Raw genomic sequence first — 55,355 nt, 5'->3', positions numbered from 1 at the left:
AGCCTCCCGGCGAACACGGCCCACTGGACGCCGGACCCGCAGCGGGCCACGCTGCTGATCCACGACATGCAGCACTTCTTCCTGCGGTCCGTCCCCGATCCGCTGCGCTCCGAACTCGTCGACAACGCCGCCCGGTTGCGCAAGCGCGCCGCGAGCCTCGCGGTGCCGGTGGCCTACACCGCGCAGCCGGGCGGGATGACCGACGAGGACCGGGGACTGCTCAAGGACTTCTGGGGTCCGGGCATGCGTACCGCGCCCGAGGACCGCGAGGTGGTGCCCGAACTCGCCCCAGAGCCCGGCGACTGGATGCTCACCAAGTACCGGTACAGCGCCTTCCACCGCTCCGGCCTGTTGCGCCGGCTGCGCGCCGCCGGACGCGACCAGCTCGTGCTCTGCGGGGTCTACGCCCACATCGGCGTGCTCGCCACGGCCGTCGAGGCGTTCACCAACGACATCCAGGTCTTCCTCGCCGCCGACGCCGTCGCCGACTTCTCCCCCGAACGGCACCGCCTCGCCCTGGACTACGTGGCCGAGCGCTGCGGGGTGGTCCTGCCCAGCGCGGAGGTGTTCCGGTGAGCCCGCCCAGCGACCTCCTGGACCGCCTGCTCGCCGCGCCCGGCGACCAGGACTTCGCCCTGCTGCACCGGCCGGAGAGCGGCACCCCCGGCACCGTCGACGTCCTGCTGGGCGAGGTCTCCCACCCGGTCACGCTCGCCGGACTGCCGCTGCCGGAGGGCAGGGGCACCCGAGGCCACGAGACGCTCGTCCTGGTGCCCTACCGCCAGCTGGCAGAGCGGGACTTCGCCGCCCCGGACGACGGCTCGCCCCTGATCGCGCTCACCGTCACCGAGCAGGCGGAGCTGCCCCTCGGGGACGTGCTGGAGCGGCTGCCCGACACCCCGGTCGGCATGAGCGGCCACCGCTTCGACCTGTCCGACGACGAGTACGCCGAGAAGGTCCGGCGGGTCGTCGCCGACGAGATCGGCACCGGCGAGGGCGCCAACTTCGTGCTGCGCCGCACCCTGCACGCCGACCTCGACGGCTACACCCCGCACACCGCGCTCGCCGTCTTCCGCCGGCTGACCGCGGTCGAGCACAGCGCCTACTGGACCTTCGTCATCCATGTCGGCGGGCGTGCCTTCGTCGGCGCCACCCCGGAACGGCACATCTCGGTCCGCCGGGGTCACGCGGTGATGAACCCCATCAGCGGCACCTACCGCTACCCGCCCGGCGGCGCCGACCTGGCCGGTCTCACCGCGTTCCTCCAGGACCGCAAGGAGACCGACGAGCTCTACATGGTGCTGGACGAGGAACTGAAGATGATGTCCCGCGTCTGCGAGCCCGGCGTCCGGGTCACCGGACCGCGGCTCAAGGAGATGGCCCGGCTCGCCCACACCGAGTACTTCATCGAGGGCCGCACCCGCCGCGACCTGCGTGACATCCTCCGCGAGACCCTGTTCGCGCCCACCGTCATCGGCAGCCCGGTGGAGAGCGCGGCGCGGGTCATCCAGCGCCACGAGCCCCAGGGACGCGGCTACTACAGCGGCGTCGCCGCGCTGATCAGCAGCGAGCCCGGCGGCGGTCGTTCGCTGGACTCCGCCATCCTGATCCGCACCGCCGACATCGCCGCCGACGGCAGGCTGCGGCTCGCGGTCGGCGCCACCCTCGTGCGCCACTCCTCCCCGCGCGCGGAAGCCGCCGAGACCCGTGCGAAGGCGGCCGGGCTGCTGCACGCCCTGGGCGGCGCGGCCGGCCCGGACGTGCCCCCGCTGCCGACGGCGCGCTTCGGGGACCGGCCCGAGGTGCGGGAGGCGCTGCGCGGCCGGAACGCCGACATCGCCGACTTCTGGCTCGGGGCCACGCCCCCCGGCGCCCTCAGGGTGCCCGAGCTGAAGGGGCGGAAGATCCTGGTGGTGGACGCCGAGGACGCCTTCACCGCGATGATCGTCCAGCAGCTCGAAGCGCTCGGCCCCACCGCCGAGGTGCTGCGCTACGACCGGCTGCACGGCCGCCTCGACGGGTTCGACGCGGTCGTGATGGGCCCCGGCCCCGGCGACCCGCAGGACACCGCCGACCCGAAGATCGCCGCGTTGGACGCGGCCGTGGCCCAACTCCTGCGCGACCGGCTGCCGTTTCTCGCGGTCTGCCTCAGCCACCAGGTGCTCAGCCGCCGCCTCGGCCTCCCGCTGATCCGGCGGGCGGAACCCAACCAGGGGCTGCAGCGTGCCATCGATCTGTTCGGACGGCGTGAACGCGTCGGCTACTACAACACGTTCGCCGCCGTCAGCCCCGCCGACCACCACCACGTACCCGGCACCGGAGAGGTCGCCGTCAGCCGGGACCCGGAGACCGGCGAGGTCGACGCGCTGCGCGGGCCGCACTTCGCCTCCTTCCAGTTCCACGCCGAGTCCGTGCTCACCGTCGACGGGCCCCGGCTGCTCGGGGACGCGCTGCGGGGGGTGCTCCCCCGATGAGGCTGGAGATCGCCTGGTGGGACCTGGACGACTCGCCCCAGAGCATCCGCACCCTCAACGCGCACCTGTCGGAGGGGGTGACCGGCGACTGGGCCGAGGTGCCCGGCCTGAAGGTGAAGTACTGGGTCGCCGACCCGGCGCACAACCGCTGGGGCGCCGTCATGGTGTGGGAGACCGACCGCCCCGCCGGCCACCCGCTGCCGCCCAACCGTGCCGCCGACCTGATCGGCCGCCCCCCGGACCACCGCATGGGCTTCGCCGTCGAGGCCCTCGCCGACCCCACCGCCCTCCCGATTCCCCAGGTCACCCAGGAGCCCCGCTGATGCACGAGTACCTGCTCGTGGACGCCTTCTCCCGCAAACCGCTCCACGGCAACCCGGTCGCCGTCTTCCTGGACGCCGGCGACCTGTCCGCCGAGAAGATGCAGCGGATCGCGCGGGAGATGAACCTCTCCGAGACCACCTTCGTCCACCCCGCCCGCGACGGCGGCGACGCGCGTATCCGCATCTTCACCCCGGTCAACGAACTGCCCTTCGCCGGGCACCCGTTGCTCGGTACGGCGGTCGCACTCGGCGAGGTGCTCAAGCGGGACCGGCTGCGGCTGGAGACCGCCATGGGCACCATCCCCGTCGAACTCGGAGACGACGACGGCGCGGTGACCGTCCGCATGCGGCAGCCGCACCCCGTCTGGGAACCGTACGAGCACGCCGGGGAACTTCTCGAGGCGCTCGGCGTCACCCGGACCGTCGCGCCGGTGGAGATCTACCGCAACGGGCCCCGGCACGTCTTCGTCGGGCTGGAGAGCGTCGCCGCGCTGTCCGCGCTGACCCCGGACCACCGCGCCCTCGCCCGCTTCCCCGACATGGCGGCCAACTGCTTCGCCGGGCAGGGCTCGCACTGGCGGACCCGGATGTTCTCCCCGGCCTACGGCGTCGTCGAGGACGCGGCGACCGGCTCGGCGGCGGGCCCCCTCGCCGTCCACCTCGCCCGGCACGGCCTCGCCCGCTACGGGCAGCCGCTGGAGATCCTCCAGGGCGTGGAGATGGGCCGTCCCTCGCTGATGCTCGCCACCGCCGAGGGCACCGGGGAGCACATCACCTCCGTCCAGGTCGGCGGCCACGGCGTCCCCGTGGGGCGCGGAAACCTCTACGTCTAGGCCGGACCGACTCAAGGAAGGCACGGCATGAACAGCAGCAAGTTCGAGAGCCTCACCGGCCGCACCGACCGCGGCTTCCCGGAGTACGACGACCCGCCGGCCGAGCCCCTGGGCCTGGTCCGCGCCTGGCTGGCCCAGGCCGTCGAGCAGGGAGTGCGCGAGCCCAGGGCGCTCGCCCTGGCCACGGCCGACAAGCGCGGCCGCGCCTCCACCCGCGTCGTGGTCTTCGGCGGCATCGACGACGAGGGCCTGCTGTTCACCACCCACAGCACCAGCCGCAAGAGCCGGGACATCGAGGAGACCGGCTGGGCCTCGGGGCTGCTCTACTGGCGCGAGACCGCCCAGCAGATCAGCATCGGCGGCCCGGCCGTCCCCATCGGCGAGGCCGAGGCGGACGCCCTCTGGCACGCCCGTCCCGTCCCGCTGCACGCCATGTCCGCCGCGTCCCAGCAGAGCGAGCCCCTCACCGACCCCGACGCGCTGCGCGCCGCCGCCGAGTCCCTGGCCGCCACCGGCGCCGCCCTGGACCGCCCAGCCCGGTTCACCGGCTACCGGCTGGTCCCGCACGAGGTGGAGTTCTGGTCGGCCCGCTCCGACCGGATGCACCACCGGCTGCGCTACGAGCGCGACGGCGCCGACTGGCACGTCACCCGGCTCCAGCCATGACCGCCCCCGACGACAGGAGCCGACCCGCCATGCAGGAACGCGCCTTTCCCCTGGTCTTCGCCGCACACGTCCCGGTGACCGCCGCCTTCTACGAACGGCTCGGCTTCACCCGGCTGCGGCAGAACCCGCCCGAGGGCGAGCCCACGTACATCGCCCTCGCCCGCGGCACGGCGGAGCTGGCCGTCGTCTCCGCCGACTGGCCCGCCACCCGGTACGACAGGCCGTTCGGCACCGGGGTCCGGTTCGAGATGTTCGTCCTCGTCGACGACCTGGACACCCTGCTGAAGGAACTCGCCGGAGCCGGCGTCCCGTTGCTGCGCGACCCCGTGGAGATGCCGTGGGGCGAGCGGATCGCCTATGTCACCGACCCCGACGGCAACCCCGTGGCCCTCGCCGCCGGACCCCACTCCTGACCATCCGACCTGGGACGCGCCATGACGCTGGACATCGCCGAGACCGACCGCATCCTCGAACCGCCGCACGGCACCCGCCCCGACCCGGACGCCTTCGTCCAGGCCGCCATGGCCTGGCACTTCGACCCGGACACCGGATCGCCGTTCTGGCTCAAGCGGGCCACCGCCTTCGACTTCGACCCCCGCCGCGACATCCGCACCCACGCCGACCTGGCCCGCTTCCCCAACGTCGCCGCCGAACTGCGGCACGTGCCCGCCGCCGACCTCGTCCCACGCGGCTACGGCGACCGCCCCGACGTGATCGGGGTCTACGAGAGCGGCGGCACCACCGGTGCCCCCAAGCGCGTCGTGCTGCTGCGGGACTGGCTGGAGCGCACCCTGCACTGGAGCAACGAGGCGCTCGACGCGCACGGCTTCCCGCGCGGCGCCGACTGGCTCGGCCTGGTGCCCGGCGGCCCGCACATCGTCGGTGAGTACTTCCAGCGCTCCGCCGCCACCCACGGCCGGTACGGGTTCCGTGTCGACCTCGACCCGCGCTGGGTCAAGCGGACCATCGCCGAGGGCCGGGGGCCCGAGGCGGGCGCCTACGCGGAGCACGTGATCGACCAGGCCGCCGAGGTGCTGCGCACCCAGGACATCGGGGTCATGACCATCACCCCGCCCCTGCTGGAGCGGCTGGCCCGCCGGGACGACCTGGTCGACCTCGTCAACGACAAGGTCCGGGCGATCCGCTGGGGCGGCACCCAGATGGACGCCGACTCCCGCCACCTGTACCGCACGGAGGTCTTCCCCGACACCGTCCTCAGCGGCAACTACGGCAGCACGATGATCCTCGGCTTCGCGGGGGAGCGGCCGGGCCTGCCCGACGACGGGCCCTGCGTCTTCGACACGCTCGACCCCTGGGTCACCTTCGGCGTGGTCGACCCCGAGACCGGCCGGCCCGTCCCCTACGGGGAGCGGGGGCGGGTGGTCGCCCACCACGTCAGCAAGTCCTTCCTGCTGCCCAACAACCTCGAACGCGACCTGGCCACCCGCGTCCGGCCGCCCGAGGGCGGGATCGGGGACTCCGTCGCCGACATCGCGCCGGTCGGCACCTTCGAGAACGAGACGGTCATCGAGGGGGTCTACTGATGCCGCCCGCGCTGGAAGAGGAGGAACTGCCCCAGCTCGACGCGCTCGGACCGAGGGGCCCGTACCGCGCCCGCAACCGGCTCACGGTCACCGATGTCTCCGGCGCGCCGGTCGCCCAGCTCAGCCTGGTGCCCGGAGTGTTCCTGCACCGCGCGCTGACCGCGCTGCGCCGTGCCGAGCCTGCGGCCCCCGACCGGCGGGCCGCCGTACTGGCCCGTGCGGCCGAGCTGTTCACCACCGGCCGGGTGGGCGGGCTGACCGTCGCCGAGCACGAGCACCTCGTCAGCCGGGTCGGGGGAGTGCCCCTCGGGGTCGTCCGCACCGCGACCCGCGCCATCGGTGAGCGCCTGGCGGCCGCGTACGACAGCGCGCGGCGGGCCAGGCCGGTGGACGCCCGCGACGACTGGCGGGACCCGCTCACCCGCGCCGGGCGCGCGGTGTGGACCCGGCGCGGCGAGGTGTTCGCGGTGAACGCGGCCGGCAACCACCCCGGCACCCACAGCCTCTGGCCCGAGGCGCTGGCGCTCGGCTTCCGGGTCGCCGTCCGCCCCTCGCGCCGGGAGCCGTTCACCCCGTACCGTCTGATCACCGCGCTGCGCGAGGCCGGGCTCGGGCCGGACCAGGTGGCGTTCCTGCCCACCGGGCACGAGCTGGCCGACGAGCTGCTGCGCGGCGCCGACCTCGGCATGGTGTACGGCGGCGACGACGCGGTCCGACGCCACCGGACCGACCCGGCGGTGCTGACCCAGGGGCCCGGCCGGTCCAAGATCCTCGTCACCGCCGACGTGGACTGGCGTGAGCACCTGGACACCATCGTCGACTCGGTCAGCCACCACGGCGGCACCGGCTGCGTCAACGCCACCGCCGTCCTCGTGGAGGGCGACCCGGAACCGCTGTGCGCCGCCCTCGCCGAACGGCTCGGCGCGCTGCCCGCGCTCGCGCCGGAGGACGACAAGGCCGTACTGCCGGTCCAGCCCGTCGCCACGGCACGTGCGTTCGGTGCCCATCTGGCCAACCGGGCGGCGGGCACCCGGCCCTGGCTGGGCGCGGAGGGGGTCGTGGCCGAACTCGGAGACGGCAGTGCGGCGTTGCGGCCCGCCGTGCACCAGGTCGACCGGCCCGACGCGGCCCAGCTCGGCGTCGAACTGCCCTTCCCCTGCGTCTGGGTGGCGCCCTGGACCCCCGAGGCCGGCACGGCCGTCCTGCGCGACAGCCTCGTCGTCACCGCCCTGACCACCCGGGAGGAACTGATCGACCGGCTGCTGGACGAGCCCACCATCGGCAATGTCTACGTCGGCGACACCCCCACCTACCGCATCGCGCCCGGACTGCCGCACGACGGCTTCCTCGGCGACTTCCTGATGCGCACCAAGGCGGTCATCCGCACCTGAGCCGCCCACCAACCGACCTGCCAGATCGAGCACTTGTCGAAGGGACCACCACACCCATGCACGCCGTTTCGTACACCGCACAGTGGATGGCCGCCGCCCGCGCCCTGGAGTCCGAGCGCGAGGACGCCCTCTACGTCGACCCGCTGGCCCGCGACCTCGCCGAGCCCAAGGGGTTCGAGCTGATCGACCGCTATGTCGGCGGCGGTCTGCTGCCGTTCATCTCCATCCGCACCCGCTTCCTGGACGACGCCATCCGCGACCTGCTCGCGGACGGCTCGACAGGCCAGGTCGTGCTGATCGCCGCGGGGATGGACACCCGCGCCTTCCGGCTCGACTGGCCCGACGACGTCGACGTCTACGAGGTCGACCACGGCCCGCTCATCACCGAGAAGCGGCGCCGCCTCGACGCGCTGGGTGCCAAGCCCGGCGTGCGGCGCCACGAGGTCTCCGCGGACCTCACCAAGGAGTGGCTGCCCGACCTGGAGGCGGCGGGCTTCGACCGGACCCGGCCCACGCTGTGGGTCGCCGAGGCGCTGACCTTCTTCCTCACCGAGGAGCAGGCCGCCGGGCTGCTGCGCCTGCTGGCCTCCGCCTCCGCGCCCGGCAGCCACCTGGCCTTCGACATCCTCGGCCGGACCCTGCTGCGCAGCCCCTTCTCCAAGCCGTTCCTCGACCGGCTCGCGGAGGACGGCACGCCGTGGATCTTCGGCACCGACGAGCCGGAGCCGTTCCTGGAGGCCAACGGCTGGGAGGTCGAGTCGCTGAAGGAGCCGGGCCAGCCCGGCGCGGGGGAGGGTCGCTGGCCGTACGACGTCCAGCCGCGCGGGCGCCGTTTCGCCAACCGGCTGTGGCTGATCCGCGCCCGGCTCGCCGCACAGTGACGCCGGGTCCCTGAGCACGCGGCGGCCGGAACCCCGCCGAGGGGTTCCGCCGCCGCGGCCCGTGGACCGCCGGCGCCGCCTCAGTCCCGCGCCCGGAGCTGTTCCCGCAGCTCCAGGTTCTCCTCCGCAAGCATCCGCAGCCGCTCCCGCACCGGCTCCAGCGCCTCGGCCAGCTCCGGCTCCGAGTAGCGAGGGGTGATGTGCTTGGGGCAGTTCCAGAACAGGCCCTCCACCCGGATCAGCATGAGCTGCTCCAGCGGGCCGTCGGTGCGCAGATCGGACAATCGCTCGTGCAGCTCCGGGAATTCGGCCGGATCACGGGTCTCCGCGCGGCCGAAGATCTTCAGCCGGGTGGGGTTGGCGTAGTCCATGAAGAACAGCGAGACCCGGTCGTCGGAGCGGAGGTTGCCCGCGGTGATGTACTGCCGGTTGCCGCGCACCTCCACCCAGGCCAGCGTGCCGCTGTCCAGCACATGCACGAAGCCCGGCGGGCCGCCCCGGAACTGGACGTACGGCCAGCCGTCCTCCCCGGTGCTGGCCAGGTAGAACCCGTCGCGGGCCATGATGAAGTCCGCCTCGTCCGGCCCCAGCCGGTCCGGCTCCTCGGTGTCCTGAGCCAGCAGCCGCGCCATCGCCTGCGCACTGCCCCGCTCCTCCTGCACACCCCGCACATTCTTGGTGAACGCCAACCGCGCGTACCGGCTCATCCACGCCCCCTGAAGCCCACACCACCCGAACCCGGTCGACGGCCGACTTTATCCACGGCCCGCCACGCGGCAAAGGACCACCAGGGTCCGGACGCGCGAAGACCCCCGCCCGGCGGGCTGCCGGGCGGGGGTCCTCGGTCACCTCATCAGGTGCGGTAGGCGTAGAACGCCGCCGTCGGGTAGGACGCGACGAGGCTCGCCACCGACCGGTTGTAGGTGTTGGTGGAGTGGTACGTCACGTAGGGCACGCCCTGGGCGTCGCGCTTGGTGACGATCATCGTGTGGTCCTTGGACCCGTCCTTGTTGAAGTCCATCTGGATGACATCGCCGATGTCGGCCTGGTAGACATTCGCAAGGCTCGTGACCCGCTTCGAGGACAGCGCGAACCAGGAGAACTCGTTCACACCCACGAAGGAGTCCGACTGGATGTCGGCGGTACCGAACCACTTGTGGAAGTCGTTCGTGTAACCGGGAACGTGCTTCCAGCCACCCGCCTTCAGCGCCTGGCTGACGAAGTTGGTGCAGTCACCACCGGCGCCGGCCCCGTTGAAGTCCGGGTACTCGGTGTTGTACTTGCTCCAGTACTTCGTCGCGTACGCGGTCATGGCCTTGTAGTCATAACCGGTACCCGTCAGGGTCTTCGGCTTCGCCGGAGCCGGCCGCGTGGTGGCCGCGCGAGGCGCGTCCGGCGGGCCGTCGTCCGCCTTCACCGTCGGCTTGGCGACCTCGGGCTTCGCCACCTGGTTCACCGCGAGGTAACCCTCGTCGGTGTCCTTGATGCGCGTGAGCTGCCAGTTGCCACCGCGGTCCGCCTGGAAGGTCAGCTCGTGGTGGGCCTGGAACCCCGTGGTCGGGGGCTCGTTGCCCGTGACCTTCTTGTACGTGAGCGACGTGGTCTCGGTGACGGCCACCGTGGCACGCCGTCCCTTGACCTGCGTGGCGTCCAGCTTCACGCTGGTGCTGCCCGCGCTGTACTGCTCGCCCAGCGCTGCCAGACGGCTCTTGCGGCCGCGCAACTGGTCGAGCGCGGAGTCCTCCTGGCGCGACTGCGTGCCGGACAGGCGCACATCGCCGGAGAAACCGGAGGTCCGCTGCTCGCGGTCCTCCGAAGCACCGCCCACCAGGGCCTGGGTGCGGTCGGTGAAGACCGCGTCCGCCAGCCGCTGGAAGGTCGCCTTGGTCGCCGTGTCGACGGTCGGGTCGTCGGTGACCGCCGCGCCCGCGCTCCAGTTCGGCAGCAGGGCGACGCCCGCCACCACAGAGGCGGCCGCCGCCGAGATTATGGTGGCGCGGCTCCGCTTACGGCTCAATTTTCTTGACTTCAATGATGTTCCCCTCTACGCCGGTACACAGACCGGGACTCCGGTGACAGAGACCGGGCGAACGCATCTTCGCACGCCGTGTGCGGCGGGTGTGAAGGCAGGATGCACAAGTGGAACCAGACTGTTTCACGGGTCACTTGACGACCGACGACCAGTCAGGCGACTGAGCGGGGTCCAGGGTGCGCAGCCGCGCGAGCGTCTCGGGTGTCTGGACGTCCATCCAGTCGGCCAGTTCCTTGAAGGACACGCATTTCACGCCCTTCTTGGTGCACACGTTCTTGACCACCTGGTCGATGGCCCGCATGTAGATGCCGCCGTTCCAGTCCTCGAAGTGGTTGCCGACGAACAGCGGCGCCCGGCTCCCGTAGTACACCCGGTTGAAACCGGCCATGTACGAATCGACCGTCTGCTGCTCCCACTTGGGGAACTCGGCCGCGTTGCCCTGCGTCTCGCCGTCCGACTGGTTGTACAGGAAGTTGAAGTCCATGGACAGGCCCTGGTACTTGCCGGACTCGTACGGCAGCATCTGCAGCGGGAAGTCCCAGACGCCGTCCTTCTTCGCCGGCCAGATCTGGAAGTCGCCCGCGGAACTCGCGTCGTAGCGCCAGCCGTAGCTCTTGATGGCCTTCAGCAGGTTCTTCTGGCCCTCCAGACAGGGCGCCCGGCCGCCGGTGACCTCCTTCCTGAAGTCGAAGGGCAGCGGGTCGATGTCCTTGTAGCCTGTGTTGGACTTCCAGTGCTCCACGAACGAGTAGAACTGGTCGATCTCGCTCTTCCACTCCTCGACACTCCAGTCGCCGCCGCCCTTGGCGCCGCAGAAGTGCCCGTTGAAGTGGGTGCCGATCTCGTTGCCGTCCTCGTACGCCTCGCGCAACTGCTCCACGGTCTCGCGGATGTGCTCGTCGGTGGCGTAGTCGATCGCGGCGGCGCCGGGGGAGTGCTGCGGGGGGTGGTAGAGGTCCTTCTTGGCCTTCGGCAGCAGGTAGATGCCGGTGAGGAAGAACGTCATGTGGGCGTTGTACTTCTTGGCCAGCCGGCGGTAGTGCGAGAAGAGATGGTCGCTGCCCTCCAGGCCGCCGTCCCAGGAGAAGACGACGAACTGGGGCGGCTTCTCACCGGGCTTGAGGCGTACGGGCTTCAACGTGCCCTGCTGCGGCCCGGTGTAGGAGGTGGAGCCGTCCCCGAGCACCTTGGTCTTCCCGTCCCACTCCGGCTCCGCGGACGCGCCGGGCTCCTTGGCGGGGGAGACCGCGGAGGCTGTGTCGTCCTCGTGGTCGAGCAGCAGATACCCCGTGACCGTGGAGACGAGCACGAGCAGCACGGCCAGCGCGAGGACGGCGGGGCGCGTCACGCGGCGGCCCTCGGGGGTGCGTGCCTTGCGACGGCGGCCTGTGCTCGACGACTTCATACGGATCGATCTCCGGGGCGGGTTGCGGGTTGAGGAGCCGGGAAGGGGTGGGGCGGGCGGCGGTGGCGGGGGGCTCAGCCCACGCCCATGGCCCGCGACCAGATTCCGAACGGCACGCTGTTCTCACGGGTGCCGGCCAGACCGTCCAGCGGCAGCGGTTCCAGGCTCTTGCCCAGGTCGATGCGGTAGACGACGATCGCGGTCGACACCGACTTGAGGGTGCCCGTGTACCAGAGCGCGGTGTCCTTGTCGGTGGTCCCGTCCTTTCCGGCGGCGGGGGTGGTCGCCGCGGCGGTGGGATGGAAGGCGCGGAAGTTGTCCGCGAGGGCCTCGCTGACCTGCTGGGCGACCTCGGGGCGTACCGCCCGGCGCCGGTCGGGCGCGTCCAGGCGGACACCGGCGCCGTTGCGGGTGACCCGGCGCACCGAGTACGGCTCGGTGTGCCGGCCGTCCGCCGCGAAGGTGGCGTAGCCGCTGGCCATGCGGATCGTGCTGGGCGTGGAGGTGCCGAGCGACAGGTTGGGCGTCGCCGGGCCGAAGCTGGACGGCAGCAGCCCGGCCGCCTGCGCGGTCGCCTTCACGTTCTCCAGCCCGGTGTCCATGCCGAGCTGCATGAACGGCGTGTTCACCGAGCGGGCGAGCGCCTGGCGCAGGGAGACCGGGCCGTAGGAGCGCTTGCCGTCGTTGTGCGCGGCGACCTTCTTGCCGCTGCGGTCCCAGTAGGGGCCCTCGGGGGTGGTGACGGGCACCGCGTCGTCGCCGTTGTACACGGACTCCGGGGTGACCGGGGTGGCCGGGCCCTCGCGGGTCTTGTGCACACCGTTCTCGAGACCCGCCGCGTAGACGAAGGGTGTGAAGGCCGAACCAGCGGGCACCGTAGTGGCGTTGGACTCGTTGTAGCCCTGCTTGCGGTGGTCGGGGCCGCCGTAGACAGCGACGATCCGGCCGTCGGTGGCGACCGAGGCGGCGCCGTAGTGCGCGGTGCGCGCGGCCTTGGGGTCCTTCTTCAGCGCTGCCTCGCGGGCCTTGGTGACCGCGTCGGTCAGCTCGCTCTCCCGCTTGCGGTCGAAGGTGGTGTAGATCTGGTACCCGCCGAGGTCGAACTCCTTGTCCGACAGATGGGCGTTCTTCCTTGCGTACTGCGACGCCAGCTCCACCAGGTAGTCGCTCTGCTTGCCGGTGTCGTAGATCTGGAGCGTCTTGATCGGCTCCGGGAACTTGGTGTACTTGGCGCGCTCTGCCGGAGAGAGCTTGCCGATCTTGACCATGCGGTCGAGAATCCACGACCACCGCTCCACCGCCCGGCGGTGGTTGGCCGCGCTGAGCGTGGGGTCGTACAGGCCGGCGCCCTTGAGCAGCGAGGCGAGCATGGCTGCTTCGCTGGGGTTCAGCTTGCTGACGTCCTTGCCGTAGTACGCCTGCGAGGCGCGCTGGATGCCATAGGTGCCGCGGCCGAACCAACTGGTGTTGAGGTAGCCCTCGAGAATCTTGTCCTTGCTCATCCGGTTGTCGAGCTTGAGGGCGATCATCGCCTCGGTGAGCTTGCGGGTCAGGTTCTGGTCCTGGTTCAGATAGACGTTCTTGACGTACTGCTGGGTGATCGTGGAGCCGCCCTCGGTGTCACCCTGGCCGACCGTGCGCCACAGGGCACGGGTGATGCCCTTGGCGGAGATGCCGGGGTCGGAGTAGAAGCTCTCGTTCTCCGCCGCCAGCACCGCCCAGCGCACGCCCTCCGGGATGTCCTTGAGCGGCATCGCCTGCCGGCGCACCCAGCCGGTCCGGGCCATCGGGGTGCCGTCGGACCAGAAGTAGACGTTGTCCTGCTGGGTGGCGTAGGAGTTGAGGTTGGTGGGGACGTCGGTCGCCGCGTAGGCCACGGTCAGGAAGAGGCCGGAGAGGCCGGCCAGGGCGAGCCAGCCCGCGAGCCACTGCCGCCAGGACGGCAGCCAGCGCCGCCAGTCCTCCCGGCCCGGACGCGGGTACTCCGGGCGCAGCTTGCGGACGTACGGCGCGGCGAGTTCGGCGTAGGGGGAGAGCCTGGCGGTGGCCGGGGCGAGCAGACGGCGCAGTACGGCGAGGACGGTCAGCAGCGGCGCCAGGACGCGGGAGGGATGGGGGGCGCGGGACTCCTCGGTGGCCTTCGGCTCGGGCTTCGGTGCGGGTCGGGTGCCGTCCAACGCGACGATCTTGAGCTGCATCGTCTCGTCGGGCCGGATGGTGCCGACCCGGAGCTGCATGGTGGCCTCGGGCTCGAACGCCGCCGCATCCGGGGTGTTCTGGGGCTCCTGCCGGTCCGGCTCCTGGGCACGGCGTCCCCAGGCCCGTTTCGGCGCCGCGCGCCGGCCACGCCCACGCCGGACTCCGTCGGCGCCCCCGGCGCCGTCAGCGGCACCCGTGGCGTCATCGGCGTCCGCCCCCCGCCCTGCCTCGGTCACGACAGGTCTCCCTCCCCACTCGGCCTTGCTCGCGTGGGCAGACGGACCGGCCGGAATCGGTGACCATCACGGTGGCACCGATGGCCAAATTGTTACCCCCTGGCCCCGTGTCTGCCCGCGAGCTTCACAAATTATCAGCTAATACTTTCGAAACCTGGAGACCAGGGTCGGTCATGGGTCACACCCGGCCAGGCAGGTGCCCGCCGTCGGTCACCCACCTGGTCAACTCCCTTGCCCCGCATGCAGAATGACGACCACCACTAGATGATCGTCTGTGTTCGCACCGGCCAGAATCATGACGGAGCCCGCCCATGACCACCGGCACCCCCGCCCCCCGGCAGATCGACACCAGCACGGCGCACCCCGCGCGGGTGTACGACTGGCTGCTCGGCGGCAAGGACAACTACCCCGTGGACGAAGCGGTGGGGGAGCGGCTGCCCGCCGAGGCGCGGGACGCCGCCCGGCAGAACCGCGCCTTCATGAACCGCGCCGTCGCCTGGCTCGCCGCGCAGGGCGTCGACCAGTTCCTCGACATCGGCACCGGCATCCCGACCGAGCCGAACCTGCATCAGATAGTCCAGCGGATCGTGCCGACCGCGCGGATCGTCTACACCGACAACGACCCGATCGTGCTGCGGCACGCGGAGGCGCTGCTCGTCGGCCGCCCCGAGGGCGCCACCCAGTACGTGGAGGCCGACGTCCGTGACCCGGCCGCCATCATCAAGAACGCCCGCCAGACGCTCGACTTCGACCGGCCCATCGCCCTGTCCCTGATCGCCCTGATGCACTTCATCAACGACGACCAGGACCCGTACGGGCTCGTCTCCAGCCTTCTCGCCAGCCTCCCCGCGGGCAGCTACCTGGTCCTCTCCCACGCCTCCTCCGACATCTTCCCGGAGCTGTCGGCCCAGGTCACCGCCGAGTACGCCAAGGGCGGCATCCGGCTCGGCTTCCGCGACCGCGCGGGCGTCGCGCGCTTCTTCGAGGGCCTGGAACTGGTCGAGCCCGGCCTCGTCACGGCCACCGAGTGGTTCAAGGACGGCGAGGTTCCGGCGGCCGAGAAGAGCGGGATCTACGCGGGCGTGGCGCGCCTCCCCTAGCAATCCCCCTGTGTGCCGGGCAATCAGCCGGGCCCGCAGAATGGGTGCGTGTGACACGGCTGCGGGCCTGTCCAGCGGGGTGGCGGGGTGGGCGCACGGGGCGCGCGACGGTGAGCCCTGTACGCGCCCCTCCGGAGGCGGCGAGAATAACTCCGGCCGCGGAGGCGGCCGTTCGCCGGACCCCCGAGGAAAGGCAGGTTGACCACAGTGCTGCTGCGTCTGCCCACGTCCGTGTCCGAAGCGCGGGACCACCTGGCCGAGGGAGCCGTGCCCGTGGGCGGCGCCACCCTGGTCTGGGCCACCTGGCAGCGCGACGGGTTCCCGGCCCAGGCCGTGTCACTGCGCGAACTGCCCGAGGCCAACGTCCTCGGCCCCGAGGAGCTGGGCGGCGCCGTCGTCCTCAACCGTGTCGACGACCGCGTACCCGAGGTGCTGCGCCGCGCGGCGGGCTCGGTCGGCACCGGCGCCGTACGCCGCGCGGCCACGGTCGGCGGCAACCTCGCGGGCAGCACCCTGCGCTGCCTCCTCCCGGCGGCCCTCGTCCTGGACACCCGAGCCACGGTCCTCACCTCCACCGGGGTGTACGACACCGACCTGGCCGAGGTCGTCGCCAAGAGCCCCGTCCTGCTCAGTCTGCGCTGGCGCACCCCCGTGGCCAGCGCCTACCGCAAGCACGAGGGCGAGCCCGGCGGACCGCCGCCCCTCGTCGTCGCCTCCGCCCTGCACGCCCTCGGCGAGGGCCGCTTCCGGCTCAACATCGCCGTACGCGACGGTTACGAGGTCGTCAGCGAGAGCACCGAGTGCGGCACCGACCCCGAGGAACCGCTGTCGGCACTCGGGCCGACGCTCCTGAGCGACGTCCCGGCCGCCCGCACGGCGGTCCACGACCAGATCAACGGGCTGCTGCCGCGCTGAAGCCGGGGGCCACTGCCGCGTGCCGTGGCCCCCCGGCCGCACGCCGCTCAGACCGCGCTGTCGCGAAGCTCCGCCAGCGCGTCCTCGGTCAACTGCCGGGGTACCGACTCCGCGTCCACCAACAGCACGTCACAGGGCGCGCCGCGGGTGAGGGTGGAGGTGATGCTGCCGTCCGCGAACTGGGCCAGTGGCCCGCGCGGCGAACGGCCCACCGCCACCGCCCGCGCACCCACCCGCGCCGCGTGCTCGGCCAGCACCCGCCCGGTGGCGGCATGGTCGCCCACGCTGGTGAGCACCTGCCCCGACGCGGTCACCCCGTGCGCGCCCAGCCGGGCGAGATGGGCCGAGACGGCCGCCCGTGCCTCCTCGGCACCCTCCGGCTCCACGGCGTGCTCCTCCACCACGACCGTCTCCCGGACGTGCACGACCTCCAGCGGGCTGCCGGTCTCCCGCGCGAACCGCGCCGCCGCCTCCACGATGGCCGGCGCCCCGCCGTGCGCCCCGACCGCCACGATGACCCGCGGCACCCCCGCCTGCACGGGCGCGCCGACCACGGTGAGCGAGGGCGTGACGACCGGCCCCTCCTCCGGCCGCTCCTCCGCCTTCCGCAGCAGCCCGTGCCCGCTGGCCAGCACCGGAATGGCCAGCACGAAGGTCGCCGCACCAAGGTAGAACGGCACACTCAGATCCGTGGCGTCGGCCAACTTGCCCGCGACGAACGGCGCGAGACCACCGCCGATGAACCGCAGGAAGCCGTACGCCGAGGACGCCACCGGACGCTCGACGGGGGAGACGAGCATGACGGCCTGCGTGGTCAGGGTGTTGTTGATGCCGATGAAGCAGCCCGAGGCGATGACCGCCACGACGACCACCGTCGGACTGCCCACCCCGGCCGCGATGACCGCCATCACGACGCCGAGGCCCAGCAGGTTGGCGTACAGCACCGGCGCCGTGCCGAAGCGGGCCTGGAGGCGCGGGGCGAAGAACACGCTGAACGCCGCCACCAGCAGACCCCAGCCGGTGAACACCAGGCCCAGCTCATGGGCGCTCAGCTTCATCGGGTAGGGCGCGTAGCCCAGCATGGTGAAGAAGCCCCAGTTGTAGAGCAGCGCCATGATGCCCATCGTGAGCAGACCCCGGTGGCGCAGCGCCTGCAGCGGGGCGAGGGGTGACGTCGGCCGGGCGGGCTTCGGCATCGAGGGGACGAAGGCCAGAGTGGCCACCAGCGCCACGGCCATCAGCGCGGCCACCCCGAAGAACGGCCCCCGCCAGCTGATCGCCCCCAACTCCCCGCCCAGCAACGGCCCGACGGCGATGCCGAGGCCGAGCGCGGTCTCGTACAGGATGATCGCGCCGCCGAAGCCGCCGCTGGCCGAGGCGACGATGACGGCGAGCGAGGTGGCGATGAAGAGGGCGTTGCCCAGACCCCAGCCGGCCCGGAAGCCGACGATGCCGTTGATCGAGTCGGTGCTCCCGGCCAGCGCCGCGAAGACCACGATGACCGCAAGGCCCGCCACCAGGGTCCGCTTGGCGCCGAACCGGCTGGAGAACCAGCCGACGAACAGCATGGCGACGGCCGTCACGATCAGATAGCTGCTGAACAGCAGGGACACCTGGCTCGGTGTGGCGTGCAGACTGTCGGCCAGGGCGGGCAGGATCGGGTCGACGAGCCCGATGCCCATGAACGAGATCACGCAGGCGAACGCCACGGCCCAGACGGCCTTCGGCTGCCGGAACGGGCTCGCGGCCCTTCCACGCGGTGCACTCATTACCGCTTCTCTCCAGTCGTGTCGCTCTCCCCGGCCCTGCCGTGGCGGCGCCGGAGAGATCCGACGGATGGCTCAGGAACGCTCCTGTATCGCGCGGGCCAGGGCGGGAAGCGCGACCCGCACGGCCTGCCGCTCCGGCTCGGACAGTTCATCGACAAGCTGTCCCAGGGCTTCGGCCCGCTCGGCCCGGCGCTCCCGGAACACCTCCTCGCCCAGCTCGGTGACCTCCACCAGCACACCCCGGCCGTCCGTGCGGTCGGCGACCCGCCGCACCAGCCCCGCACGCTCCATGCGGGTGACGAGCTGGGTCATGTTCGGCTGGGTGGCGTTCTCCGCCCGCGCCAGCTCGGTAAGCCGCTGCGGCCCCTCGCGGCCCAGCCTCCCGAGCACCGAGGAAGCGGCGGTACTGAGCCCACCGGCCGTGGCGCTGCGCCGCACATGACGGACGAGCTGCTCCACGGCGATCATCAGATCCTCGGCGGAGATCCCGCCGGAACTTCCGGCGGGACCGCTGTCCATAACCCGCTTATGCATAAGGGCATTATGTAGATGCGTGTACGGTGAATCAAGTCTTCCCGAGAGGTGCGAAGCGGGGGAGCCGGGTCCGCCGAGGAACCGGTCAGGCGGTGGCCGGGAAGAGGGTGCCGAGGTCGGTGAAGACGGCGTTGTTCAGCGCGAACGCCGACCGGCACTCCTCCACCACGCGCCGCTTCTCCAGCTCGTCCACCGGCAGCGCGTCGAGCCGCGCGCGGTACTCGCGTTTGAAGGCGGCCGGGTTGTCGATGCCCTCGAAGACGTAGAAGCGGACGCCGTCGCCCTTGCTCTCCAGCCCCCAGGTCCGCTCCGCGATACGCCGGATCACCTGACCGCCCGACAGATCGCCCAGGTAGCGGGTGTAGTGGTGGGCCACATATCCGGCCGGCCAGCTCGCGGCGACCTCGCGGACGCGGGCCGCGTACCGCTCCGTCGCGGGCAGCGGGGCCACCCGGTCGCGCCAGTCCTCGCCCAGAAGATGCCGCAGGTCGCGCTCCAGCCCGGCCACCCGCCGCAGCTCCGGGCGCAGAAACGGGCCCGCGATCGGATCGGCCTCCAGCAGAGTGGCGGAATCCTCCAACGCGCGGTAGACGAAAAAGAGTTGCTCGGTGTACCTGGTGAAGGCGCCCATGCCGAACCGGCCGCCGAGCAGATCGTTCAGGAACGGCGCCTGCTCGGCCTCGGTGTGCCGGTCCTGGCTGGCGGTGCGGATGACCGAGGAGAAGGGCGGTGTCGACAAGGCTGCCTCTCTGGCAGAGCTCACGGTCACGCGCACGACCGGAGGCCGCCGCCTTGCCGACCGGATGTCGGCAACATGATGAGGGTGGCCCAACCTAATGTCATTCCCGAGGACTGCCAACCCTCTCCTGCCCAAACGCCCCGGTCAGGGCCACCGGCTGACGCCGGGTCGTTCCTTGCGCCCCTCCATCCACCCGCCTAGCTTGGACGCGACACGTCAGGACAGGTAGGTCGCCGATGACGCAGCCGCAGCACCCCCAGGACAGCGGAGCCGACGGCCGCCAGATCCACCTGGAGACCCACGGCCTCGACGTCATCGGGGACGCGGACCGCAAGGGCACCCCGCGCCACCTCTTCTGGCCCTGGTTCGCCGCCAACGTCAGCGTTCTCGGCCTCAGCTACGGCGCCTTCGCCCTCGGCTTCGGCATCTCCTTCTGGCAGGCCCTCGCGGCCGGAATCCTCGGCATCGTCGCCTCGTTCCTGCTCTGCGGCCTCATCGCCGTGGCGGGGAAGCGGGGCTCCGCGCCCACCATGGTGCTCAGCCGCGCCGCCTACGGAGTGCGCGGCAACCGCCTCCCGTCCCTCATCTCCTGGATACTCACGGTCGGCTGGGAAACCGCACTCGCCTCACTCGCCACCCTGGCCACCGCCACTGTCTTCAGCCGCCTGGGCTGGGGCGGCGGCACCGAGACCAAGGCCGTCGCCCTCCTCGTGGTCGCCGCGCTCACCGTGGTCGGCGGCGTCATGGGCTTCGACCTGATCATGCGCCTGCAGACCGTGATCACTGTCATCACCGGCGTGCTCACCCTGGTCTACGTCGGCCTCGTCGCCGACCACGTCCACTGGTCGACCGTCAGCTCCATTCCGGCGGGCTCGCCCCAGCAGTTCATCGGCGCGCTGGTGTTCATGATGGCCGGGTTCGGGCTCGGCTGGGTCAACGCCGCCGCCGACTACTCCCGTTACCTCCCGCGCTCCTCGTCCAGCCTTGGCGTCATCGGCTGGACCACCCTCGGCGCCTCCGCCGCCCCGCTGCTCCTGCTGGTCTTCGGCCTGCTGCTCGCCGGGTCCTCCGACGAGCTGAGCCTGGCCGTCGCCGCCGACCCCATCGGCGCGCTGACCACCATCCTGCCGACCTGGTTCCTCGTCCCCTTCGCCCTGGTCGCCGTGCTCGGCCTGGTCGGCGGCGCGGTGCTGGACATCTACTCCTCCAGCCTCGCGCTGCTCTCCGCCGGACTGCATATGCCCCGCCATCTGGCCGCCCTCGTCGACGGCGTCCTGATGATCGCCGGCTCCGTGTACATCGTGTTCTTCGGCGGGGCCTTCCTCGACGAGTTCATGGGCTTCCTCACCACCCTCGGCGTCCCCATCGGCGCCTGGTGCGGCGTGATGCTCGCCGACCTCGCGCTGCGCCACCGCGACTACGACGAGGGCGACCTGTTCCGCCCCGACGGCCGCTACGGCGACGCCCCCGCCCTGCCCCTCGTCCTCACCGTCGGCGCCACCGTGATCGGCTGGGGCCTGGTCACCAACACCGCCGCGCGCTGGCTGAGCTGGCAGGGCTACCTCCTCGGCCCGCTCGGCCTCGGCGGCCGGGCCGGCCAGTGGGCGTACGCCAACCTCGGTGTCGTCGTCGCGCTGGCCCTTGCCTTCCTCGGCACCCTGCTGCTGGGCCGGAACCGGGTCCGCGCCCAGGAGGCACTCCCGCCGAGCCCGGCCCCGGTCCAGGGGATGTACGGCGCGTGAGGCCGGTGCCCGGGCTGCTCCCCGTCATCGACATGCAGCGCGTCTTCGCCGACCCGGGCAGTCCGTGGGCCACACCGCGGCACGCCGAGGCGGCCGCGGGGGTGGCGCGGCTGCTGCCCGCGTTCGGGGACCGGGTGGTGTTCCCCGGTTCCTCGCCTCCGCCCGGCTCGCCGGGCTCTGGCGCGACTGTCACGACCAGTGGCCCCTCGTCCTTCAGCCGCCGGACGCCGAGCTGTGGCGGCTGACGCCGGAGTTCGCCGGCCTGGGCGCTCCGGTCCTGGACGCGGAGACCTTCGGCAAGTGGACGCCGGAGCCGGCCGCCCGGCTGGGTCCCGGCCTCGCGCCCGGTGCCGGCCGGGGTCAGCACCGAGTGGTGTCCTGACCACCGCCCCGGCCGCCGCCGACGCGGGCGTCGAGGTGCTGGTGGTCGTCGCCGACGCCTGCGCGGGCGTGGACGACGAGGCGCACGCCAAGGCGCCGCACGGGCTGGACCTGTACCGGCCGTTGGCCCGCGTCACCACGGTCGACGAGCTGCTGGGCGAGGGGGCCCTGCGGGGGCGTGACAGTCTGCCGTCCGATCGGGTGAACCGCCCAGGAAGGGCGCCGGCCCGCTGGAAACCTGTGCGCATGGTCCGTGGCCGGATGGGTACGCGGCCGGGAGCGCGCTCGGGCCCCGGTCCGGCGTGAGCCCGTACGACCGCACTACCTGGGGATGTGCCATGGAGACACCCGCACACGACGACCTTCCGACGCCGACGCCCGCCCAGCAGGCGCTGGACGTGCTGGCCGTCAACACCGACGACCAGGCCGCCCTTGAGACCCTCGCGCACAGCGACGTGCTCGTCCCGATGCCGGACGAGGCCGTGGACGCGGAGGGCGCCGACTCCACCATGGTCGCCCTGCCGGTGCTCGAGCAGCCCGGCGGTGAGCAGGTGGTACCCGTCTTCACCTCGGAACTGGAGATGGCCGGGCTGCTGCCCTCCGTCTCCCGCTACCGCCTCATCCAGCTCGGCGCCCTCGCCTCGCAGTGGCCCGAGGAGGAGCTGTCGCTCACTATCGACGGCAGCTCGGAACACGGGCTGACGCTGACTTCGCAGGGCGTGCGCTCGCTGCTGGCACGCTGAATCGCCTGCCGTATGGCGGAGCCGCACAGGGCGGTTTCGCCATACGGGTGGGTCCGGGGGGATGTGGCGCGCCTATGTGTGGCGCACCCATGTGGGCAGCGTCCATGTGGGCTGAGCGTGTGGGGGCTGAGCCTGTGTGGGCTGAGCTCATGCGCCCAGCGCCTATGTGCGAACCGGACGTCAGTCCGAGGACTCCGCCAGCATCCGCTCCAGCACGCCCCGCTGCAGCGGCAGCACCTCCGCGTGCAGCTCGCGGCCCCGGCGGGTGAGGCTGACCCACACTCCGCGCCGGTCCTCCGCGCACACCGTGCGCTCGACCAGCCCCTCCTTCTCCAGCCGTCCGATCAGCCGCGACAGCGCGGACTGGCTGAGGTGGACCCGGCCGACCAGATTCTGCACCCGGCAGTGGTCGCCCTCGGTGGGCGTCTCCGTGGACAGGATGTCCAGCACCTCGAAGTCGCTGGCCCCCAGGCCGTGCGGATGCAGGGCGCGGTCTATCTCGCACATGGTGCGCGCGTGCACCGCGAGGATGTCCCGCCAACGCTCTTCGAGCCGGGCGCCCTCGCCCGTCTTCACTGCCATACCCGCACGGTAGCACCGTTCGAGCCAATCATTGACTGTGCAACTAGTGCCGACGCAAGCCGCCGTACGGGCTACCCCGCCCTCCGGCCTCAGCGCCCCTCCTCGCGACCCGCGCCGCTCTCCGTCGGGTACCGGACAACCCGTCCCGAGAGCCGGACGCGTCACCGTCGCCTGCGCCACAGTGGGACCACGGGACACGAGCAGCCCAGAAGCCGGGGGAGGGAGGTGTACGCATGACGGGCACTCCCTCGGGCCGGATACGGCAGACCGTCCTGCACTGGCTCAAGGACCCGGCCGCCCACTTTCCCCCGTCGAGCCTCGACCCCCTCGGCACCGGTGTCACCCCGCGCGCGGTCGCCGCCAAGCTCGGCGTGCCCCGCCGTACGGCCGCCGCCCATCTCGACTTCCTCACCCGCCTCGGCCTCCTGCGCAGCAGGCGCCGGCTGCTGCGCACCTACTACCATCGCGACGAGGCCCGGATCGCCGAAGTGGCCCAGCTCTTCGAGAAGAACTGGTGACCCTCACTTCTCGGGCAATACGGGCACCCACGGTAAGAAGACGTTGTGAGCAAGGTGGGTTCCGCCCGCAGCACGGGTCGCAGCGTTCCGTCCCACACCCCGGGTGGCTCTACGCTGCCGTACGCGCGGGCGGCGCTCCGGAGCGGTCCGCGCCGGTGCCGTACGGGCGCGCCCAGACGTGTCCGCACCGCCGTCGGACCCCCTCTCCCCAGAACTGGAATCCATGAGTGCCATCTCTGTCGGCCAGGCCGTCGTCCTCGGAGTAGTGGAGGGGGTGACCGAGTTCCTCCCGGTGTCCTCCACCGGTCACCTGAAGATCGCCGAGGGGCTCATGCACATCCCCGTGGACGACAAGTCCGTGGTCGGGTTCTCCGCGGTGATCCAGGTCGGCGCCATCGCGGCCGTGCTCCTGTACTTCTTCAAGGACATCAAGCGGATCGTCAGCGCCTGGTTCCGGGGCCTGTTCAACTCCGAGGAGCGCTACCACCACGACTACAAGTTCGGCTGGTGGGTGATCGCGGCCACCATCCCGATCGTCGTCGTCGGACTGGCGGCCAAGCCGCTGATCGACGGTCCGCTCGCCTCCCTCTGGGTGGTCGCCGGCTCGCTGATCGTGGGCTCCGGCGTCATGTGGGCCGCCGACCAGATGGGCCGCCACAAGCGCGGCGAGGACGACACCTCGTTCAAGGACGCGATGCTGGTCGGCTGCTCGCAGATCCTGGCGCTGCTCTTCCCCGGCTTCTCCCGCTCCGGCGCCACCATGTCGACGGGGCTCATCCTCGACCTCGACCGGGTCGCCGCCACGCGCCTCTCCTTCTTCCTCGGCATCCCGGCCCTCACCGGCGCCGGTGTCTACGAGCTGAAGGACGCCCTGGGCGCCGGCGTGGGCGCCGCCCCGCTGGCGGTCGGCACCGTCGTCTCCTTCGTCGTCGCCTACGCCTCCATCGCCTGGCTGCTCAAGTTCGTCGCCAAGCACTCGTTCAACGCCTTCGTGATCTACCGGATCGTCGTCGGCGTGGCGCTGATCGGCCTGCTGGCCACCGGCACGCTCAGCAACTGAGGCGAGCGGCCACCGCACGGGGTGCGGACGTCCGGACGAGCCGGGCGTCCGCACCCCGTCGGCGTCCCGGATCGTCACGCCTTGACAGGTTCTGGCCTCAGACCGCACCATCGCCCGGTGAACCTGTCAGACAGCCAGACAGGTGGTCCGGCCCCCCGACGCGTCAGCGCCCTGGAAGCGGTCCTCGGCCACCTCCGCGCCGCCATCGAGCGCGGCGAGTACGCGATCGGCGACAAGCTGCCCTCCGAGGCCGAGCTGTGCCGCACCCTGGAGGTCTCCCGGCCCGTCGTCCGCGAGGCCCTGCGCGCCCTGCACACCATGGGGCTCACGGTCTCCCGTACCGGCAGGGGCACGTTCGTCGTCGCCGACGCCGTGCAGGACCCCACCTTCGGTGACTACACGGCCGGCGACCTGCTGGAGGTCCGCCGGCACGTCGAGGTCCCGGTCGCCGGGTACGCCGCGCGGCGCCGTACCCCGGAGGACCTGGACCGGCTGACCCTGCTCCTGGACCGCATGGGGCGGGAGACGGACACCGCCGCCTGGGTCGCCATGGACACCCTCTTCCACCTCGCCGTCGCCGAGGCCGCCCACAACCCGGTCTTCCGCAAGGTGATCGAGGAGATCCGCGACGCCCTCGCCCGCCAGTCGGCCTTCCTCACCGAACTGGGCGGCCGTCGCGAGCAGTCCGACCGCGAGCACCGCGCAGTCGTCGACGCGCTCGCGGCGGGCTCCGAGGACGATGCCGTCGCCGCCATGACCCACCATCTCGACCGGGTCGCCACGACCCTCACCCGAATCGTCCGCCCCACCGGCACCGCCACACCCCCGGCGCTGCCCCTGCCGGGCGGCCCCGAGACCACCGGAGCCGACGCGTGACCCATGTCCAGGCCATCTCCGACCCCGTGACCCCGGCAGCGACGCGGGCCGGCTCCCTCCTGGGCGCCCCCGTCCTGCGCGAACCGGGCCACGCCCCCGTCGTCCACCTGGTGCGCGGCGGTGTGATCGAGGGCGTCCACCACGGCTCGGTCGTCGTTCTCGGCGCCGACGGCGAGGTGCGGTTCCGGCTCGGCGACACCCAGGCCGCCTTCTACCCGCGCTCCGCTCTCAAGCCCCTCCAGGCCGTCGCCATGCTGCGCGCGGGCCTGCCCCTCGACGGCGACCTGCTCTCCCTGGCCGCCGCCAGCCACTCCGGCGAGGAACGTCACCTCGACGGCACCCGGCGCATCCTGGACCTCGCCGGACTCGCCGAGGCCGAGCTGCGCAACACCCCCGACATGCCGTTCGACCCCGTCGTCCGCGACAGCTGGGTTCGCGAGGGCCGGGGCCCGTCCCGGCTCGCGCAGAACTGCTCCGGCAAGCACGCCGCCATGCTGTGGACCGCGAAGCTCAACGGCTGGTCCCTGGACGACTACCTCGACCCGGCCCACCCCCTCCAGCGGGCCGTCGCCGAGACGGTCGAGGACCTCACCGGCCAGCGGATCGCGCACGTCACCGTCGACGGCTGCGGCGCGCCCCTGTTCGCCGTCTCCCTGCACGGCCTCGCCCGCGCCCTCGCCCGCATCACCACCGCCGCCCACGGCACGCCCGAGGCCCGCGTGGCGGACGCGATGCGCGAGCACGCGGAGATGGCCTCCGGAGTCCGCCGTGACGTGGCCGCCCTGATGCGGGCCGTGCCCGGCCTGCTCGCCAAGGACGGCTTCGAGGGCGTTCAGGTGGCCGCGCTGCCCGACGGCCGCGCCATCGCCGTGAAGATCGCGGACGGCGCCGACCGGGCCCGCGTCCCCGTCGTCGCCGCCGCCCTCGCCCGCGCCGGGATCGACCCGGCCCTCCTCACGGAGTTCGCGGGCGCGCCCCTGCTGGGCGGGGGGCGGCCGGTGGGAGCGGTGCGTACGGTGCCGGCGCTGGACCTCGCCTCCTGACCCGTCAGGCTCTGGTGCCGCTCCCGGTGTCCTTGCCGCTCTTGCTGCGCAAGGCCAGGGTGACGCCGGCCGCGCCGAGGACGACGATGCCGGCGATGGTCGCGGTCCGCGTCCAGTCGGTGTCGTCGTCCGGTGCCGGGGCGACGGCGGCCGCGACGGGGATCGCGGAGTGCGTGGGCTCCGGGGTGGCGCGCAGCCCGTCCAGCGAGCCCACCGGGTCCACCCGTCCGGCCGCGGTGAAGCCCCAGTCCAGCAGTTGGCGCGCCTCCTCGTACACGGCGAGTCCGCCGCCCTCCTGAGGGTTCATCACCGTGACCACCAGCGTGCGGCCGCCCCGGCGGGCGGCGGCGACCAGGGTGTTGCCCGCGTTGCTCGTGTAGCCGTTCTTGATCCCGATGATGCCGGGATACGGGACGACGCCGTCCTCGCCGCTCAGCAGCCGGTTGGTGTTCTCGATGGCGAACGGCCAGCCGTCGCCGGGGAACTCCGCCTGCGCGGTGGAGCAGTACCGGGCGAAGTCGGGGTTCTGCAGCCCGGCCCGGCCGAACACCGCCAGGTCGAACGCCGAGGACACCTGGCCGGGGGCGTCGTAGCCGTCCGGGGAGATGACGTGGGTGTCCATCGCGCCGAGTGTGCGGGCCTTGGTCTGCATCCTGGCGACGGTGGTGTCCACACCGCCGTCCAGGGCCGCCAGTACGTGCACGGCGTCGTTGCCGGAGCTGAGGAACACCCCGCGCCACAGGTCGGCCACCTGGTAGGTGTGGCCCTCCTCCACACCGACCAGGCTGCTGCCCTCGCCGACGTCCGCCAGTTCCTGGTAACTCACCTTGTGCTGCTGGGTCGCGGGCAGCGTCGGCAGGACGGTCAGGGCGAACAGGGTCTTCAGGGTGCTCGCGGGCGGCAGTTTGCGGTGCGCCCCGTCGGCGGCGAGCACGTCGCCGCTGTCGGCGTCGGCCACCAGCCAGGAGAGCGCCGAGAGCTGCGGTGTCTCCGGGGCACCGGCGCGCGGGCGCACCCGGATGCCCGAGCCGTAGAGCAGGGACGGCTGCGGGACGGCCGCCCGTGGTGCGGGCGGCGCGGGTTCCCCGCCGCTTCCGGTGGCGGCGGCAGCGGGCGCGAGGGCCAACGCTCCCACCATGCACAGGGAACAGACGGAAACGGTCGCCCGACGTGAGAATCCGGTGCTCATATGATCAACGTAGGAAGGTCGGCGAGGTGCGGCGAGCTGCCCGCGCCGGACGGCTGACCCGAGCAACCCGGATGCCACACTCGGGGTCCATGGGGCGGTGCGCCCTGAGTGGTCGCGGTGGGTGTGCTGTGAACGCACCCCTGCATGTCCTGACGTGTGGCGGAGCGACGTGGTGGGGTGCCACATGGTGCGGCGCCCCACGTGCCCGGTCCCCATGACCAGTGTCCGGATGCCGTAACGATCCCGGTCGGGCGGGATACGTGTGCGCGTACTGTGCCCTATCGTCACGACATGTCCACGCCACCGCAGCAGCCCGCGCAGCCGGCCGACCGGCCGCCGCAGCCCGGACCGCCCGCGCAGCCGCCCTCCGTCCCGCCCCAGCCGACCGCGTACCCCTACCCGAACCCGCAGTCCGCGCCGCCGGTCCCGCAGTCGCCCCCGCCGGGCCCCTTCCAGCCGCCGGCGATGCCCGCCGGACCCCAGCCGGGGAACCCCTACGCCCAGCCCCCGCAGTACGGGCCCCCGCCCGTCCCGCACACGGCCGGCGGAGGCGGTGCCGCCGGACGGGCCGTGCTCTGGGCCGTCGTCGGAGCGGTCGTGGCCTCCGCCGCCTGGGCGGCCGGTGTCTTCCTGATCGGCGCCGCGGTGAACGCGGCCGACCTGCGCGGCTACACGGCCCCCTCCGACCTCTGCTCCCGCGCGGACTACGGCTCCTTCAAGGACGAGTACACCGCGAGCGACTCCAGCCCCACCCACAGCTCCCTCAAGGACCGTGCGCTGGACGAGAGTCACTGCAGCGCGAGCCTGAAGAAATCCGGCTCCTCCTACGCCGACGCCTACCTCTCCATCCAGGTCGACCTGCACAAGAAGACCGACCCGGCACCCGAGTTCACCGCCACCTGGAAGAACTACGAGCGCGCGCACACCGGTTACGACGTCGGCGCGGTCGAGGGCATCGGCGACGAGGCGTACCTCGTCACCCAGGACACCACCAGCGGCACCTCCGCCGGCTCCCGCTACGCCACCCTCGCCGTCCGCGACGGCTGGGTCACCTACACGATGAGCTACAGCGCCTACCTCTCCTCGTACGACCCCGACAAGGACCCCCCGAAGATCGACGAGATCTCCGACTGGCTGAAGACGGACACCCGCAACACCCTGGACCGCCTGAAGAACTGAGAGGACTCACTCGGCACCGTGCGCCGGCCCCTACGCTGGAGCCATGTTCAGCCCCGAGGGTCCCAGCGTGCGTGAACTGGCCGTGCAGGCGCTGTCGTCCGTCGAGCGAGGGTACGACCTGCTCGCGCCCAAATTCGACCGGACGCCGTTCCGGACGCCCGCGACGGTGCTGGACGCGGTGGCCAACGCGCTCGGGCCGTCGGGGCCGTTCGAGGACGGGCTCGACCTGTGCTGCGGTACCGGGGCCGGCCTCGCGGTGCTGGGCGGGCTGTGCCGCCGGAGTGTCACCGGCGTGGACTTCAGCGCGGGGATGCTCGACGTGGCCCGGCGCGGGCCGGGGGAGGGCGTCGCCCTGGTGCGCGCCGACGTTCGCGCGCTGCCCTTCACGGCCGCCTTCGATCTGGTCGTCAGCTTCGGCGCGTTCGGGCACTTCCTGCCCCGCGAACTGCCCGGCCTCTTCGCCCAGGTCCACTCGGCACTGCGGCCGGGCGGACGGTTCGCCTTTCCGGTGCTGGCGCCGCCCCGGCCGTCCAGCCCCGCGTACTGGACACTGCTCGGCTTCGACGCCGTGATGCGGGTGCGCAACGCCGTGTGGCGGCCGCCGTTCGTCATGTACTACCGCGCGTTCCGCCTCGGCGACGTGCGCCGGGAACTGGAGTCGGCCGGGTTCACCGTGGAGCTTCAGCCACTCCCGGAGTTCGGTCTGCGTGCCGACCGCAGCCCCCGCGCCCGGCTGGTGACGGCGCGGCGCGGGTAGCCGGTAGGGCGGCGCTCACGCGCGCCGTCGCGTCCAGGCCGGGCCGGTGCGCGCCCAGGCCCGCTCCCACTCGGCCAGCCGGTGCCGCAGCGCCACCCGGCGCTCCACCGCGCGGGCCAGGAGCACGATCGCGGCCGTGCCACCCGTCACGCCCAGTCCGATTCCGACCGTGTGCTGCCAGACCGCCACGTCGTTCGGCGGCGGCGCCACCATCCGGCCCCGGCTGTCGAACCACACGGTGACCGTGTCCCCGGCCCGCGTCCCGGCCCGCACGTCGGCGACAGCGGTACGCGTCCGCCGGTCCGGCCCCGTCCACCGGACCTCGGCCCGGTAGCCGTGGCCGCGGTCGCCGTGCACGGTGGGCCGTGACGCGGGACGGCCGGCCACCACGGCCTGTACCGGCTGTCGCTCGGCCCGCTGCTCCTCGGCGTACGTCCGCGCGCGGTCGTAGGTGAACAGCCCGGCCACCGTCCCCGTCAGCGGCGCGACCACGCAGAGCAGGACGGCGACGACCACCACCACCCAGGCCTCCACCACGTCCGACCGCCGTCGCAGCGGGTTGTGCCGCCGACGCGGGCGGTGCGACCGGGTACGCATGTCCACACCCGTCGGATACCCAGCCCGGCACCCCTTCGCTCATCCGGCGCACCACGAGCTGCCGGCGGCTCAGCCGAAGCGCTCGATGCGGATACGGTCCACCGGCTGACCGGCCGCCACGAGCAGACGGGAGGCGTGCTCGGCGAAACCGTTGGAACCACACACATAGGCTTCCCACCCACCAGGGGGCTGCTCGGCCAGGAGCGGCGCCACATGTGCGGCCGACATACGTCCCACCGGCACACCCGCCGGAGCGCTCCGGGTGAACACGGCCGTGGTCTCCGCGCCCAGTTCGCCGGCGTAGATCAGTTCCTCCGGACCGCGCGCCGACACCAGCATCCGCAGCGGCACCGACAGACCCCGGGCGCGGTGGTGCCGGACCATCGACATCAGCGGGACGATCCCGGAACCGGCCCCCAGCAGAAGCGCCGGGCGGTCGCCCGGCCAGGCGAAGAAGCCGCTCAGTGGCCCGCGCACCTCGATGGAGTCACCGGGCCGCGCCACCGTGTGGAACCAGCCCGAGACCTCGCCGTCCGGCACCCGGTCCAGGGTCAGCTCGATGTAGCCGGAGTCGTCCGGCGCGGAGGCGAGGGAGTAGTGGCGCTGGGCCACGTATCCGTCCTCGGCGGTCAGCCGCAGCATCAGATGCTGGCCCGGCAGATGACCCGCCCACCGGGGCACCGCGAGCCGGAACGTCGACGCGTGCGGCGTCTCCCGCCGTACCTCGGTCAGCGTGGCCGTCTGCCACTCGGCCGCCACCTGCTCGCTCACCGCGATACGGCCGGGCACCGCGAAGCGGGCCGGGGACGCGGAGGACGTCCCCGGCGTCCCGTGCGTCTGCTCAGTCACCGCGGTACCGCTGTTCCTCCCACGGGTTGCCCCGCTCGTGATAGCCGTTGCCCTCCCAGAAGCCCGGCTCGTCATGGTCGAGGAGGGTGAGGCCGGCGATCCACTTCACGCTCTTCCAGAAGTACAGATGCGGCACGATCAGCCGGGCCGGGCCGCCGTGCTCCGGGGCCAGCGGCACACCGGCCTGGTCCCAGGCGATCCAGGCCCGGCCACCGGTGAGGTCGGTCAGCGGCAGGTTCGCGGTGTACCCGGTGTGCGAGCGCGCCAGCACATGGGTGGCGGACACATGTGGCCCCACCACGGCGAGGAACGCGTCCAGCGAGACCCCGCCGAAGCGCACACCGAACTTGGACCAGCCGGTCACACAGTGGATGTCACCCTCGTACGCCGAACCGGGCAGGGCGTGCGCCTCGTCCCAGTTCCAGGTGTGCGGGCGCTCCACCAGGCCGTCGACGCGGAAGGACCAGTGGGCGGGCGCGAGGTCGGGGGTGACCTCGGCGGACAGGACGGGCCAGTCGTCGCCGGCGTCGTACTGCCCGGGAGGCAGTCCGGGACGGGAGACGCGCCGACGGCCCGTGAAGCCTCGGGTGACGTTCATGGCTCAACCGTACGCTCCCGCCACGGGCGCCCCGCCCCTGGTCAGTGCCCCGGCGCGCGACCTCGGCCACACTCCGGACGCCCGCGGGAATAGCCGTCCCGCCGCCGTACTTGGGGACAAGTGCCGACGCGCCGACGCGCCGGTGCAGGGCGAGCGGAACGAGGACCTGAGGATGCCTGAGGCGTACGTCTCCACGCGGTACGACGGCCGGGAGGCCGACACCCCGGCCGGTGCCGCCCCCGGCCCCGCCGGGACGACGGTCCCGCACCCGCTCGACAACGCCGCCCGCGCCTCCCTCACCGGCCCGCACGCCCACTTCGCCGAGCGGCACGGGCGGGTGCTCCGGTACCCGGTCGAGGTCTCGCCCTGGCTGGCCCTCCCCGACGAGCCCGAGCCCGCCGACTGGGCCGGGATCGCCGCGCTCGCCGGACCCGGCGGCGAGGTGCCCCTGCTCGGTCACCGGGGCGCGGCCCCGCAGGGCTGGGAGATCACCTTCGACGTGGCCGGCGTGCAGATGGCGGACGACGGCGTGGCCGGCGCCCCGGACCCGGAGGCGGTGCCCCTCGGCCCGGCCGACGTCCCCGAGATGCTGGACCTCGTCGCGCGCACCCGGCCCGGCCCGTTCATGCCCCGCACCATCGAGATGGGCACCTACCTCGGCATCCGGCGCGACGGCGCGCTGATCGCCATGGCGGGGGAGCGGCTGCACCCGCCGGGCTGGACCGAGATCAGCGCGGTCTGCACCGACCCCGCCTTCCGGGGCGAGGGCCTGGCCACCCGGCTGATCCTCGCCGTCGCGCACGGCATCCGCGAGCGCGGCGAGCGCCCGTTCCTGCACACCGGCGCGGGCAACACCGGCGCCATCCGCCTCTACGAGTCCCTGGGCTTCCGGCACCGGCTGGACACCCGGTTCTTCGGGGTGCGCGTCCCTCTCGGGTCTTAACCGGCGGCCTGTCCGGCGGACCCCGCGTTGTACCGCTCCAGGTAGGCCGCGAAGCGGACCAGGTCGTCCTCCGGCCAGTCGGCGAGCCGTTCCCGGAAGGCGGCCCGGCGGCTCCGTGTCACCTGGGCCAGAATCTCCTCGCCCGCCTCCGTGAGATGGAGCACCTGCACGCGGGCGTCCTCCGGGGAGAGCCGGCGCTCGATCAGCCCGGCCCGCTCCAGCGCGCCGACCTGGCGGCTCACCGTCGACTTGTCCAGCGCGTAGTGCGAGGCCAGGTCGGTCGCCCGGCAGCCCCCGCGCTCCTCCAGATGCCCCAGCAGCGTGTACGACACCAGCGACAGCTCGGGATGCATGCGCCCCGCCGAGGCGCGGGCCCGGCGCGCGAACGACGTCATCTCCCGCTGGATCGTCTCGACGGCCGTGTCCGCCGCCGTCATGAGATCACCTTCGCCATGAGAACCCCTTCACGGAACTCCTCCGACCTGTCGCCCGACCCGTTCGAACGATTCTGGTTGTATAGTACAACTTGAACGTGAGTTGTATAAGACAACCATTGGAGGTTCCGGTCGATGAAGTCACCGGCACTGCGTCATGTGCTCACGCACTTGATCACCCCCCTGCTGATGTGCATAGGCATGGGGCTCGCCTATATGGGTGCCTTCGTCACCCCGGAGCCCCATCACATGCCGGTGGCCGTGGTCGGCGCCGGACCCGAGGCGAAGGTCTTCGCGCAGACGGTGAAGGACACGGCGGGCGACAAGCTCGACGTCCGTACCGTCTCCTCCCGCGCCGACGCCGTCGCGCTGGTCGAGCACCGGGATGTCACCGGCGCCTACGTGCCCAGCGCACATAGGCCCGAGCTGATCGTGGCGAGCGCCGCGTCCGACATGGGCGCCACCGCCGTGGAGAAGGTCTTCACGCCGGTCGCCGCGCAGCAGGGCAACCCGCTGAAAGTCACCGACATCGCCGAGCCGGTGTCCGACGACCCCACCGGCCAGGGCCTGTTCTTCCTGCTGATCGCCGTCAGCATCGGCTCCTACGCCTCCGTCGCCGCCATCGGCGCCGCCGGTGCCGCGCTCGCCGTACGGGTGCGGGCGCTCATCGCGGTCGGCACGGCCGCCGTGGTCGGCGGTATCGGCGCCCTGCTCGCCGGGCCGGTCTTCCACCTGGCCCACCACGACCTGGCCACCCTGTGGGCCATGGCATGGCTGTACTCGGCGGGCATCCTGCTCATCGGCGTCGGCCTGCACACCTTCCTCAAGCGCTGGACCACGCTGGCCATGATGGTGCTGTTCGTGATGCTGAACTTCACCAGCTCCGGCGGGTTGTTCCGGCCCGAGCTGCAGAACGGCTTCTTCGGCACCCTGCACGCCTTCTGGAACGGCGCCGGGTTCGTCGAGGGCATCCGCTCGCTGCTGTACTTCGGCGACGACGGCATCGCCCGCGACGTGTGGACGCTGGTCGTCTGGCTGGTCGTCGGCATCGCCGTCACCGGGATCGCCGCCCTCTGGGAGCGCCCAGGCCGCCGGGCCCTTGCGCAGGCGCCGGACGCTCAGCAGACCCCGGCCGCCGAGGCCGAACGCGAGGCCGCACGCGAGGCCGAGGAGGAGACCGAGGAGAGCGTGGCCGTCTGAGCCACCACGCGGGTACGGCCACCGGCCGCGCCGGGGACCCGGTCCACCCGGAGACCCGGCACGGTATGGTGGCCGTCCGGTCGCGCGGAGTGCGCGGCCGGTGCGACCGAGGAGGTGAGACCCATCAACGCTGTGTCAGCCAGGGCGCTCTCCCCTCGCGTCCGTGCCGTGTGACGGCACGGACAACGCGACGGTGACCGCGGGAGCGCCCTGAGGCCCCAGGTCCCCGAAAGGCTCCAGGCTCTTATGGCCACCGTGCCCGCATCCCCGGCTTCGCCCGCCGACCCCTCGTCCCTCACCGCCGCCCTGCGCGCCGCCGGCTGCGTCTTCGCCGAGGACGAGGCCCGGCTGATCGTCGCCACCGCCCGCACCGTCGAAGAGGCCACCGCGATGGCCCGGGCCCGCGCCTTTGGACTCCCGCTCGAACACGTCCTGGGCTGGGCCGAGTTCCACGGTCTGCGCATCACGGTGGGGCCCGGCGTCTTCGTGCCCCGCCGCCGCACCGAGTTCCTGGTCGACCAGGCCCTCGCCCGGGCCCCCGGCGCCCGTGTGGTCGTCGACCTGTGCTGCGGCTCCGGGGCACTCGGCGCGGCCCTCGCGGCAGCGCTCGACGGCGCCGAGGTGCACGCCGCCGACATCGACCCCGCCGCCGTACGCTGCGCCCGCCGCAACCTCGCCCCCTATGGGGGCCACGCCCACACCGGCGACCTCTACGCGGCGCTCCCCGCCGGACTGCGCGGCCGGATCGGCATCCTGACCGCCAACGTGCCCTATGTGCCCACCGCCGAGGTCCCCCTGCTCCCCGCCGAGGCTCGCGACCATGAACCCGCGGTCGCGCTCGACGGCGGCCCCGACGGACTCGACGTCCTGCGCCGGGTCGCCGCCGGAGCGGCCGAGTGGCTGGCCCCCGGCGGCTGCCTGCTCTCCGAGACCAGCGCCCGTCAGGCGCCCGCCGCCTCGGCGGCCTTCAGACAGGCTGGTCTGGCCGCACATGTGGCGGTGTCACATGAGTGGGACGCACATGTGGTGATCGGCATACGGTGATGTGCGCCTGCGGGCCTACGAGAGGCCGCGGGCCCGTGCGATGAGCACGGCCACGTCGTCGTGGTTGTCGGGCTCGTACAGCGTCTCCAGGAGCTCCTGGCAGACCTCCGCCAGGGGGCGCTCCGGGGCACCCTCCAGCAGACCCAGCAGCCGTTCCAGCCGCTCGTCCAGCGAGTGACTGCGGGTCTCCACCAGACCGTCGGTGTACAGCACCAGCTCGTCGCCCGGCTCGAAGTCGACGGTCACGGTGGCGAACTCCACCCCGCCCACCCCCAGCGGCACCCCCGTGGGCAGATCCAGCAGTTCCGGCGCGCGGCCCGGCCGTATCCGCACCGGCGGCAGATGCCCGGCATTGGCGATCAGACACCGGCGCTGCCGGGGGTCGTGTACGGCGTACACACAGGTGGCGATGGAGTGCTCGGTCGCCGCCGTGGCCTTGTCGAGCTGTTCCAGCAGCAGTGACGGATCGAGATCGAGGGAGGCGAGCGTGGTGGTGGCGGTGCGCAGCAGGCCCATGGTGGCGGCCGCGCTGATGCCGCTGCCCATCACGTCGCCGACCACCAGTGCCGTCTTGTCGCCGTCCAGCGGTATGACGTCGAACCAGTCACCGCCGACCTCGCTGGTGGACCCCGCCGGCTGGTAGTGGGACGCCACCTCGAGGCCTGCCGTCACCGACGGATGGCTCGGCAGCAGGCTGCGCTGGAGGGTCAGCGCCGTGCTGCGGGCGTTCTGGTACCAGCGGGCGTTGTCGATCTGCACCGCCGCCCGCGCCGCCAGCTCCCGCGCCAGCAGCACGTCGTCCTCGTCGAAGGGCTCGGGGTTGCGGGTCCGCTTCAGGTCCAGCGCGCCCAGGATCTCGCCGCGCGCGATCAGCGGCACCGCCAGATACGAGTGCAGCCCCGCCCGGCTCAGCAGGACGGCGGCCTCGGGGGAGCGGGCGATGCGCGGCAGGTCCTCGTCCTTCACCCGCGGCACGAGCACCGCCTCGCCGGTCCGCACGCACTCGGTGACCAGCCGGTCGGGGCCGTACCAGGCGATCCCGCCGGGCCGGTCGGCCGCCCGGGTGGCGTCGCCGCCGTCGTCCGGGCGGACCGCGAGCGCGCGGATCACGGCGGTTTCGGCCGGCCCGAGCGTGCCGCTTCTGCCCTCCACCACCGCGTCCAGCAGGTCGACGGCGGCCACGTCGGCCAGCGCCGGCACGGCGACTTCGGCCAGCTCGCAGGCGGTGCGCTCCAGCTCCAGCGACGTGCCGATCCGGGCGGAGGCGTCCGCGATCAGGGCGAGCCGGCGCCGCGCGTTCTCCGCCTCCACCGCCGCCCGGTGCTGCTCGGTGATGTCGGTCAGGGACAGTGCGATGCCGAGCACATTGCCCAGCGAGTCGTCCAGGCGGTACAGGGACAGCGACCATGTGTGCTCGGTGTCCGGGTCGGCCGGGGTACGGCCCACCACGGTCCGGTTGATCACCGGGTCCCCGCTCGTCAGCACGTCCCGCAGCGCCTCCTCAACGATGTCGGGGTCCAGCAGCGGGAGCACCTCGCGCAGCGTGCGGCCCTCGTGCCCCTCGGCCGGGACCCCGCTGAGCCGCTCCAGCGAGGGGTTCACCGAGACGAACCGCAGCCCGGTGTCCAGCACGGCCAGCCCGAGGGGGGACTGGTGCACCATCCGCTCGGACAGCGCCACGTCGTGTTCCAGGCGCCGTAGCGTCGACTGGTCGGCGGCCAGGCCCAGTGCGTAGACGTCGCCGCGGTCGTCCAGCAGACGCATGTTGCGGAACTCGACCAGCCGTGTGGTGCCGTCCTTGCGGCGGACGGGGAAGCCGCCCGCCCAGCTCTGCCCCGTGCGCATCACGTCTTGGAACAGCTCGCTGACCAGCCCGATGTGCCGTTCGTGCACCATCAGCCGGGCCGCGTACCGGCCGAGCGCCTCGTCGGCGGTGTAGCCGAACAGCTCCTCGGCCTGCGGACTCCACAGCACGATGCGGCCCCGGCCGTCCAGCACCACGGAGGCCACGTTCAGCATGTCGAGCAGCCCACCGGGCCGCACCGGGCCGCGCTCGGGCTCGCCGTTCCCGGCCGCCTGAGTCTCGGCTGCACTCATGCCACGCACCGCCTTCACCCGTCCGCACGGCACGCCGTCCCCCGTGCCGACTCCCCTTGTTGTACCGCGCCCACACCCGGCGTGCCGAGGGCTGTGGGCCCGCATACGTCCGCCTCCACCATCCCTCACTTCCGTCTCGCGCGTACTCCCGTGCCCCACCGGCGCCGTGACGGGTGGGGCCGGCGGCACCCGCTGATGCGGCAGAGTTCACCGTCATCTTCCCTTCTTGGTCTGTACATGCCTACAGGGCCGGGCCAGACTGTCCGCCGACCGAGTGTCCCCACCCCCCTCACCGAGGAGTCGGCCCATGCCCACGCCTGCCCGAAAGCACCGCCACGCCTTATCCGCCGGACTCGTCACCCTGGCCACCGCCGCCGCCGTCTGCCTGGGCGCCGCAGCCCCCGCCTCGGCGGCGGACACCTGGACCGAGACCGGCTCCGACCGCGCCGACCCGCTGACCGAGAGCCAGGGCCTGACCTCGGTGGAGGTCCCGGCGAACAGCCCCAACCGCTACACCGGCATCGGCACCATCCCGGTCGGCGTCTCCAGCCGGGGCTGGAACCACGTCGGCGACCCCGACGCCTCGTACAACGGCTACTACATCGAGCCCTACCAGCGGGACTCGGGCGGCTCCAAGATGTACCGGGTGCAGGCGCCCGGCGGTGCCTGGTCGGAGTACGTGCACACGCTCGCCCCCGGCGAGGCCATGAACAACTCCTGGTCCGCCATCTCGCCCGACGGACAGTGGATGCTCTCCGGCGAGTGGGGCACCATGAACCGCCTGCTGGTCTTCCCCACCCCCGGCATCAACCCCGCCACCTCGCCCTCGGCCGACCTGAAGCTGGCCTCCAACGTCACCCTGGACCACCCGGTGCGCGACGTGCAGGGCTGCGACTTCTCCGGGCCCACCACGCTGCTCTGCTCCTCCGACGACCCGGAGGGCTCGTTGTTCGGCATGACCAAGCCGCTCCTCCGGATCGACCTCTCGGCGGCTCCCAACGGCACCTCCGACGTGTCCGGCCATGTCACCGCGCTGCGCCAGTTGCCGCTGCGCAGCTCGTGCTCGGGCAGCTTCGAGGCCGAGGGCGTCGACTACGACCGCCGCAGCGGCATCCTGCGCGTGATCGTCGTCTCGCCGGGGTTCTGCGTGATCACGGACAGCAAGACGTACAAGTTCAGCCGCAGCTGATCTGGCGGGACCGCGTCCTTCCGGGGGATGACCTGCGCCTGCCGGGGTACCCGAGCCGTGCGCACGGCCCAGGAAAGGAGCGGACATGACGAACACGGAGGCATCGCACCCGGAAACCGTCTCGGTGGAGATCAGCGGGTGTTCGCCGGACGACGCGCGCGTGGTCTTCGATGTGCTGAGCGCCTGCTTCGCGTCGGACCGTGACGCGGGCGAGACCCCGCAGCAGCAGGACGAGGCCCGCCCGACGGTGTGGCTCGGCACGTACGACATCGCGGACTCCCACACCGGGAACTGCCCGCCGGCCAAGCTCAACTCGTCCGTCCAGGCGGATGTGCAGGGCGGGTACTGGGCGGTGAACCGGTTCCGGGAGGCGCTGGACGAGATGTTCACGGTCGAGGAGACCGCGGCGGCCTCCGGCGACCAGGAGCGGGAACTCCACCTGCTGCTGGGCAGCCGCTGACCGACCCCCTCGTAGGAGGTGCCCCGGCCGACCCCCGTCGGCCGGGGCGCTGTGCTGTGTGCCCTCCGTCCCACCCTTATGCAACTAGTTGCAAAAAGGTGAGCGGTTGCTCTACAACAAGAGGCGACCGCATCCCCACGGAGGGCCCGATGAGCCGTTACCCGCACCTGTTGTCCCCGCTCGACCTGGGATTCACCACCCTGCCCAACCGCGTGCTCATGGGCTCCATGCACGTGGGCCTGGAGGAGGCCGAGCACGGCTTCGAGCGGATGGCGGCCTTCTACGCGGCCCGCGCACGCGGCGGAGTGGGCCTCATCGTCACCGGTGGCATAGCCCCCAACGAGGAGGGGCGCCCCTGGGAGGGCGGCGCCAAGCTCACCACCGACGCGGAGGCGGAGGAACACCGCGTCGTCACCGACGCCGTCCACCGGGAGGGCGGCCGCATCGCCCTCCAGATCCTGCACTTCGGCCGCTACGCCTACCACGCCGACCTCGTCGCCCCGAGCCCGCTCCAGGCCCCGATCAGCCCCCACGTCCCCCGTGAGCTGACCGACGCCGACATCGAGCGGACCATCGAGGACTATGCCCGTACCGCCCGCCTGGCACGGCGGGCCGGGTACGACGGCGTCGAGATCATGGGCTCCGAGGGCTACCTCATCAACGAGTTCATCGCCGCGGGCACCAACCACCGCACCGACCGCTGGGGCGGCTCGTACGAGAACCGGATGCGCTTCCCGGTCGAGATCGTGCGCCGCGTCCGCGAGGCCGTCGGCGAGGACTTCATCATCATCTACCGCCTGTCGATGCTGGACCTGGTCCCCGGCGGCTCCTCCCTGCCGGAGGTCGTCACCCTCGCCAAGGCGGTCGAGGCGGCCGGCGCCACCATCATCAACACCGGCATCGGCTGGCACGAGGCCCGTATCCCCACCATCGCCACCTCCGTGCCGCGCGGTGCCTACACCTGGGTCACCAAGAAGCTCATGGGTGAGGTGTCCGTACCGCTGGTCACCACCAACCGCATCAACACCCCGGAACTCGCCGAGGAGTTGCTCGCCGACGGCCGCGCCGACATGGTGTCCGTGGCCCGCCCGATGCTCGCCGACCCGGACTTCGTGGCCAAGGCCGCCGAGGGCCGGCCCGAGGCCATCAACACCTGCATCGGCTGCAACCAGGCGTGCCTGGACCACACCTTCGGCGGCAAGATCACCTCGTGTCTGGTCAACCCCCGCGCCTGCCACGAGACCGAGCTGGTGCTCACCCCGACCCGGCTGCGCAAGCGCGTCGCCGTCGTCGGTGCCGGACCGGCGGGTCTCGCATGTGCGGTCTCCGCCGCCGAACGCGGCCACCAGGTCACCCTGTTCGACGCCGCGAGCGAGATCGGCGGCCAGCTCAACGTGGCCCGCAAGGTCCCCGGCAAGCAGGAGTTCGACGAGACCCTGCGCTACTTCCGCCACCAGCTCGACACCCACGGCGTCGACGTACGCCTCGGCACCTGGATCACCCCCGGCGACCTCGACGCGTACGACGAGGTCGTGGTCGCCACCGGTGTCACCCCGCGCACCCCCGACATCCCCGGCATCGACCACCCACGCGTCGTCGGCTACCTCGACGTGCTGCGCGACGGCGCCCCCGTCGGCGACCGGGTCGCCGTGCTCGGCGCGGGCGGAATCGGCTTCGACGTGGCCGAGTTCCTCACCGACGTCGGCGACAAGGCGCACGAGGACCCCGAGACGTACTTCCGCACCTGGGGCGTCGACATGGACTACGCGGCCCCCGGCGGCCTCGCCGCGCCGAGCCGCCCCGCGTCCCCGCGCACCGTCCACCTGCTCCAGCGCAAGGCCACCAAGGTCGGCGCCGGACTCGGCAAGACCACCGGCTGGATCCACCGCACCGAGCTGAAGCACCGGGGCGTCACCATGGTCCCCGGCGTCCGCTACGACCGGATCGACGACGCCGGACTGCACATCACCGTCGGCGGGGAGAGCCACGTCCTGGAGGTCGACACCGTCGTCGTGTGCACCGGCCAGGAGCCGCGCCGTGACCTGTACGAGGAGCTGATCGCGGCCGGAGTCAGCGCCCATCTGATCGGCGGCGCCGACGTGGCGGCCGAACTCGACGCCAAGCGGGCCATCAAGCAGGGCACCGAGCTGGCGGCGGCGCTGTAGGGGGTGTCCCTAGGATGAGCCCATGTCACTCCCGCACGCCATCCTCACCGCCCTGCTGGAGAAGCCGTCCTCGGGTCTGGAACTGACCCGGCGGTTCGACAAGTCGATCGCCTACTTCTGGCCGTCGACCCACCAGCAGATCTACCGCGAGCTGGGGAAACTGGAGGCCGAGGGGTTCATCCGCGCGCTGCCGTCCGCGCAGCCGGCCCGTGGGCAGAAGAAGAGTTACGAGGTGCTGCCCGCGGGCCGCGAGGAGCTGGCCCGCTGGACCGCCGCGCCCCAGGACCCCAAGCCGCTGCGGGACGCGATGCTGCTCCGGATGCGGGCGGCGGCGGTGGTCGGCACGGCGGGCCTCGCGGCCGACATGCGGCGCCATCTGGAGCTGCACGAGGGTCAGTTGGCCGTCTACCAGGAGATCGAGAAGCGCGACTTCCCGCCCGGCCGGGACACCCCGCAGGACCGGCTCCGCCATATGGTCCTGCGGGCCGGGATCGACTTGGAGACCTTCTGGGCCCAGTGGCTGGCCGAGGCGCTGAAGAACATCCCGGACTTCGAGCCGGACGGTCCCGAGAGCTGATCCCTCAGTAACGCCGGTACGCCTTGGGCCGGCGGCGCAGGAACCAGGCGCCCGCGATCACCGCGGACCCCACCAGCGCCGAGCCCACCCCGAGGGTGAGCGTGCCGTAGTCACGGGTGGCGCCGCCGAGGCCGCCGGCCACACCCCGCGAGGGCGCGGACGTGGCCGCGCGGGTCGGTGCCGGTGTGGTGGACGCCGACACGTTGACCACCTGGCTCCCCGCCAAGACACCGTTGGAGCACTGCACCGCGACCGTGTAGGTCCCCGGTGCCACCGCCGACCAGGCGGCCGACTGGCTGACCGTCGTACCGGACAGCGCCACCTGCCGCCCCTGGGCGAAGCTCGTCTGCTGGGCACCCAGCAGTGAGGCCGTGCCCCAAGTGCCGTTGTTCAGAGCGCAGGCGCTGGTCACCACCGACACATTGGCGCCCGACGTGCTGACGGAGATCCCGGCCGCCGCGGCGGCCGGTCCGGCGAGCGCGAGCGGCAGCGCGACGGCCGCCAGGGGAGCGGCGGAACGGGAGAGAAGTCGTATGTAGCGCATGGGCTCGCCTCCGGCGGCACGGTGGCGGTACGTCCCGTGCGCCGCCGGGGTCGGGAACATCCGTGCCACCCCACAAGCAGCCAACGCGGCCCGGCGGGGCGCCGCATGCGCTGGGCGTCCGCTCAGGTGACGCGCTCGGCCGTCCGGGCGGTCAGCGGCCCGTGGTGACGGTCCGTTCCGCGGAGAATCCGCCCCAGGTGCCGTCCGGCAGCCGGGCCCGCAGCCGCACCCGGTGCACCCGACCGGCCTGCCGGCCGGCGTAGAGGCTGTGGTGTGCCCGGCCAGACGGCGGGGTGCCGCCCCACACCAGCGAGCTGTCCGTGTCCCCGTCCAGCCGGATCTGGTACTCGGTGATCACCCCGTCCACGGTCGGCGGGTCCCAGGCCAGATCCAGGTAGTACGACCCGGCTGTGTGGCGCGACACCACATCGAACCCGGTCGGCGCGGTGCCCCGGCGGTCGTCGGCGCCCGGGGTGGTGAGCCGGACCGGGGTGCTCGCGGGGGAGAGGTTCCCCGCCGCGTCCTGGGCCCGGACGGTGAAGGCGTAGCGGGTTCCGGGGCGCAGGCCGGTGACCACGGTCGCGGTCTGGGCCCCGCCCACGGCGTGGATCTTCACCCCGGCCCGCTGGATCGCGTACGACCGCACGCCCCGGTCGTCGCGCGCGGCCGCCCAGGACAACTGGACCGCACGCCCGTCCACCACCTTGCCGGTGACCCGCCCGGGGCGGCTCGGCGCCACATGGTCCGCGGCCACATAGGCGGGCGTCCGGGCCCGTACCTCCCGGCTCGGCGGCCCGAGGCGGCCGTCCGCGCTCCGGGCCCGCACGGTGAAGACGTACGGGGTGGACGGCTTGAGCCTGGTGACATCCACCATGTGCTGGGCGGCCGGTACTTCGCCGACTTTTGTGGGGCCGCGATATACCTCGTAGGCATGGACGCCGGAGTCGGCCGCGTTCCACATCACATGGACGCTGATGGCAGTCCCCGCGTCGGCGGTGACGCCGGTCGGGGCGCCGGGGACCGGGCCCTCGCCGGACTCACCGTCGGCCGTACCGCAGGAGGCGGCCAGCAGGAGGGCCGCGCAGAGCGGCGCCCAGCGGCCGGGGCGGAGGGGAACTCGTCGCACGGCGCTGCCTCCCGGAGGCCCGCATCACGGCAAAGGTCCGGACCAATATGGCGCCTGCGGGGCCGTCCCGGCAAGGGGGGCGCTGGTGAGGGTGTCCGGGCGTTACGTATGCTGTGGCTTCCCTGAGGCGTGAACTGCCCCTATGCGGAGACCAGTTCATGCCCGTGGCGCGGACACGCTGTCGTCGCCGAAACCGCGCCGACGCGGGCGGCCGGGGGGTCGGACCTCGCCGATCCGCCCTCCGGACCCCCGTGAACTGCTCCATCCGGCCGCAGAACGTGCCCTGTGTACTTCAAGGCGGACCCGGACATCGACTGCGACGGCCGGCCAGGCACCCGCTGCGACCGCGGTGCGGACCCGTACTTCTCCCACGACGACGTGGTGGCCCAAGGGGAGGAACCGGCCCGGAAGTTCGTCGGACGCCCGGGCTGACGGTGTGCGGGCCGGCCCCTGTTGACGGGGACCGGCCCGGCGTTCACACCTTGCGGTAGGCGTACGCCTCGCTCGCGGCGGCCACCACCGCGTCCAGGTCGGCACCCGTCACGGCGGTCACCACGGCGGCCACCGCGCCCTCCACGAACGGGGCGTCCACCAGGCGGGTGTCCGCCGGGAGTTCGTCGCCCTCCGCGAGCAGCGCCTTCACCGTGAGCACCGCGCTGCCCAGGTCCGTGAGGACCGCGACCCCCGCGCCCTGGTCCACGGCGGCGGCCGCCGCCGATATCAGCTCCGCGCTGGTGCCGAAGCCGCCGCCCTCGGTGCCGCCCGCCGCGGCGACCGGTACCTCCGTGGCACCGCCCGCCAGGGCCTTCGCCAGCCCGGCCACCGACTCGGCGACCTCGGCGCTGTGCGACACCAGCACGATTCCGACATGCCGCTCGTCACTCATCGGAGCCTCCTTCCGCCGCGGTCGCGAGCGCGGCGATCAGCAGGGCGGACGAGGTGGCACCGGGGTCCTGGTGGCCGATGCTGCGCTCCCCGAGATAGCTCGCCCGGCCCTTACGTGCCTGCATCGGGGTCGTCTCCACCGCACCGGACTCGGCTGCCCGGCGCGCCGCGTCGAAACCCTCGCCGAGCGCGTCCACGGCCGGGATCAGCGCGTCCAGCATCGTCTTGTCGCCCGGCGCCGCCCCGCCGAGCGCCTTCACCCCGTCCACCCCGGCCCGCAGCGCCTCCGCCAACTGCGCCTCAGTGACCTCGGGCGCGTCCCCGAGCACCTTCCCGGCCCGGCGCAGCAGCGTGCCGTACAGCGGGCCGGAGGCGCCGCCGACCGTGGAGATGAGCTGGCGCCCGGCGAGCGAGAGCACGGCACCCGGCGTGTCCGGCGCCTCCTTCTCCAGGGTGGCCAGCACGGCCGCGAAACCGCGCTGGAGATTGCTGCCGTGGTCCGCGTCGCCGATGGCCGAGTCGAGCGCGGTGAGCCGCTGCGCCTCCCGGTCGACGGACGCGGCGGTCGCCGTTATCCAACGGCGGAAGAAGTCGGCGTCGAGCACTGGATCTCCTTGGCTGGTAGGGATGTTGACCACTGACTCCGCCGTATCACATCCCCCAGCGCAGTGCCGGGGTCCGGACCGGCGCGTCCCACAGCCGCAGGAGTTCCTCGTCGACCTGGCACAGGGTGACGGAGGCGCCCGCCATGTCGAGCGAGGTGACGTAGTTGCCGACGAGCGTGCGGGCGACGGCCACGCCCCGCTCCGACAGCACCCGCTGGACCTCGGCGTTGAAGCCGAACAACTCCAGCAGCGGGGTGGCGCCCATGCCGTTGACCAGGACCAGTACCGGGCCGCGCGGGGCCAGGTCGTCCAGGATGGCGTGCACCGTGAAGTCGGCGATCTCGCCGGAGGTCATCATCGGGCGCCGCTCGCGGCCCGGCTCACCGTGAATGCCGATACCCAACTCCAGCTCGCCGGGCGGCAGATCGAAGGTGGGGGAGCCCTTGGCCGGGGTGGTGACGGCGCCCAGGGCCACCCCGAAGCTGCGCGAGCTGTCGTTGACCTGGCGGCCGATGGCCTCCACCCGCTCCAAAGGCTGCCCCTCGGCCGCCGCCGCGCCCGCGATCTTCTCCACGAACACGGTCGCCCCGGTGCCGCGCCGGCCGGCGGTGTAGAGGCTGTCGGCGACGGCGACGTCGTCGTTGACCAGGACCTTGCCGACCTGGATGCCCTCGTCCTCGGCCAGCTCGGCGGCCATGTCGAAGTTGAGCACGTCGCCGGTGTAGTTCTTCACGATGAACAGCACCCCGGCCCCGCTGTCCACGGCCGCCGCGGCCCGCGCCATCTGGTCCGGCACCGGTGAGGTGAACACCTCACCCGGACAGGCCGCCGCCAGCATCCCGGGTCCGACGAACCCGCCGTGCAGCGGCTCATGCCCCGACCCGCCCCCCGACACCAGCCCCACCTGCCCGGCCACCGGCGCGTCCCGCCGGACGATCACCCGGTTCTCCACATCCACGTTCAGATCCGGATACGCGGCCGCCATACCCCGCAGCGCATCGGCCACCACGGTCTCGGGGACGTTGATCAGCATCTTCATCGGTGTCTCCTGGTGAGAGCTAGCAGACGGGCCTTTGAGCAGCGTTTGCGCTGGTCAGGATGAGTGAGGTCGCTTTTTGATCTTGGCGGTCCCTGGCGGCCGGAGACGGGCTCCGGCGGTCTGATGCTGACTTTCGTGGTGGAGTGTCAGGTGTCGATGGGTGGTCTGTGACGTTGAGATGGCAGTACTACTGTCGGCAGTATCGGCCTTGTGGCGGCGAAGGTCACGTGGAGGGGGACAGGTGCTTGTACTCGCTCGGCGTGCCCCGGCCGGGTGCAGGTGAGGATCAGCTCAAGCATCGCGGGGTGTCCGCTGCCGCGCTCCGGCTGTAGAGGCCCTGGTGAGTGCGCCTCGTGCAGTGAGTGCGGCGAGCCGGTAGAAATGCCCCGTCGGCCGGGAGACTTCGTATCGGCCATTGGAGTGATCTTGGCGGTGCGAGGTGGGTCGCCACCTGCGGTCTCGCTCGCCTCAGGGGCACGACCTGATCCCCAGGGTCTCTGCTCGGCGTGATCCGTGTCGCAATCCGCCTCGCAGACGGGTGGGGGCGAATCCGATCTCGAATCGTATTCTATTTTAGATGCTGATCAAGCGCCGTCGTCAAGGCCTGGGAGGCATCGCTTGCGTTCGGACGAGAACCGGCTCCATGGCAGGTGTGGGCGTCGAGCTGCCGTGTTCGGGCTGTGGTACCTGCGGGTGGCCGCCGCGGTGGACGCGCTGGGGGCGGTGTGGGTGTCCTTCTGGGACGACATCCGGCGGCACGACACGGCGGACCTCTTCACACCGGGTCCGCCGGGTCGGCTACACCGTGCGGATACGGCGCCACGCCGAGATTCCCGCCGAGGAGATGGCCGAGCTGGTGCGGCTGGCCGACGACTGGCGTGACGGCGACACCGAGCGGGGCTTCTCCATGGCCCTCGGACGGCTCGGCGATCCCGCCGACGGCGACTGCCTGATGCTCGAATGTGCCGACGCCGACGGCCGGTTGCGGGCGCTGCTCAGCTTCGTCCCCTGGGGTGAGAAAGGGCTGTCGCTGGACCTGATGCGGCGGGACCGGGAGGCCGGCAACGGACTGATCGAGTTCATGGTGCTGGACCTGATCCAGCGCGCGGACGAGGCCCGGATCACCCAACTGTCGCTCAACTTCGCCATGTTCCGCTCCGCCTTCGAGCGCGGCGCCCGGCTCGGCGCGGGCCCGGTCCTGCGGATGTGGCGCTCCCTGCTCGCCTTCTTCTCCCGCTGGTGGCAGATCGAGTCGCTCTACCGCGCCAACGCGAAGTACCGGCCCATCCGGGAGCCGCGCTACATGCGGTTCGAGAAGAGCACCGACGTGGTGCGCATCGGGCTGGCCGCCGCCCGCGCCGAGGGTTTTCTAAAAGCGCCGGGACTGCCGAAGTGGATGCACCGCGAGCAACTGGAGCGCATTCGCTGATGCCCGCCCCCTCACACCCGGACCCTCAGGTGCCGGGGGCCGCGGACATCGCGTTGCGACGGTGACGACGCGGCTGTGACGCACCGGTGTCGGTACCCCTATGCTCAGGCCGCGCGCGTGCCGTGATCAAGGTGCGCGCGTTGCCTGTGCATGAACTCGCTGCCCTTCTCGGGCTTCACACAAAGGTGCGCTGTGCGTAGATTTCTACGGCTTCGTTTCGCTCAGCTGATATCCGCTCTCGTGATGTCAGTGGTATCCGTTGTCGCCTTCGGGGTGCCGAGCCATGCCACGACTCCCTTGGCCAACAACGCCGTCTTCAACAACCCCAACGACGCGACGGACAAGTACGCGCTCGAGAACTACCTGATCGGTCTGATCGACGGGGCCCCGGCAGGGTCGACGATCCGTATCGCCATCTACGCGTTCAATTCGCAGGCGTACTACGACGCCCTGGTGGGTGCCTACCGGCGCGGCGTGAACATCAAGATCGTCGCCGACGACTACATGCCGACGTCGAACATCCAGAAGACCACCGCCGACCTGGCCTCGGTGCTGGGGTCCGACCCGGCTGCGCTCTCGTACGTTCTGCTGTGCCACGGCGGCTGTATCGAGCACGACACGGCCGGCGGCATCATCAACCACGACAAGTTCTACCTGTTCACCAGCACGTCGGGCAGTTCCGATGTGCTGGTGCAGTCGTCGGCGAACATGATCTCCGCGACCTCGGGTGTGAACGGTGGGATCAACGCGTGGAACAACGCGCTGACCCTGGTCGACCAGCCGGACATCTACCAGGCTTACGTCGACCGTTTCACGGCGATGAAGGCGGCTCAGATGTCGGGGAAGGCGTCGAGTGTCGACTACACGACGGCGACGGGTGCCAACGCCGTGACCGGCACCAGCGCGAAGGCGTACTTCTTCCCGCAGCAGGACCCCACTGAGGATGTCATCCTCGGTGTTCTGGGCAACATCGACTGTTCCACCGGGGGCAGTGTGCATCTGGCCATGTACGACCTCAAGGACGTGGCTGTCGCCCAGAAGTTGAAGAGCCTGGACGACGCTGGTTGCACGGTGCACGTGGTCTACACCGATCAGGGCACGTCCGACGACAACGCGCTCAATGCCCTGAGTGCCTGCGGTCCGCACAGCGGTGTGGCCGTCTACCGGTTCGCCAAGACGGCTCCGCCTGCCGCGATGCTGCATTCGAAGTACCTTCTGGTGGACGCCGATTACCTGGGTACGCCCTCGCAGATCATCTGGACGGGGAGTGTCAACTACACCACCCAGTCCCTGCACGCCAATGACGAGGCGCTGCTGAAGTACAGCGGTACGCCGGCGGTCTTCAACGCGTACCAGTCGAACTACACCACGCTGGAGACGCTGGGTTCCTACAGCCGGGCGGGGACCTGCTGATCGTCTGACGCGTCGGTCGACGGTCTGTCGCTCGCAGGACCGGCCGGGCTGCCCGCTCGGCCGGTCCTGACTTGTCTCCGCTCGGACACTGGCGCGGAGCCGGCGCGCTGTCGCCGACGGTGATGCCGTCCGGCCGCGCGCGTGTCCCCGTGCGGGGAGCTGCGGTATGCGCGCCCGGTCGCCGTCGGGACCGTACGAGCCGGCGCCGGACAGGCGCGATCGCGCGTTCAGTCGTCAGGCGCGGCGGACGGCCTCCGGAGCGGCGCGTTCCCGCAGGGGAGGGCGGGTGGAAGGCTTGGGACATGGCTTTGCGAGTGTGGCGGGTGTTCCGGCGTTCCTGGCAGCCGGGTCACGCGCCCGCGCTGGTGGTGATCCCTCTCGCGCTGATCGTCGCGGTCTGCGTGGTGGACGTGCTGGCTCCGCCACACATCCACCTCGGACCCCTGCTGGTGGCGGCACCGGCGATCACGGTGGCGTTCGCGGGCGCCCGCGTGACGGCGCTGATGGGGGCGCTCGCGGTGGCGGCGCAGGTGCTGATCGGTGTACTGAGAGAGAATTTGTCCTCCGGCAACATCCAGGCTCAGATCACCGCTCTGGTCATCGTATCGGCCGTCTGTGTCGGCATCTGCGTGGTGCGGGACCGGAGGGAGCGTCAGCTGCACCGGGTGCGGTCCGTCGCAGAGGCAGCGCAGAGCGTGCTGCTCCAGCCCTTGCCTGCCCGCACCGGTCCGCTGCGGATTTCCGCGCTGTACGTCCCCGCCGAGGAAGAAGCCGATCTGGGGGGAGATCTCTACGCGGCAGCGCGGACTGACCACCACAGCACCCGGCTCCTCATCGGTGACGTGCGCGGCAGCGGCCTGGCCGCGATCAGCAACGCCGCCCTGTTGCTCGGCGCCTTCCGTGCGGCCGCCCATCGGCAGGCCACCCTGCCTCGCCTCGCCGTGCACCTGGACGCCGCGTTCCGCTGGGACGCCAGTCAGTGGCGGTCACAGTCGGAGGAGGACACCGACGAGGACTTCGCCACCGCGATCCTCCTGGAGATCCCCGACGACGAGCCGGTCGTCCACCTCATCAACTGCGGCCACCCACCTCCGCTGCTCCTGCGCGGCTCTTGCGTCACTCCTCTTACGCCGGAGGCGAGCCACCTTCCGATCGGGCTCGGCGGCGCCTTCGGTATGGCTGCCTACGACGTCCAGACGTTCCCCTTCGAGGACGGCGACCTGCTTCTCCTCTATACGGACGGCGTCATCGAAGCGCGCAACACCGGCGGGCTCTTCTATCCGTTCGACGAACGGGCGCCCGCATGGGCCAAGGACGACCCCGACGAACTCCTGCGCGCCCTCCACGACGACCTGCTGGACCACGTCCACGGACACCTCGACGACGACGCGGCCGTGGTCGCCATCCGCCGCATGGCTCTCTGATCCCCGCATCGGGGAAGCTCCCGAGGGGAGCCGACTTCGGCGCTCCGGGGAAACTTCCCCGATCTGGGCATAGCGTGGAGTGACGGACTCGTTTCCGCACCCGGACGGGCGGCCCCGGCGAACGACCGTCTGGATGCTCTGGGACGAAGGGCTGCTCATGCCTCGATCCATGCGCGCTGTCGTGGCCGTCCAGGCCGGTGAACCCACCGATGTCCTGCGGTTGCAGTCCCGGCCTGTTCCCACACCGAAGGCCGGTCAGGCACTGATCCGAGTGCAGGCGACTCCCCTTCACGCCAGTGATCTGCACGTGCTGCGTGGCCGCTACGGCTTCTCCCCGGAGTTCCCCGCCGTCGGGGGCAACATGGAGTGCGTGGGCCGCGTCGAGGCCCTGGGCCCGGACACCGACGGCCCGAAGGCCGGTGAGCGTGTGGTGGCCGTTGCGATCCCGGCGGTGCCCGGACCCCCCGTCGCCGGGACCTGGCAGGAGTACCTCGTCATCGACACCGACAGACTCCTGCCGGTCCCCGACCACCTGAGCGACTCCACCGCCTGCCAGCTCGCCGTCAACCCGCTGACCGCACTGCTCCTCGTGACGCGAGAACTCGACGCGCAGCCGGGCGAATGGCTACTGCAGACGGCCGCGGGCTCCACCGTCGGGCGGCTCGTCATCCAGCTCGCCCGGCATCTGGGCATCCGCACGATCAACGTCGTGCGGCGACGCAGCGCCGTCGCGGAGATCACAGCGCTCGGCGGTGACGAGGTCATCTGCACCGAGGACGAGGACCTGGTACGGCGTGTGGCCGAGACGGCGGGACCGGCCGGCGTGCGGAAGGCCGTCGACTGCGTCGCGGGTCCCGTCGGTGCCCAGGTGTCCCAGGCACTGGCCCCGGGCGGGCAGCTGGTGGTCTACGGAGCCCTCTCCACCCACCGGCAGACGGACCCCTCGGCACTGACGATCCCACTGCAGGCCCGCTCACTCATCTACGAGACCAAAACGGTCCGTGGCTTCTGGCTGAACCGCTGGCTCGGCACCGCCTCACCCCAGGTAGCGCTGGGCATGCTGGCCCGGGTCCGCGATCTCGTCTCCGACGAGGTGCTGAACATCCCCCCGGGGCGCCGGTTCCCGGTGGAACGCTTCGCCGAAGCCGTCGCACTCGCCGAAGCACTGGCCCACGGCACCAAGCCACTGTTCGTCTTCGAAGACGCCCGGGACGAGGACGACGGGTAGGAAGCGGAGTCCTCCCGGTGCGGCACGGCGTGGGGAGCCGCTGGCTGAAGCATCGCCGGCATGAACTCAAGCGGGCTCACTCACCCGTACTGACAGGTGCCGGCCACGCTGTGCTTTGACGCCGGGCGACGCTCCCGGCTTCGGTGAGGGCAGGGAGGCGGCGCCCGACGACGCGGGTTCGGTGCACCACGACCGCTCGGGTGCGAACAGCTTTTGCGCTCCGATGAGGTCGAGCAACCTGTCGACCACAGGGCTGGCGGCCCGGATCGTGACGGTCTTGCCCTGACTCAGGGCCCGGTGCCGGAGTTCCAGAAGCACATTGAGGCCGGCGCAGTCACAGAAGCTGACCCCGCTCAGGTCCAACTCAAGACGGTTGGGGGACGCGGTCAAGGCTTCGACCAGGCGGCCTCGGATCTGCTCGCCCGAGACGAGGTCGAGTTCACCTCGCACTATCACCCGGCTCCGGTTACCGCTCGACGCGAACAACGCAGTTGCCTGACCGGGCGGAAGCGATTCTGCAGCACCATCTCTCTCGGAGCAGGGGAGGTTCGGCGCCAGGGGTGACCGGACCCGGTCCGAGGGCTGCTGCATGGCTTACTCCAAGTGCATTGGTGCGACCGCCCCAACATTCCCCCACGGAAGCAACATGCGTCAAGTGATGCACGAAAGCGTGTACGTGTTTTTGAAAGCGTGCATAGTTGCTCGGTAGAATCGGGCCATGGATGGGGTACCTGAGTCACACAGCGGGTGGACGTTCCTGACGAACCACGCTCGCGTCCTTGCGGCCATCGCGGACAACCAGAGCGCACGGGTCCGCGACATCGCCCTCCGCTGCCGCCTCACTGAGCGCGCCGTGCAGAAGATCATCGCGGACCTGGAGCAGGCCGGCTACCTCTCACACACGCGCCAGGGGCGCGGCAACATCTATGAGATCGACCCCGCCAAGGTCCTGCGCCATCCGACCGAAGCCGGTCTGGGCCTGACGGTGGCCTCACTCCTCTCATTGCTCAATCTCCAGGACCAGACCCATCGCCAGGCGATGCCCAGCGAGCCCGTATGACGCGGGCCGTCCCTGGTCTCGTGGTTTGTCACAGGTGGGAGAGGCCGAAGGAGATCAGGAAGCCGGAGGCGACGATCAGTCCGAGAGCCAGACGGGTCTCTTCGTACGCCTCGGGGATCATGGTGTCGCCCACCATGGCCAGGATGGCTCCCGCCGCGACGGCCGTCACCGTGGCCACCACGGCCGGGGACATGTCGCCGAGCACAACGTATCCGAGCAGCGCGGAGAGCGCGCTGGCCGCGGCGATGGAGCCCCACACCCCGAAGACGTAACGCGCCCCGCGTCCCGCCGCGCGCATGCCCGCCGAACTCGACAGTCCCTCGGGCACGTTGCTGATGAACACGGCCGCCACCGTCACCAGGCTGACCGCGCCGCTGCCGCTGATCAGACTCATACCGATGGCCGCCGACTCCGGGACCCCGTCCAGCAGCGCGCCGAGCGCCAGGGCACTGCCCGATCCGGCGTGCTGCGCCTCGGACGGCTGCTGTTCCCGGTGACCGGACCGTTTGCGGTGCCGGGCGCCGCCGCGGGCCAGCCACACGTTGCCGGCCGTGTAGGCCGCTGCCCCGAGGAGCGTACCGACCGCCGTCGGTAGCAGGCCCGCCTCTTTGTGGGCTTCGTCGAGCAGTTCGAAGGAGACGGCGGAGAGCAGTACCCCGGCGCCGAAGGCCATCACGTACGCGATCACGCGTTGCGGTACCCGCACCAGATAGCCGAGCGCCGCCCCCACCAGGAGAGCCGACCCGGCGAGCAGCCCCCACCCACCGGCGACCAGAGCGTCCGTCATGTTCCATGGATACCCCAGGAGCCGCGCACTGCGCCGCAGGTCAGCCGTGGCCCTTCCGGCCTGCCTTGTCCTTGGAACCGCCGGGTGTACCGGCCGGCTTCCGCACGCCGCCGGGCCCGGCGTGGGCGGGAGCACCCTTGGTCGCCTTCTTGTCCCGGCCCGGGGAGTGGTGCCGGGGGGTGTCGCCGCCCTTCTCCGCACCGGGTGACGTCCGGCGCGCGGCGGCCGGGGCCGCGGCTTCGGTCATGGCTGTCTCGCCGGCCGGAGCCGCGTCGCCGGCCGTGGCCGCGGTGGTGCTGGAGCGTGAGGGCCCGGACGCCGAACCCGGCTCGGGCCGCCGCGTGTTCGCTTCTGCGGCGGTAGTCCTCGGCGTCGTGGCGGAGTCGGAGGGCGGCTGGGCCAGTTCGGAGGTGGGGGAGCCGGAGCCGACGCGATCGTCGCTGTGCGCGCCGGTGCCCAGGGTCACGGCGAGGGTGGCTCCCAGGGCCGCCGAAAGCGCGGTCAGGGCGGTGCCGACCGCGAGGCGGCGCCCGTGTCCCGTCCTGCCGGTGTGCCGTGCCCGGGCCCGGCTGCGCGTCTCGTCGTCCGCGCGCGCGGAGATGGTGACGGGGGCCACCGAGGACAGCGCGGCGTCCGGTACGGAGTGCGGAGGTGCGTCGCACAGAGCGGACAGCGCCGAGGCGCAACTCGGCGCGTCGGGCCGCGTCGTCTCGTCCTGAGCCGTCATGGCGTGCAGGAGACGGGCCAGACCGGGCGGTAGCGAGTCCGGGACGACGGGCGACCGGTGCATACGTGCCACAGCCGCTTCCAGCGGGGTCCCCGCGTACTCCAGTTCCCCTTTCAGGCATTCGAGCAGGACCAGGCCGAGGGCGTAGATGTCGGCGGCCGGTCGGATCTCCCTGCCCATGACCTGCTCCGGCGCAAGATAGGCAGCGGTTCCTATGAGGACGTCGGAAGCGGTGTGACGAGTGGCGTTCACCAGCCGGGCGATGCCGAAGTCCGCCAGGTGAGGAGCGCCGGAGGCGTCCAGCAGCACGTTCGACGGCTTGATGTCGCGGTGCACGATGCCGGCGTCGTGCACATGGGCGAGCGCCCGCGCGAGGGCGGCGCCCAGCTCGGCGACGCGCCGGGGGGACAGCGGCCCGCTCGCGAGGCACTCACGCAATGTCCGCCCTGTGACCAGCTCCATGACGAGGTAGGCGCGGTCCTGGTGCCGGCCGGCGTCGTAGACGGTCACCAGGCCGGGATGCTGAAGCCGCGCCAGAAGGACGGCCTCCTCGGCGAACCGCCGTTCCATCTCCGGGTCGGCTCCCGCCCGGAAGATCTTGACGGCGACCCGTCGTCCGAGGCGGACGTCGATGCCCTCGTAGACGTCTGCGGCACCTCCTCGGCCGATACCGGCGCCCAGCTGGTATCGGCCACCCACGGTCTCGGCGAGCACCCTCTGCGTCGGCGGGAAGTCTGTTCGGGGGCCGTTCATTCGTCTCTCCGTTACTGTCACCGCGAGCAAAGCCGACAATCGACGCTGTGTGGCGCGGATACCCGCTCCTGCGGCAGGCACCCCGGCCACTTCGGCGGCCCACGGCAGCCCGGGACGCCCGCGCGGGCGGGTGACTGGAAACCCGGGATCGGGGAATCGGAAGAGATGCCCTGCCCCACAAGGGGAGGGCCGGGTCTCCCGACGCCCGGCTCCCTCACTGGAAGAAGGACCACGATGGCGCACGAAGACGACGGTGGGCGGGCCGTGCCGAACACCCCGGGCATGCGCTCCGACGACGACGGCGTCACGCGCCGCCGCCCCCTGCACGAGTGGCACGTCGAGGAGACGGTCGAGGTCGCGGTGCCGGTCCGCACGGCCTACAACCAGTGGACGCAGTTCAAGACGTTCCCGCGCTTCTCGACCGTGGTGCGCGACGTCGAGCAGATCAGGCCGACCGTCACCGCCTGGACCATCGGCTACGGCCCCCTGCGTCACTGTTTCGCGGTCGAGATCGTGGAACAGGACCCGGACGCCTACCTGGCCTGGCGTGGCCTGGAGCAGCACCCCACCCACCAGGGCGAAGTCGAGTTCCGGCCGACGGAGTCCGGTGGCACCGCGATCACGGTCCGGATGCTCCTCCAGCCGCAGGGGGCCGCGAAGGTCCTCACCCGCTCGTCCAGGGTCGTGGGGCTGACCGTGCGACTGGTGCGCGGAGAGCTGGTGAGCTTCAGGCACTTCATCGAGGGACTCGGTCAGGAGGGCGGTGCCTGGCGCGGCACCATCCGCAACGGCCGGGTTCAGCACGACTCCCCGGAACCGCCCAGGAGCCGTGTCGCCCAGTGGCCCGTCGGCTGACCCGCGTACCGCACACGGCAAGAGAAAGGCCAAGCGATGCAGAACCCGCCCGGTGAGGAGCCGGAGACCTCCCTCTCCGTGACACCGCCGAAGAAGTGGGCGGCCGGCGTTCCCGCCGTCGTGCACGCGCTGGAGTACTCCCTGGAGCAGACCTCCCCGCGCAAGACCGGGGTCGACCTGCTCACCATGAACCAGGTGGGCGGGATCGACTGCCCC

57 protein-coding genes and 1 pseudogene (2 of these 58 cut by a window edge) are annotated in these 55,355 nt (G+C 71.9%); 36 read left to right on the top strand and 22 right to left on the bottom strand.

The window, feature by feature from the left end; all coding sequences use genetic code 11:
* The 9 genes in view from E5082_RS09320 to E5082_RS09280 are tightly spaced (at most 56 nt apart) and all read left to right on the top strand, a layout consistent with a single transcriptional unit that may run on beyond the window.
* Positions 1-576 carry the 3' portion of an isochorismatase family protein gene (locus E5082_RS09320; protein WP_135790811.1) on the top strand. The gene continues 48 nt to the left of window position 1, outside the view, so only the last 576 of its 624 coding nucleotides appear in the window; the start codon falls outside the window, past its left edge; its stop codon occupies positions 574-576.
* Positions 573-2,474 (top strand): anthranilate synthase family protein, encoded by a 1,902-nt coding sequence (locus E5082_RS09315; protein WP_190045229.1) that lies wholly within the window; start codon positions 573-575, stop codon positions 2,472-2,474. Before E5082_RS09320 ends, E5082_RS09315 begins: the two co-directional genes overlap by 4 nt.
* A complete protein-coding gene (locus E5082_RS09310) occupies positions 2,471-2,797 on the top strand; it encodes a hypothetical protein (RefSeq protein WP_135790810.1) in 327 nt (108 codons plus the stop codon). Before E5082_RS09315 ends, E5082_RS09310 begins: the two co-directional genes overlap by 4 nt.
* The gene (locus E5082_RS09305; protein WP_135790809.1) at positions 2,797-3,630 is read left to right on the top strand and encodes a PhzF family phenazine biosynthesis protein; all 834 of its coding nucleotides are present in this window, start codon (positions 2,797-2,799) and stop codon (positions 3,628-3,630) included. The genes E5082_RS09310 and E5082_RS09305 overlap by 1 nt, the downstream gene beginning before the upstream one ends.
* Before the next feature lie 27 nt (positions 3,631-3,657).
* Positions 3,658-4,296 (top strand): phenazine biosynthesis FMN-dependent oxidase PhzG, encoded by a 639-nt coding sequence (gene phzG, locus E5082_RS09300; RefSeq protein ID WP_135790808.1) that lies wholly within the window; start codon positions 3,658-3,660, stop codon positions 4,294-4,296.
* Between the two features lie 29 nt (positions 4,297-4,325).
* On the top strand, positions 4,326-4,709 hold the full coding sequence (locus E5082_RS09295; RefSeq protein ID WP_135790807.1) for a VOC family protein: 384 nt from the start codon (positions 4,326-4,328) through the stop codon (positions 4,707-4,709).
* A 21-nt stretch (positions 4,710-4,730) separates the two neighbouring features.
* A complete protein-coding gene (locus E5082_RS09290) occupies positions 4,731-5,840 on the top strand; it encodes a phenylacetate--CoA ligase family protein (protein ID WP_135786804.1) in 1,110 nt (369 codons plus the stop codon).
* Positions 5,840-7,231: an aldehyde dehydrogenase family protein gene (locus tag E5082_RS09285; protein WP_135790806.1), complete on the top strand. Its 1,392-nt coding sequence runs from the start codon at positions 5,840-5,842 to the stop codon at positions 7,229-7,231. Before E5082_RS09290 ends, E5082_RS09285 begins: the two co-directional genes overlap by 1 nt.
* A 56-nt stretch (positions 7,232-7,287) precedes the next feature.
* A complete protein-coding gene (locus E5082_RS09280; protein ID WP_135790805.1) occupies positions 7,288-8,112 on the top strand; it encodes a class I SAM-dependent methyltransferase in 825 nt (274 codons plus the stop codon).
* An 80-nt stretch (positions 8,113-8,192) separates the two neighbouring features.
* Here the strand turns inward: E5082_RS09280 and E5082_RS09275 are convergent, their stop codons facing one another.
* The 4 genes from E5082_RS09275 to E5082_RS09260 all read right to left on the bottom strand — a co-directional run bounded on the left by E5082_RS09275 (position 8,193) and on the right by E5082_RS09260 (position 13,984).
* Entirely contained in the window at positions 8,193-8,819 is a 627-nt protein-coding gene (locus E5082_RS09275) for a pyridoxamine 5'-phosphate oxidase family protein (protein WP_135790804.1), read from the bottom strand.
* Positions 8,820-8,965: 146 nt separating this feature from the next.
* Positions 8,966-10,078: an amidase domain-containing protein gene (locus E5082_RS09270; protein WP_135791199.1), complete on the bottom strand. Its 1,113-nt coding sequence runs from the start codon at positions 10,076-10,078 to the stop codon at positions 8,966-8,968.
* 196 nt (positions 10,079-10,274) lie between these two features.
* The gene (locus E5082_RS09265) at positions 10,275-11,549 is read right to left on the bottom strand and encodes a polysaccharide deacetylase family protein (RefSeq protein ID WP_167514021.1); all 1,275 of its coding nucleotides are present in this window, start codon (positions 11,547-11,549) and stop codon (positions 10,275-10,277) included.
* 74 nt (positions 11,550-11,623) lie between these two features.
* Positions 11,624-13,984 carry a transglycosylase domain-containing protein gene (locus tag E5082_RS09260; protein ID WP_373310008.1) on the bottom strand — a complete coding sequence of 787 codons (2,361 nt, stop codon included), beginning with the start codon at positions 13,982-13,984 and terminating at the stop codon, positions 11,624-11,626.
* Positions 13,985-14,295: 311 nt separating this feature from the next.
* On the opposite strand from E5082_RS09260, the gene E5082_RS09255 reads away from it, so the two are divergent.
* Together E5082_RS09255 and E5082_RS09250 are read left to right on the top strand one after the other, a co-directional pair.
* Positions 14,296-15,084 (top strand): SAM-dependent methyltransferase, encoded by a 789-nt coding sequence (locus E5082_RS09255; protein WP_135790802.1) that lies wholly within the window; start codon positions 14,296-14,298, stop codon positions 15,082-15,084.
* A 207-nt stretch (positions 15,085-15,291) separates the two neighbouring features.
* Positions 15,292-15,999 carry an FAD binding domain-containing protein gene (locus tag E5082_RS09250; protein WP_135791197.1) on the top strand — a complete coding sequence of 236 codons (708 nt, stop codon included), beginning with the start codon at positions 15,292-15,294 and terminating at the stop codon, positions 15,997-15,999.
* Positions 16,000-16,046: 47 nt separating this feature from the next.
* Here E5082_RS09250 and E5082_RS09245 read toward each other — a convergent pair whose 3' ends face one another.
* The 3 genes from E5082_RS09245 to E5082_RS09235 all read right to left on the bottom strand — a co-directional run bounded on the left by E5082_RS09245 (position 16,047) and on the right by E5082_RS09235 (position 19,041).
* The gene (locus E5082_RS09245; protein WP_135790801.1) at positions 16,047-17,768 is read right to left on the bottom strand and encodes an MFS transporter; all 1,722 of its coding nucleotides are present in this window, start codon (positions 17,766-17,768) and stop codon (positions 16,047-16,049) included.
* Between the two features lie 72 nt (positions 17,769-17,840).
* Positions 17,841-18,302, bottom strand: a complete 462-nt coding sequence (locus E5082_RS09240) for a MarR family winged helix-turn-helix transcriptional regulator (RefSeq protein ID WP_135790800.1) — start codon at positions 18,300-18,302, stop codon at positions 17,841-17,843.
* Positions 18,303-18,387: 85 nt separating this feature from the next.
* Entirely contained in the window at positions 18,388-19,041 is a 654-nt protein-coding gene (locus tag E5082_RS09235; protein ID WP_135790799.1) for a biliverdin-producing heme oxygenase, read from the bottom strand.
* A 236-nt stretch (positions 19,042-19,277) separates the two neighbouring features.
* Here E5082_RS09235 and E5082_RS09230 point away from each other — a divergent pair, with 236 nt between their 5' ends.
* The 4 genes from E5082_RS09230 (at position 19,278) to E5082_RS09220 (ending at position 21,907) form a co-directional block, all read left to right on the top strand.
* Positions 19,278-20,783, top strand: a complete 1,506-nt coding sequence (locus E5082_RS09230) for a purine-cytosine permease family protein (RefSeq protein WP_135790798.1) — start codon at positions 19,278-19,280, stop codon at positions 20,781-20,783.
* 64 nt (positions 20,784-20,847) lie between these two features.
* The gene (locus tag E5082_RS33555; protein ID WP_308437503.1) at positions 20,848-21,165 is read left to right on the top strand and encodes a hypothetical protein; all 318 of its coding nucleotides are present in this window, start codon (positions 20,848-20,850) and stop codon (positions 21,163-21,165) included.
* A gap of 41 nt (positions 21,166-21,206) precedes the next feature.
* Positions 21,207-21,470 (top strand): hypothetical protein, encoded by a 264-nt coding sequence (locus E5082_RS33550; protein WP_341869149.1) that lies wholly within the window; start codon positions 21,207-21,209, stop codon positions 21,468-21,470.
* A gap of 32 nt (positions 21,471-21,502) precedes the next feature.
* Positions 21,503-21,907: an SseB family protein gene (locus tag E5082_RS09220; RefSeq protein ID WP_030804053.1), complete on the top strand. Its 405-nt coding sequence runs from the start codon at positions 21,503-21,505 to the stop codon at positions 21,905-21,907.
* 180 nt (positions 21,908-22,087) lie between these two features.
* Here E5082_RS09220 and E5082_RS09215 read toward each other — a convergent pair whose 3' ends face one another.
* Positions 22,088-22,489 carry a MarR family winged helix-turn-helix transcriptional regulator gene (locus E5082_RS09215; RefSeq protein ID WP_135790797.1) on the bottom strand — a complete coding sequence of 134 codons (402 nt, stop codon included), beginning with the start codon at positions 22,487-22,489 and terminating at the stop codon, positions 22,088-22,090.
* Between the two features lie 233 nt (positions 22,490-22,722).
* On the opposite strand from E5082_RS09215, the gene E5082_RS09210 reads away from it, so the two are divergent.
* The 4 genes from E5082_RS09210 (at position 22,723) to E5082_RS09195 (ending at position 25,986) form a co-directional block, all read left to right on the top strand.
* A complete protein-coding gene (locus tag E5082_RS09210) occupies positions 22,723-23,007 on the top strand; it encodes an ArsR family transcriptional regulator (protein ID WP_135790796.1) in 285 nt (94 codons plus the stop codon).
* A 223-nt stretch (positions 23,008-23,230) separates the two neighbouring features.
* Positions 23,231-24,067: an undecaprenyl-diphosphate phosphatase gene (locus E5082_RS09205; protein WP_135790795.1), complete on the top strand. Its 837-nt coding sequence runs from the start codon at positions 23,231-23,233 to the stop codon at positions 24,065-24,067.
* Positions 24,068-24,184: 117 nt separating this feature from the next.
* Positions 24,185-24,943 (top strand): FadR/GntR family transcriptional regulator, encoded by a 759-nt coding sequence (locus E5082_RS09200; RefSeq protein WP_135790794.1) that lies wholly within the window; start codon positions 24,185-24,187, stop codon positions 24,941-24,943.
* Positions 24,944-24,969: 26 nt separating this feature from the next.
* Complete coding sequence (locus E5082_RS09195) at positions 24,970-25,986, top strand: asparaginase (protein WP_135791196.1); 1,017 nt, start codon at positions 24,970-24,972, stop codon at positions 25,984-25,986.
* A 4-nt stretch (positions 25,987-25,990) separates the two neighbouring features.
* On the opposite strand, the gene E5082_RS09190 is transcribed toward E5082_RS09195, so the two are convergent.
* Positions 25,991-27,175 (bottom strand): D-alanyl-D-alanine carboxypeptidase family protein, encoded by a 1,185-nt coding sequence (locus E5082_RS09190; protein WP_135790793.1) that lies wholly within the window; start codon positions 27,173-27,175, stop codon positions 25,991-25,993.
* 291 nt (positions 27,176-27,466) lie between these two features.
* Between E5082_RS09190 and E5082_RS09185 the strand changes: the two genes are divergently transcribed.
* Both E5082_RS09185 and E5082_RS09180 read left to right on the top strand, forming a co-directional pair.
* A complete protein-coding gene (locus E5082_RS09185) occupies positions 27,467-28,354 on the top strand; it encodes a hypothetical protein (RefSeq protein ID WP_229918806.1) in 888 nt (295 codons plus the stop codon).
* 43 nt (positions 28,355-28,397) lie between these two features.
* Complete coding sequence (locus E5082_RS09180; protein ID WP_135790792.1) at positions 28,398-29,111, top strand: class I SAM-dependent DNA methyltransferase; 714 nt, start codon at positions 28,398-28,400, stop codon at positions 29,109-29,111.
* Positions 29,112-29,126: 15 nt separating this feature from the next.
* Here E5082_RS09180 and E5082_RS09175 read toward each other — a convergent pair whose 3' ends face one another.
* From E5082_RS09175 to E5082_RS09165, 3 genes are all read right to left on the bottom strand, one after another.
* Positions 29,127-29,708: an Rv1733c family protein gene (locus tag E5082_RS09175; RefSeq protein ID WP_135790791.1), complete on the bottom strand. Its 582-nt coding sequence runs from the start codon at positions 29,706-29,708 to the stop codon at positions 29,127-29,129.
* Positions 29,709-29,777: 69 nt separating this feature from the next.
* Positions 29,778-30,497 (bottom strand): ferredoxin reductase, encoded by a 720-nt coding sequence (locus E5082_RS09170; RefSeq protein ID WP_229918799.1) that lies wholly within the window; start codon positions 30,495-30,497, stop codon positions 29,778-29,780.
* Positions 30,498-30,549: 52 nt separating this feature from the next.
* On the bottom strand, positions 30,550-31,155 hold the full coding sequence (locus E5082_RS09165; protein ID WP_135790789.1) for a sulfite oxidase-like oxidoreductase: 606 nt from the start codon (positions 31,153-31,155) through the stop codon (positions 30,550-30,552).
* Between the two features lie 172 nt (positions 31,156-31,327).
* Between E5082_RS09165 and E5082_RS09160 the strand changes: the two genes are divergently transcribed.
* Positions 31,328-32,098, top strand: coding sequence for a GNAT family N-acetyltransferase (locus E5082_RS09160; protein ID WP_135791194.1), 771 nt, complete (start codon positions 31,328-31,330; stop codon positions 32,096-32,098).
* Here E5082_RS09160 and E5082_RS09155 read toward each other — a convergent pair.
* On the bottom strand, positions 32,095-32,535 hold the full coding sequence (locus E5082_RS09155) for a MarR family winged helix-turn-helix transcriptional regulator (protein ID WP_135790788.1): 441 nt from the start codon (positions 32,533-32,535) through the stop codon (positions 32,095-32,097). The two genes, E5082_RS09160 and E5082_RS09155, sit on opposite strands and share 4 nt — an antisense overlap.
* 132 nt (positions 32,536-32,667) lie before the next feature.
* On the opposite strand from E5082_RS09155, the gene E5082_RS09150 reads away from it, so the two are divergent.
* Both E5082_RS09150 and E5082_RS09145 read left to right on the top strand, forming a co-directional pair.
* A complete protein-coding gene (locus E5082_RS09150) occupies positions 32,668-33,732 on the top strand; it encodes an ABC-2 transporter permease (protein WP_135790787.1) in 1,065 nt (354 codons plus the stop codon).
* 246 nt (positions 33,733-33,978) lie between these two features.
* Positions 33,979-34,776 (top strand): putative protein N(5)-glutamine methyltransferase, encoded by a 798-nt coding sequence (locus tag E5082_RS09145; protein WP_135790786.1) that lies wholly within the window; start codon positions 33,979-33,981, stop codon positions 34,774-34,776.
* A 15-nt stretch (positions 34,777-34,791) separates the two neighbouring features.
* Here E5082_RS09145 and E5082_RS09140 read toward each other — a convergent pair whose 3' ends face one another.
* Complete coding sequence (locus E5082_RS09140; protein ID WP_135790785.1) at positions 34,792-36,873, bottom strand: SpoIIE family protein phosphatase; 2,082 nt, start codon at positions 36,871-36,873, stop codon at positions 34,792-34,794.
* A 307-nt stretch (positions 36,874-37,180) separates the two neighbouring features.
* On the opposite strand from E5082_RS09140, the gene E5082_RS09135 reads away from it, so the two are divergent.
* From E5082_RS09135 to E5082_RS09120, 4 genes are all read left to right on the top strand, one after another.
* The gene (locus E5082_RS09135; RefSeq protein WP_135790784.1) at positions 37,181-38,062 is read left to right on the top strand and encodes a hypothetical protein; all 882 of its coding nucleotides are present in this window, start codon (positions 37,181-37,183) and stop codon (positions 38,060-38,062) included.
* Between the two features lie 85 nt (positions 38,063-38,147).
* On the top strand, positions 38,148-38,522 hold the full coding sequence (locus E5082_RS09130) for a hypothetical protein (protein ID WP_135790783.1): 375 nt from the start codon (positions 38,148-38,150) through the stop codon (positions 38,520-38,522).
* A gap of 149 nt (positions 38,523-38,671) precedes the next feature.
* The gene (locus tag E5082_RS09125) at positions 38,672-40,687 is read left to right on the top strand and encodes an NADPH-dependent 2,4-dienoyl-CoA reductase (RefSeq protein ID WP_135790782.1); all 2,016 of its coding nucleotides are present in this window, start codon (positions 38,672-38,674) and stop codon (positions 40,685-40,687) included.
* Between the two features lie 22 nt (positions 40,688-40,709).
* Positions 40,710-41,264, top strand: coding sequence for a PadR family transcriptional regulator (locus tag E5082_RS09120; RefSeq protein WP_135790781.1), 555 nt, complete (start codon positions 40,710-40,712; stop codon positions 41,262-41,264).
* Between the two features lie 4 nt (positions 41,265-41,268).
* Here the strand turns inward: E5082_RS09120 and E5082_RS09115 are convergent, their stop codons facing one another.
* Together E5082_RS09115 and E5082_RS09110 are read right to left on the bottom strand one after the other, a co-directional pair.
* Positions 41,269-41,808, bottom strand: a complete 540-nt coding sequence (locus E5082_RS09115; RefSeq protein WP_135790780.1) for a hypothetical protein — start codon at positions 41,806-41,808, stop codon at positions 41,269-41,271.
* 151 nt (positions 41,809-41,959) lie between these two features.
* Positions 41,960-42,934, bottom strand: coding sequence for a fibronectin type III domain-containing protein (locus E5082_RS09110; RefSeq protein ID WP_135790779.1), 975 nt, complete (start codon positions 42,932-42,934; stop codon positions 41,960-41,962).
* Positions 42,935-43,219: 285 nt separating this feature from the next.
* Between E5082_RS09110 and E5082_RS32310 the strand changes: the two genes are divergently transcribed.
* Complete coding sequence (locus E5082_RS32310; RefSeq protein WP_167514018.1) at positions 43,220-43,366, top strand: hypothetical protein; 147 nt, start codon at positions 43,220-43,222, stop codon at positions 43,364-43,366.
* 43 nt (positions 43,367-43,409) lie between these two features.
* Here E5082_RS32310 and E5082_RS09105 read toward each other — a convergent pair whose 3' ends face one another.
* Genes E5082_RS09105 through dhaK form a run of 3 tightly spaced genes read right to left on the bottom strand, consistent with a single transcriptional unit; the run spans position 43,410 to position 45,463 of the window.
* Positions 43,410-43,820 carry a PTS-dependent dihydroxyacetone kinase phosphotransferase subunit DhaM gene (locus E5082_RS09105; RefSeq protein ID WP_135790778.1) on the bottom strand — a complete coding sequence of 137 codons (411 nt, stop codon included), beginning with the start codon at positions 43,818-43,820 and terminating at the stop codon, positions 43,410-43,412.
* A complete protein-coding gene (gene dhaL / locus E5082_RS09100) occupies positions 43,813-44,424 on the bottom strand; it encodes a dihydroxyacetone kinase subunit DhaL (RefSeq protein ID WP_135790777.1) in 612 nt (203 codons plus the stop codon). The genes E5082_RS09105 and dhaL overlap by 8 nt, the downstream gene beginning before the upstream one ends.
* A 46-nt stretch (positions 44,425-44,470) precedes the next feature.
* Positions 44,471-45,463 carry a dihydroxyacetone kinase subunit DhaK gene (gene dhaK, locus E5082_RS09095; RefSeq protein ID WP_135790776.1) on the bottom strand — a complete coding sequence of 331 codons (993 nt, stop codon included), beginning with the start codon at positions 45,461-45,463 and terminating at the stop codon, positions 44,471-44,473.
* A gap of 775 nt (positions 45,464-46,238) precedes the next feature.
* Between dhaK and E5082_RS09090 the strand changes: the two are divergent.
* From E5082_RS09090 to E5082_RS09075, 4 genes and pseudogenes are all read left to right on the top strand, one after another.
* Positions 46,239-46,892, top strand: a pseudogene (locus E5082_RS09090) (phosphatidylglycerol lysyltransferase domain-containing protein); the annotation flags it as partial.
* A 243-nt stretch (positions 46,893-47,135) separates the two neighbouring features.
* Positions 47,136-48,305 (top strand): phospholipase D-like domain-containing protein, encoded by a 1,170-nt coding sequence (locus E5082_RS09085; RefSeq protein ID WP_167514020.1) that lies wholly within the window; start codon positions 47,136-47,138, stop codon positions 48,303-48,305.
* 302 nt (positions 48,306-48,607) lie between these two features.
* Positions 48,608-49,729, top strand: a complete 1,122-nt coding sequence (locus E5082_RS09080) for a PP2C family protein-serine/threonine phosphatase (protein ID WP_135790774.1) — start codon at positions 48,608-48,610, stop codon at positions 49,727-49,729.
* Between the two features lie 169 nt (positions 49,730-49,898).
* Entirely contained in the window at positions 49,899-50,957 is a 1,059-nt protein-coding gene (locus E5082_RS09075; protein WP_135790773.1) for a zinc-dependent alcohol dehydrogenase family protein, read from the top strand.
* A 66-nt stretch (positions 50,958-51,023) separates the two neighbouring features.
* Here the strand turns inward: E5082_RS09075 and E5082_RS09070 are convergent, their stop codons facing one another.
* The gene (locus E5082_RS09070; protein ID WP_229918779.1) at positions 51,024-51,407 is read right to left on the bottom strand and encodes an STAS domain-containing protein; all 384 of its coding nucleotides are present in this window, start codon (positions 51,405-51,407) and stop codon (positions 51,024-51,026) included.
* Between the two features lie 268 nt (positions 51,408-51,675).
* On the opposite strand from E5082_RS09070, the gene E5082_RS09065 reads away from it, so the two are divergent.
* Complete coding sequence (locus E5082_RS09065; protein WP_135790771.1) at positions 51,676-52,017, top strand: helix-turn-helix transcriptional regulator; 342 nt, start codon at positions 51,676-51,678, stop codon at positions 52,015-52,017.
* Between the two features lie 28 nt (positions 52,018-52,045).
* On the opposite strand, the gene E5082_RS09060 is transcribed toward E5082_RS09065, so the two are convergent.
* Both E5082_RS09060 and E5082_RS09055 read right to left on the bottom strand, forming a co-directional pair.
* Complete coding sequence (locus E5082_RS09060) at positions 52,046-52,804, bottom strand: ZIP family metal transporter (protein WP_135790770.1); 759 nt, start codon at positions 52,802-52,804, stop codon at positions 52,046-52,048.
* A 40-nt stretch (positions 52,805-52,844) separates the two neighbouring features.
* Positions 52,845-54,284, bottom strand: coding sequence for a serine/threonine-protein kinase (locus tag E5082_RS09055; protein ID WP_135790769.1), 1,440 nt, complete (start codon positions 54,282-54,284; stop codon positions 52,845-52,847).
* A gap of 234 nt (positions 54,285-54,518) precedes the next feature.
* On the opposite strand from E5082_RS09055, the gene E5082_RS09050 reads away from it, so the two are divergent.
* On the top strand, positions 54,519-55,139 hold the full coding sequence (locus tag E5082_RS09050; RefSeq protein ID WP_135790768.1) for an SRPBCC family protein: 621 nt from the start codon (positions 54,519-54,521) through the stop codon (positions 55,137-55,139).
* Positions 55,140-55,175: 36 nt separating this feature from the next.
* A protein-coding gene (locus E5082_RS09045; protein WP_135790767.1) for an FdhF/YdeP family oxidoreductase crosses the window boundary here: on the top strand, positions 55,176-55,355 show its start. The gene runs 2,133 nt beyond the window's last position; 180 of the gene's 2,313 nt are visible here — the first part of the coding sequence; it begins with the start codon at positions 55,176-55,178; the stop codon falls past the right edge of the window.

Origin of the sequence: Streptomyces griseoluteus (genome assembly GCF_004784465.1) — a bacterium.
Taxonomy (GTDB): Bacteria; Actinomycetota; Actinomycetes; order Streptomycetales; family Streptomycetaceae; genus Streptomyces; species Streptomyces griseoluteus.
This window is presented reverse-complemented; position numbering and strand designations above follow the sequence as displayed.

Bases quoted from the DNA above. Each gene is read 5' to 3' on its own strand.
- E5082_RS09310 (WP_135790810.1), top strand. From the start codon at position 2,471: ATGAGGCTGGAGATCGCCTGGTGGGACCTGGACGACTCGCCCCAGAGC.
- E5082_RS09305 (WP_135790809.1), top strand. From the start codon at position 2,797: ATGCACGAGTACCTGCTCGTGGACGCCTTCTCCCGCAAACCGCTCCAC.
- phzG (WP_135790808.1), top strand. From the start codon at position 3,658: ATGAACAGCAGCAAGTTCGAGAGCCTCACCGGCCGCACCGACCGCGGC.
- E5082_RS09295 (WP_135790807.1), top strand. From the start codon at position 4,326: ATGCAGGAACGCGCCTTTCCCCTGGTCTTCGCCGCACACGTCCCGGTG.
- E5082_RS09290 (WP_135786804.1), top strand. From the start codon at position 4,731: ATGACGCTGGACATCGCCGAGACCGACCGCATCCTCGAACCGCCGCAC.
- E5082_RS09285 (WP_135790806.1), top strand. From the start codon at position 5,840: ATGCCGCCCGCGCTGGAAGAGGAGGAACTGCCCCAGCTCGACGCGCTC.
- E5082_RS09280 (WP_135790805.1), top strand. From the start codon at position 7,288: ATGCACGCCGTTTCGTACACCGCACAGTGGATGGCCGCCGCCCGCGCC.
- E5082_RS09275 (WP_135790804.1), bottom strand. From the start codon at position 8,819: ATGAGCCGGTACGCGCGGTTGGCGTTCACCAAGAATGTGCGGGGTGTG.
- E5082_RS09265 (WP_167514021.1), bottom strand. From the start codon at position 11,549: ATGAAGTCGTCGAGCACAGGCCGCCGTCGCAAGGCACGCACCCCCGAG.
- E5082_RS09255 (WP_135790802.1), top strand. From the start codon at position 14,296: ATGACCACCGGCACCCCCGCCCCCCGGCAGATCGACACCAGCACGGCG.
- E5082_RS09245 (WP_135790801.1), bottom strand. From the start codon at position 17,768: ATGAGTGCACCGCGTGGAAGGGCCGCGAGCCCGTTCCGGCAGCCGAAG.
- E5082_RS09240 (WP_135790800.1), bottom strand. From the start codon at position 18,302: ATGCATAAGCGGGTTATGGACAGCGGTCCCGCCGGAAGTTCCGGCGGG.
- E5082_RS09230 (WP_135790798.1), top strand. From the start codon at position 19,278: ATGACGCAGCCGCAGCACCCCCAGGACAGCGGAGCCGACGGCCGCCAG.
- E5082_RS09220 (WP_030804053.1), top strand. From the start codon at position 21,503: ATGGAGACACCCGCACACGACGACCTTCCGACGCCGACGCCCGCCCAG.
- E5082_RS09215 (WP_135790797.1), bottom strand. From the start codon at position 22,489: ATGGCAGTGAAGACGGGCGAGGGCGCCCGGCTCGAAGAGCGTTGGCGG.
- E5082_RS09210 (WP_135790796.1), top strand. From the start codon at position 22,723: ATGACGGGCACTCCCTCGGGCCGGATACGGCAGACCGTCCTGCACTGG.
- E5082_RS09205 (WP_135790795.1), top strand. From the start codon at position 23,231: ATGAGTGCCATCTCTGTCGGCCAGGCCGTCGTCCTCGGAGTAGTGGAG.
- E5082_RS09190 (WP_135790793.1), bottom strand. From the start codon at position 27,175: ATGAGCACCGGATTCTCACGTCGGGCGACCGTTTCCGTCTGTTCCCTG.
- E5082_RS09185 (WP_229918806.1), top strand. From the start codon at position 27,467: ATGTCCACGCCACCGCAGCAGCCCGCGCAGCCGGCCGACCGGCCGCCG.
- E5082_RS09180 (WP_135790792.1), top strand. From the start codon at position 28,398: ATGTTCAGCCCCGAGGGTCCCAGCGTGCGTGAACTGGCCGTGCAGGCG.
- E5082_RS09175 (WP_135790791.1), bottom strand. From the start codon at position 29,708: ATGCGTACCCGGTCGCACCGCCCGCGTCGGCGGCACAACCCGCTGCGA.
- E5082_RS09165 (WP_135790789.1), bottom strand. From the start codon at position 31,155: ATGAACGTCACCCGAGGCTTCACGGGCCGTCGGCGCGTCTCCCGTCCC.
- E5082_RS09160 (WP_135791194.1), top strand. From the start codon at position 31,328: ATGCCTGAGGCGTACGTCTCCACGCGGTACGACGGCCGGGAGGCCGAC.
- E5082_RS09155 (WP_135790788.1), bottom strand. From the start codon at position 32,535: ATGACGGCGGCGGACACGGCCGTCGAGACGATCCAGCGGGAGATGACG.
- E5082_RS09150 (WP_135790787.1), top strand. From the start codon at position 32,668: ATGAAGTCACCGGCACTGCGTCATGTGCTCACGCACTTGATCACCCCC.
- E5082_RS09145 (WP_135790786.1), top strand. From the start codon at position 33,979: ATGGCCACCGTGCCCGCATCCCCGGCTTCGCCCGCCGACCCCTCGTCC.
- E5082_RS09140 (WP_135790785.1), bottom strand. From the start codon at position 36,873: ATGAGTGCAGCCGAGACTCAGGCGGCCGGGAACGGCGAGCCCGAGCGC.
- E5082_RS09135 (WP_135790784.1), top strand. From the start codon at position 37,181: ATGCCCACGCCTGCCCGAAAGCACCGCCACGCCTTATCCGCCGGACTC.
- E5082_RS09130 (WP_135790783.1), top strand. From the start codon at position 38,148: ATGACGAACACGGAGGCATCGCACCCGGAAACCGTCTCGGTGGAGATC.
- E5082_RS09125 (WP_135790782.1), top strand. From the start codon at position 38,672: ATGAGCCGTTACCCGCACCTGTTGTCCCCGCTCGACCTGGGATTCACC.
- E5082_RS09120 (WP_135790781.1), top strand. From the start codon at position 40,710: ATGTCACTCCCGCACGCCATCCTCACCGCCCTGCTGGAGAAGCCGTCC.
- E5082_RS09115 (WP_135790780.1), bottom strand. From the start codon at position 41,808: ATGCGCTACATACGACTTCTCTCCCGTTCCGCCGCTCCCCTGGCGGCC.
- E5082_RS09105 (WP_135790778.1), bottom strand. From the start codon at position 43,820: ATGAGTGACGAGCGGCATGTCGGAATCGTGCTGGTGTCGCACAGCGCC.
- dhaK (WP_135790776.1), bottom strand. From the start codon at position 45,463: ATGAAGATGCTGATCAACGTCCCCGAGACCGTGGTGGCCGATGCGCTG.
- E5082_RS09085 (WP_167514020.1), top strand. From the start codon at position 47,136: ATGTCAGTGGTATCCGTTGTCGCCTTCGGGGTGCCGAGCCATGCCACG.
- E5082_RS09080 (WP_135790774.1), top strand. From the start codon at position 48,608: ATGGCTTTGCGAGTGTGGCGGGTGTTCCGGCGTTCCTGGCAGCCGGGT.
- E5082_RS09075 (WP_135790773.1), top strand. From the start codon at position 49,899: ATGCGCGCTGTCGTGGCCGTCCAGGCCGGTGAACCCACCGATGTCCTG.
- E5082_RS09065 (WP_135790771.1), top strand. From the start codon at position 51,676: ATGGATGGGGTACCTGAGTCACACAGCGGGTGGACGTTCCTGACGAAC.
- E5082_RS09060 (WP_135790770.1), bottom strand. From the start codon at position 52,804: ATGACGGACGCTCTGGTCGCCGGTGGGTGGGGGCTGCTCGCCGGGTCG.
- E5082_RS09055 (WP_135790769.1), bottom strand. From the start codon at position 54,284: ATGAACGGCCCCCGAACAGACTTCCCGCCGACGCAGAGGGTGCTCGCC.
- E5082_RS09050 (WP_135790768.1), top strand. From the start codon at position 54,519: ATGGCGCACGAAGACGACGGTGGGCGGGCCGTGCCGAACACCCCGGGC.